Source organism: Rhodococcus sp. ARP2, from assembly GCF_001029585.1.
Classification (GTDB): domain Bacteria; phylum Actinomycetota; class Actinomycetes; order Mycobacteriales; family Mycobacteriaceae; genus Rhodococcus_F; species Rhodococcus_F erythropolis.
The window spans coordinates 1-57671 of the sequence record NZ_LEKE01000053.1 but is presented as its reverse complement, the minus strand read 5'-3'; the positions used below and the strand labels follow the sequence as shown (position 1 = coordinate 57671).

Sequence of the window (57671 nt, the reverse complement as noted above, 5' to 3'; positions counted from 1 at the left end):
CCGGGCCGACGCCGAGGACTCCGCCAATCTCGGGGATCTCAACGAGTTCTTGTTCGCACTCGCGCAGCGGCTTCACTCGTTCATCTCGATCAGCTATCTCTCGGCGCTTCCAGCTGGCTCCCAACTCGGGGAATACTCCGCCGGCGCTCTCGTGAAAGCCATGCTGGACGGCGACGATCCCACCCACCTTGCGTTGCAGATGGGCGTTGAACTCGCACCCCGCTATCTCGTCCTGCGGCTCCTGGTGAACCTGCCGCCCATCCGCCCGGGAGCACGCAACGGCAACCACCAGCGCATACAGGCCTACCGTGACCTCTCCGTCGCTCAATCGAAAATCGCGGCCCACTTCGGGTCGGCGCTGCTCGAAGCTCCTGCACCGCAACGTGGTCTGGTCCTGATCGAGGGCACACCCGACTGGGGAACAGTGTGCGAGGTCATCCAACGTGCACGCGCAACGGTCGGGGTGGAGATCACAGCAATCGCCGAGAACGCCGCGGTACGAGATATCGCCGCCGCCCAAGCAACCACTCACGAATTGGCGCAACTCGTGCGGCGCCTGAGACTGCCGGCGCGGTCGTACCGAATGGAAGACCTCGCGCTCGAGTATCAACTCACTCGGGGTGGCGCAGGCCGCGACAGCTTGATCAATCTTCTAAGGCCACTCGACGGCAATCCGGAACTGCTGCAGACATTGTCCATACATCTCGCCAACGGCCAGCATCGTCAGCGCACCGCGTCGGCGCTCGGCCTGCACACCAACACCGTCGACAATCGAATCAAGCGCATCGCAACCCTGACCGGATTGGATCCGGCCCTGCCCTCTGAACTGCTCAAACTGCGCGCTGCCATGATCTCTCTGACTTTCGCAAGCACTGATGTGGACAATCGTCCAGCGAAAATGTGAACACTCACATCCTCGCTATTAGCTGTCCACGTGTGGCGCCTGGACCCCACTTTTCCGCTCCGAACCGGGCTATAAAAGTGTGGTGCGAATCACCGCGCAAACCAGTAACAATTAAGGGGAAACACATGATCAACGGCCAGGATAACGCTCTCCTCGGTGCCTTCTTCGACACCATCCTGCAGCTCTTCAACGCGGGCAGCACCGGCACGGGCTCGACGGATGGCGGCGGCGTCTCCTAGGACGAATCTCGGGCCCTGTGCGAGAGAATCTCTCGCGCAGGGCCCGCTCCAAGCCGCCTGACACTGTGATGGCGGTGACCACGGTGACCACCACGTCGCCACCGCTGAAACCAGGAGCAAGCACATGATCGCCGCACCAACCACAGGCGCTTTGGCCGTCGTCATGAACACCGTCCTACAGATGTTCAACGCCGGCAGCAGTTTCCTCTACACCAACAACTCTCCGATTGGCGGCGGCGGCGGCGAAACTCCCACGACGCCTGCTCCCTGATCGACTTACCCGCTCGCATCACAAAGTCGCGGCACAGACAGGAACCACTGTGATAAACCAGCACACCCTGGGCAGCCTGGTCATCGACTTCGGCTCACTCTCCCGAGCACTCGGCTTCGGCAACGGCTCTATCGTGTCGCTCGGCAGCACCGGAAGTGGCTGAAACAGCCCGCCTGACCACGTCGACGATCCCGTCGCCGCTCACCTTGCTCACCACATCTCGAAACAGAAAGCAGGTCCCCCTGTGCCTACAATTCCGCTCACCGGCGACCCCATCGTCATCAACATCATCGTCCAGCTACTGAGCGCGGGTAGCAGCAATGCGCTCGCATTGGGCGGGGTCGGTAGCAGCGGTCTCGGTAGCACCGGGCTCGGCAGCTTCGACTCGGCGAGCCTCGGAAGCGCTGCTTAGGACCTCACTCGTGATCGGTGTTCGATCCGCGTCTTCGGCCGCCGAAACAGTCCACGAAACCCACGTTGCCCTCCGTCATCTGTGACGGAGGGCAACGTGGTCGTTCAGGCGAAACGGCTCGCGGTTGGGCGATCCGGCCGTCGGCCTTACTGTCTCGGCGATCGAAGAGTTGGAATCAACGCCAATCTTCCGGTGGATCGGTCTCGTCGTGCTCGATGGTCACGGACTCCGAACGATCGTCAGCCGCAGCCTTTTTCGCTGCTTCACGCATCTCGATTCCGTCGGACACCCAGTCACCGATCTCGCGCGTCACGTCTCGAACAGCCCCGGCGATGATCATCGCGATGGAGCCCACGTGGTTGGCTGCACTTTCGGTCAGTTCCTGGACCGTGTCCTTGCGGCGTTCGAATTTCCCGACCATCAGTGTGTGCCTCTCAGGCTGCAGTTCGCTGGCGCTCGACGATAACACCGGGAGGGGTCTTCGACTTGACCAAACCGGGCGGAAGAGCGAGCTTGAAGATCTTGCCCCATACCGAACCGATCTGCTTGAAGAACCCACCGGTGTTGTACGGCAAACCGTACTTCCCACACAATTCTTTCACCTGGGGAGCGAGTTCCGGATAACGATGCGCAGGCAGGTCCGGGAACAGGTGGTGCTCGATCTGGTGCGAGAGGTTGCCGGACATGATGTGGAAGAGCGGGCTTCCCTCGATGTTGGCGCTGCCGAGCATCTGACGCACGTACCACTGACCACGAGTCTCGTCGGCCGTCTCGTCCTCGGTGAAGCTCTGTACGCCGGTGGGGAAATGGCCACAGAAGATGATCGAGTACGTCCACACGTTTCGGACCAGGTTGGCGGTGACGTTCCCCGCGAGAGTGGTCACGAACAGCGGCCCCGTGAGAACCGGGAAGATGACGTAGTCCTTGAGGACCTGCTTGCCCGCCTTGTTCCACCAGCCCTTCAGAAGCGGCTTGACGTCGTGCCACTTGCGTTTGCCCTGGATGACGTTCTCGATCTCGAGATCGTGCATCATCACACCCCACTCGAAGAGCATCATCAAGGCAAAGGCCCAGACCGGATTACCGAGGTAATAGGGGTTCCACTTCTGCGCGTCGTCGATACGCAGGATGCCGTATCCGATGTCACGGTCTTTGCCGAGAATATTGGTGTACGTGTGATGCATGTAGTTGTGCGAGTGTCGCCACTGGTCGGCCGGGCACACCGTATCCCATTCGAAGACTTCGGAATTGAGCCCGGGTTCCCGCATCCAGTCATATTGACCGTGCATGACGTTGTGGCCGATCTCCATGTTGTCGAGAATCTTCGACACACTCAGCGCACCGACTGCCGCGAGCCACACCGGCGGTAGGAATCCGAGGTACATCAAGCCGCGACCTGCGACCTCGAACCCGCGCTGAGCCTTGATGATCTTGTAGATGTACTCCCGGTCTTCGGCCCCAAGCGAAGCGACGGTGCGATCACGCAATGCGTCCAACTCGCGGCCGATCTCCTCGACCTGCTCGTACGTCAGGACGACGGGAGCGTCGTCCTTCGCATCGGAACCGTTGCCGAGGAACGGGAGGGTGGGAAGTGAAAGTCCAAACATGTCGGTCTCCAGACAGTCGTGTGGAAAATGGGACTTCAGATGTCGACGGTGACGTCGCCGACGGGAGCGCTGACGCACAGCTGGATCTTCTTGTCCGGCTCGTCATCTGTCTCACCGGTGCGCACGTTTCGGGTACGACCCGCCTTCTTGACGGAGGTGCAGGAGAAGCAGATTCCCATCCGGCATCCGTATTCGGGATTGAGGCCCGCAGCTTCTGCTTGTTCGAGAAGTGTTTCGCCGGAGTTCTCGGCCGCCACCCCACTTTTGGTGAATGACACCTCGCCGCCGGCCTCACCCGGCTCGGCCACCGCCGGCGCGAACTCCTCGGTATTGAGCAAGTGCTCGACGTCGACCTCACGGAACACCTCACGCACTCCCCGCATCAGACCGGGAGGCCCGCAGAGATAAGCCTGGGCGTCGATCGTGTCCGGATCGGCGATCCACGGAGCCACGGCGTCGAGGTGCCCGCGATCGAAGAAACCTTCGAGGTCACCTCCACCGCTTTCGGTGTACACGAGTACCAGTTTCACGTTCAGGTTCCGCTCGGCGATGGTCTTCAGCGCGCGCGTGTATGCCACGTCGGCATCGGTGTTCGCGTAGTGCACGAACACGATCTCGCCCGAGTGCTCCTCCTCCACCAGCGTCCGAAGCATCGACATGACCGGGGTGATTCCACTGCCGCCACTGATCAACAACACCCGACGCGGGCGGTCGACGGGAAGGGAGAACACACCGTCTGCCTGCGAGAGGCTGACAACGAGTCCGGGCGCCGCGTTGGCGTACAGATACTGCGACACCAGGCCACCGGGATGCGCTTTCACGGTGAGCTCGATCAGCCCGTTGCGCGTAGACGCGCCGCCGGCCGGCGAGTAGCAGCGAGTGTGACGAACACCGTCGATCACCACGCCCAACTGCACGAACTGGCCCGCCTGAAAACCGCGCCACTGGCGAGTCGGGCGCAGCGTCAGAGTGACGGAGTCAGCGGTCGGATGGTCGACGGCGACAACCTGCGCGCGGATGTCACGAACGGTCGCCATCGGGTTGACCAACTCGAGGTACCGATCGATCTGATGTGGAGCAGCCATGGCTTCGATCAGTCCCACCAAGGACAGTCCGCGCCGAGGTGTGGACTTCGGTGTCGTGTTCTCAGGAGCAGATGCGATTGTCATGACCCTCCTCGTACTTCGATTGCCGGGTGTACCGATTGCTGGGCTAGCTTCCCCCGACTGCGTGAATTCAGTGTACAAATGTTCACCGAAGATAGTGTGACAGGTGCACACAAGTACATGTCAACAAGAATGTGATCCGAGTTACACGAGTTGCCGAAAGGAGCCGGAATGCCTGTACCTACACTCGACGTCGTGACGAAGGCCGGACCGGTGAACCCAGAGCGCAGGGAACCCGACAACAGGGAGCCGGAAAGTCGTGCCGCAAAGAAGGAACGCACACGCCAAGCGCTCCTGGACACTGCCATGGACCTCTCGGCCGATCGCGGCTTCGCCGGAATCAGCTTGCGAGAGGTAGCCAGGGAAGCCGGGATCGTTCCGACGGCGTTCTACCGCCACTTCGCTTCACTGGAGGACGTCGGTGTCGTCCTCGTCGAAGAGAGCATGCGCATGTTGCGCCAGATGCTGCGCGACGCAAGGCGTAATCCCAGCACCAAGGACGCCGCTACGTCACTGGGCATCCTTGTGCGACAAGTGCATACACACGAGCGACAGTTTCGGTTCCTCTGCCGCGAACGCTACAGCGGCGTCAGTGAGGTACGACGTGCGATAGCCACTGAAATGCGGTTGTTCGTCAGCGAACTGACCATCGACCTCTCCAGAATTTCCGGACTGGAAAGCTGGTCGTCGGACGATCTGGAAATGGCTGCCGACCTGATCGTCTCGACGATGTTCAGCGCTGTCGTCGAACTGCTGGACGCCGGGACTGCCGGGTATCGCGACGAAGCCGCCGTCACCACACGAGCCGAGAAGCAACTGCGAGTCATCATGCTCGGAATGTCCACCTGGAATCCACCTCGAAACTGACCTCGGGTTCACCTTTTCGACGTACGGTGAGAGTCATGTCTTCCACGAGTACATACGAAATCCCCGTTGGCGACCTCACCTTCGACGTACTGATCTCGGGCCCGGACGACGGCATTCCGCTGGTAGCGCTGCACGGCTTCCCGGAGAGCGCCGCATCCTGGGGCAAGGTCACACCACTGCTCACCGCGGCGGGATACCGTGTGATCGCACCGAATCAGCGCGGATACTCCGCCGGCGCGCGCCCCGAAGGGGCGGATGCCTACAAGATCGAGCATCTGGTAGCCGACGTCGTCGGATTGCTCGACGCACTCGGCCTGTCCGACGCGCATCTGGTCGGCCACGACTGGGGTTCGGCGGTCGCCTGGCAGGTCGCCGGTCGCCATCCGAACCGGATCCGCAGCCTGACGGCGATCTCGGTCCCCCACCCCACCGCCTTCGGTTGGGCACTCCGCGAGGACGAGGACCAGAAGCAACGCTCGTCGTACATCGGACTTCTCCGACAGGAAGGTAAGGCCGAGGAAGTCTTGTCGGAGGACAACTTCCGCCGGTTGCGCGCCATGTTCGACGGCCAGATCGATCCTGAATTCGCCGACGAGCACATTCGTGTCCTGAGCGGGGAGGGCGCGCTCACCGGCGCCTTGAACTGGTACCGCGCGATGACTCGCGACTTCGGCGACATCGATCGCACCACCGTGCCGACCACGTATGTCTGGAGCACCGGCGACACAGCGCTCGGCCGCGCAGGCGCAGAACGCTGTGGTGAATTCGTGGACGCTCCCTACGAGTTCGTCGTGCTCGACGGCGGAAGTCACTGGATTCCGGAAGAGCGAGCCGAAGAGTTGGCCGAGGCAATCCTCGCACGTGCAGGATCCTGATCGTCGCGACGAATTCGGCTCTATGTATGTTGTCATACATAGAGCCGAATAGATTCCACCACCAGGAGTTCTGCGATGACCGAGACCGTTGCACCACCCCATCCGTTCGACACCGCTGTCGGATTGACGCCACTCACGGCCGGCTTGTCGACCGGCGAAACCAATCCGGCGTACAACAACATGGTCGGGCCGTTCGGCGGCGTCACCGCTGCCACGTTGCTCGAATCTGTACTGAAGCACCCCGAACGCCTCGGCGTTCCGCTGTCGTTGACCGTCAACTTTGCCGGTCCGATCACCGAGGGCGCCTTCGAGATCTCCGCCCGGCCGGTGCGTACCAACCGCTCGACGCAGCACTGGTCCATCGAACTGTCTCAGGACGGGACCGTCGCCACTACCGCGACGGCTGTGTTCGGTACCAGGCGTGAAACCTGGTCGTCGACCGAGATCACGATGCCGAAGGTTTCGTCGGCCGAAGACGTTGCGCTGCTGCCGTTCCCCGAGTTCATCGCCTGGGCACAGAACTACGAGATGCGCTTTGTCGAAGGTGCAATCCCCGATCTGGAGTCGGGCGAGCATCCCGACTCGACCACGACGCTCTGGGTGCGAGATCAGCCGGCACGCGCTCTCGACTTCACGTCGCTGACCGCACTGTGTGATGTCTTCTTCCCACGAGTCTTCTTGCGCCGAGGCAAGATGGCTCCGGCCGGAACGGTCTCGATGACCATCTACTTCCACGCCGACGCTCAGACGCTGACCGAACAGGCAGACAATTCCGTGCTGGGAACCGCACGGACCCAACGGTTCGGAAACGGATACTTCGATCAGTCGGCCGAAATTTGGGGCAGTGACGGCGCATTGCTCGCTACGACACACCAGTTGGTCTACTTCAAGGATTGACGGGGATCGCACTGTCCCCTTCCGGCGCCTTCACCATCGACAATGCGGCAAGGCCGACGCCGAGAACCACCAGCAGTCCGATGATGCCGGCACGGTCTGCACCGAAGAGCCAGGCGAACAGGCCGAACAGTGTCGGCGCCAAGAACGATACTGCTCGGCCTGTGGTCGCATACAGGCCGAACATCTGACCTTCACGCCCAGGCGGGGTGATGCGTGCCAAGAAGGTTCGTGCCGAAGACTGAGCGGGCCCGACGAACAGGCAGAGCGCGAGACCGAAGATCCAGAACATCACCGGCCCGGACACCGCGATCAATATCGCGCCGACCACGATCATCGACGCCAGCGAGACGGTGATGACCTGTTTGGGTCCGATCCGATCGTCGAACCGTCCGGCCACCAATGCACCGATTGCGGAAATCACGTTGGCGGCAACACCGAACAGCAGGACGTCGGCCGCACTGATTCCGTAGACGTTGACAGCCAACACGGCTCCGAAGGTGAACACACCCGCCAGACCGTCACGAAAGAGTGCGCTCGCGATCAGGTACCAGATCGTGCGCCTGTCGACGTTCCAGAGTTCGCGCAGATCGCGCCACAACACCCGATAGGAGTCGAGGAACCCGGCCTTGGACGCTCCCGGATCGACCGCGGGGCTGGGCAACTCGGGAACCTTGAAGAACACCGGAATCGCGAAGACCGCGAACCACACTGCAGCCAGCAGTGCCACCATCCGGATGTTCATGCCGCCGTCGGTGGTCAATCCCAGGAATCCCCGAGTGTCGCCGTCGCCGACGATGAACCCGAAGTAACACAGCAACAGCAGCACGATTCCGCCGAAATATCCCATGGCCCAGCCGAAGCCGGAGACTCGTCCCAGATTCTCCGGTGTCGACACCTGCCGCATCATGGCGTTGTACGGCACGCCGGCCAGTTCGAAAATCACCGAACCGATTGCGAGCAGAACCAATCCGAGCCACAGGTAGCGGTAGTTGTCTTCGACGAAATAGAGACCCGCCATCGAGAGCACGGTGATGCCGGTGAGTATCGCGAGCGAGAGTTTGCGTTTACCCGACGCATCGAAACGCTGTCCGGTGATCGGGGCGAGTATCGCGATGAAGAAGCCGGCGATTCCGAGAGCCCAACTGAGCCACGTAGTTGCCGAAATCGTGCCGGGCAGGTCGTCGCCGACCGCGTCGGTGAGATAGACCGAGAAGACGAACGTGAGGATCACGGCGTTGAATGCTGCCGATCCCCAATCCCACAGCCCCCACGCGAACACTTGACTCTTCGTGGCCGCACCACCGATGCCTGCGGGTGGCTCGGCCTGCATGCTCGTGGACTCGGCGCTCATACGGCGAAGCCTAACTGCGCGCGGGCGACTCGGCGCCTCTCTCCGAAGTCGACATACAAGACGTTCTATGCAACCAAGTTAGTACGCACTTAGTTGCATAGGCACCTGAGTGCATAGATACTTTTTCCATGGCACTCGAACATGCGTTGCTCGTCTCCCTGTCCGAACAGGATGCGTCGGGATACGACCTCACACGCCGGTTCGACAAGTCGATCGGCTTCTTCCACAGCGCGACGCACCAGCAGATCTACCGAGTCCTCAAGCGAATGGACGAGGCAGGCTGGGTGGAGGTGGAGGCCATCGCGCAGGACGGCCGACCGGACAAGAAGATGTACCGCGTCAGCGATGCCGGCCGCGCCGAACTGACCCGATGGATCGCCGAGCCGTCCGAACCGAACCACCTGCGCAACGAGTTGGCCATCAAGATCAGGGCCGCAGCGCACGCCGATCTCCCCGCTCTACGACGCGAAGTCGCTCGCCACCGCGACGGCCACGCCGCCCGCCTCGACGTCTACCGACTCATCGAAAAGCGTGACTTCCCCAATCCAGCAGCACTTTCCGGCTCTTCACTGCACCAGTACCTGGTACTTCGCGGCGGTATCCGCGTCGAGGAAGGATTCACCGACTGGTGCCAGGAAGTTCTGGACGCATTGCCCACTGGCGAGTACGCCATCGAAGACACTGGCGAGTACGCCACCGAAGACACTGGCGAGTACGCCACGGAAGGACATCTTCAGTCATGACGGATACACAGTTCCCCCGCCTGCTCGAACCGCTCGACCTCGGATTCACGACGCTGAAGAACCGCGTCGTCATGGGATCGATCCACACCGGCCTCGAAGATCGCGCGAAGGACACCGACCGCTTGGCCGAGTACTTCGCCGAACGTGCTCGTGGCGGTGTCGGCTTGATCATCACCGGCGGCTACGCGCCCAACCGCACCGGTTGGCTCTTGCCCTTCGGTGCCAAGCTGACCAACCGCATCGAAGCGCGCCGTCACCGCCGGATCACCAAGGCGGTTCACGACGCGGGCGGAAAGATCGCCATGCAGATCCTGCACGCCGGCCGCTACAGCTACCAGCCTTTCAGTGTCTCCGCGTCGTCGATCAAGGCGCCCATCAACCCGTTCCGTCCGCGCAAGCTGACCGGCCGTGGGGTGCGTTGGCAGATCCGCAACTACGTTCGCTGCGCGCGCCTGGCCAAGTCCGCGGGTTACGACGGCGTCGAAATCATGGGCGGTGAGGGCTACTTCATCAACCAGTTCCTCTGCGAGCGCACGAACAAGCGCACCGACCAGTGGGGCGGCAGTTCCGAGAACCGTCGACGCATGGCAGTCGAAATCGTGCGACGCACACGCAAGGCTGTCGGCCCGAACTTCATCATCGTGTTCCGGCTGTCGATGGCAGACCTGGTCGAGGGCGGTCAGACCTGGGATGAAATCGTCTCACTGGCAAAGGAAGTCGAAGCCGCCGGCGCCACGATCATCAACACCGACATCGGGTGGCACGAGTCACGGGTGCCCACCATCGTCACCTCGGTTCCCCGAGCAGCCTTTGTCGACATAACAGGCAAGCTCGAGAAGCACGTCGACATTCCGGTAGCCGCCTCGAATCGGATCAACATGCCCGAGACTGCCGAAGAGATCCTCAACCGCGGTGACGCACAATTGATTTCGATGGCCAGGCCGATGCTCGCCGATCCCGACTGGGTGAACAAAGCAGAACGTGGAGCGTCCGACGAGATCAACACGTGCATTGCCTGCAACCAGGCCTGCCTCGACCACGCCTTCGTTCACAAGCAGGTCTCCTGCCTGCTCAACCCGCGCGCGGGCCGCGAAACCACACTGATCCTCTCCCCCACTCGGCGGACCAAGAACCTCGCCGTCGTCGGTGCCGGTCCTGCCGGACTTTCCGCAGCACTCAATCTTGCTCAGCGTGGTCATTCGGTCACGTTGTTCGAGGCTTCGGACAAGATCGGCGGACAGTTCGGGATCGCACAGCTCATTCCGGGTAAGGAAGAGTTCGCCGAAACCATTCGCTACTACACCCGCATGCTGGACGTGGCCGGAGTGACGGTCAAGCTCGAAACCCGCGTCGCACCGGCAGATCTCATCGGATCCTTCGACGAAGTGGTGGTTGCCACCGGCGTGACACCGCGCGTTCCCAAGATCCCCGGCATCGAGAACTCGAAGGTGCTGACCTACGCCGAGGTCGTCCGAGAGGGCAAGCCCGTCGGCAAGTCCGTCGCCGTCATCGGCGCCGGCGGCATCGGCGTCGACGTGAGCGAATTCCTCACGCACCCCACTTCCCCCACTCTTCATCTCAAGGAGTGGAAGCAGGAATGGGGCGTCACCGAACCCGAAATGGCCCCGGGCGCTCTAACCACTCCGGTACCGGAGCTCTCCGAGCGGGAGGTCTACCTCCTCCAACGCAAGCCAGGACGCATCGGCGCCGGCCTCGCGAAGACCACCGGCTGGGTCCATCGGGCGGCCCTCAAGAACAAGGGCGTCCACGAGCTCTCGGGCGTCAACTACGAGCGCATCGACGACGCCGGCCTGCACATCACCTTCGGTGAGAAGCACGAGAAGCCCCGACTTCTCGAGGTCGACACCATCGTCATCTGCGCCGGGCAGGAGTCGGTTCGCGATCTCGTGGACGAACTGACCGTCGCGGGCGTGGTGACCCACATCATCGGCGGCGCCGACGTGGCAGGAGAACTCGACGCCAAGCGTGCCATCGAACAGGGCACACGACTGGCCGCGAAGATCTGACCGGCTACGCTGACTGATCGTGAGCCTGCCGACACCCACAACCACAGCCCGCGCCGTAGTGACCGGCGCCTCCTCCGGCATCGGAGAGGCACTGGCCGCTGATCTGGCATCACGCGGACATTCCCTGATCCTCGTTGCCCGTCGTGGCGAGGTCATGGAGGTCCTCGCCGAGAAGCTTCGCGCCGCGCACGGCGTCGAGGTGGAGGTCCGTGCATCGGACCTCTCCGACAGCGCGGCGCGTGCCGTTCTGGTCGAGGAACTCGGTGGCCGCGACATCAGCATCCTGTGCAACAACGCCGGTATCGCCACCTTCGGGCCGATCGCCGAGCTGGACCCGGCATACGAGCGCGACCAGGTCGAGCTCAACGCCGTTGCAGTGCACGATCTCACGCTGGCCGTGCTGCCCGGCATGCTCGCACGCAAGTCCGGAGCCATCCTGATGGTCGGGTCCGCGGCCGGAAACATGCCGATCCCCAACAACGCGACGTACGCCGCCACGAAGGCGTTCGTGAACACCTTCGCGGAATCGTTGCGAGGTGAACTCAAGGGCACCGGAGTGAACGTCACCCTGCTCGCCCCAGGCCCAGTACGCACCGAAACCCCGGACCCGGCCGAAGCGTCGATCGTCGACAAGCTCGTCCCGGACTTCTTCTGGATCTCGAGCGAGTACACCGCCAAGGTCTCGCTCGACGGCCTAGCCGAGAACAAGATGCGCGTCGTACCGGGCATCTTGAGCAAGGCGATGTCCGTCGCGGGCGGCTACAGCCCGCGTGCCGTCGTTGCGCCCATCGTGGGCACGTTCTACAAGAAGCTCGGCGGCTGATTCACGCAAACTTCTCAGAGCAGGCCATAGCAGACCATATAGTCGGTTAATGGCGATGCGAAGAACACTGGCAGTCGGGGCAATCCTTCTTTTGACCGGAGGGTTGCCCTTACTGCTGCCCACGGCAGCGAATGCATGTTCGTGCGCATCATCGGCTACCCCGGAAGAAGCCGTGAGCGTCTCCAGCACCGTTTTCCTCGGGACTCCGACGGAGAAAACTTCGGACGGGTTCGAGGACACCTACCTGTTCGACGTCAGCCGGGTCTACAAAGGCGATCTGGCATCGGTGACGTCGGTGGGGACACTCGCGAACGGGAACGGTTGTGGCACAAGATACGTGCTCGGCACCGAGCAGCTGATGTTCGTTTCTGCGCCGTACGACGTCGACGCCGAGCACGAGGGGCACAGCTGCGGGCCGGCTACCGAAACCGGGTTCGACATCCAAGCGGCGGTCGAGTCCGTGTACGGCGCCGGTTACGCCCCGAGTGCCGGCGGAACTCCGTCCGTTGGTGTGTCCGCCGACAGATCGGCGGTCATCGGCGGAGGCGCCGCGGTGGCATTGCTCGCGGTGCTCGGTTGGTTCGGATGGAAGCGCCGGCGAGCACAGTGATTCGACAGGCACAGTGATTCGAGCCCCGTCAGGGCCGCGTCAACCTCGTTCGGCGGCGCGTCAAGTAAGCGTCAAGAACCGCCCCACCGGTGATCTTCGGGAGTAGATCTGAAGGTAGCCCGCAACACGGCGGGTCACCTTCAGGAGATCGACGTGACGCTACTCGAAATCTTCCCCTCCCTACGCGGCGCAATGACACCACGTATGGATCCTGCGTTGTGGCCCATCAGCACTCGCCACGACCACAGCGGGCGTGTCTGCATCGGCGACGTCTCCCTCGAAGAGATCGCGGACCAGTACGGCACACCGACGTACGTCGTCGACGAGGCGGACGTGCGGCACCGCTGCCGCACGTATCGAGAGACCTTCCCCGACTCGGAGATCGTGTACGCCGGCAAGGCACTGATGATTCGAGCGATGGCTACCTGGGTCTCCGACGAGGGACTCGGGGTGGATGTCTGTTCCGCCGGTGAACTCGCCGTCGCGCTTGCCGCGGGCGTGGACCCCCACCGAATCATCCTGCACGGCAATGCCAAATCGGTTTCCGAACTGAGGGCGGCGGTCAACGCGGGTGTCGGCCGGATCGTCCTCGACTCCCCCAGCGAAGCGGTACGGCTCGCGTCGGTGTGTACCCACCGACAGAAGGTGTTGATCAGAGTCACACCCGGCATCGACATACACGGACACAAGGCAGTGTCCACAGGCATCTTGGACCAAAAGTTCGGCCTACCAGCGTTTTCCGAAGAACTGGAACGTACGGTATCCGTCGTCGCCAACGCGACGCACCTGCAACTCATCGGCCTGCATTGCCATCTCGGCTCCCAGATCACCGATCCCGAACTCTTCCGCCCCGCGATCGAGACGATGATCGCACAGATGGACGACATACGACGCACGCATCGAATCATCCTCACCGAACTCGATCTCGGCGGTGGCCATGGGATCGCATACATGCCGGGAGACGCCCAACTGGATCTGACCCGCCTCGCTCACGTCATCGACGAAACTCTCGACGACGCGTGCACCCGAAACCGCTTCCCTCGCCCCGAAATCGTGCTCGAGCCTGGCCGAGCGATCGCCGCGCGCGCCGGAGTCACGCTCTATCGCGTACAGAACATCAAGTCGATCAGCGGCGGTCGAACCTTCGTTTCCGTCGACGGTGGGATGAGCGACAACCCTCGGGTGTCGTTGTACGACAGCCACTACGACGTCGAATTGGTGAACCGGCATTCGAGCGCACCGCTCCAGGAAGTCACCGTCGCCGGGCGGCACTGCGAATCGGGCGACGAAATCGCCGTCGGAGCAAGGCTTCCCGCCGACCTACATGAAGGTGACCTGTTGGCAGTGCCGTGTACGGGCGCATACCACCACAGCATGGCCTCCACCTACAACAGCGTCGGCCGGCCGCCGGTCGTGGCTGTACTGGGCGGGATTGCGCGGCCGTTGATCAGGCGCGAATCGATCAACGACCTATTGGCCCGCGAGGTCGGCATCTGACCTCGCGGGCGCCTAAGCCTCAGCGCTTGCGACGGCTACCGGTACCGAAGATATTTCGCGAAATCTCGCGTCCCGCAGCCGAAGCCGCCGAGCGCAGGAAACTCTTCACGGCCGAGTTACCCAAGATCTGCTCGGCAATGTTGGGGCCCTCCGGTTCGGCCGGCGGCGGTGGCGGCAGATCGGGCAGCGACGGAAGATCCACGGACTGATCCACCGTCGGAGCACCGGCCACCTTCGCCGTCAGCTTCTCGTACGCCGACTCGCGGTCGATGGTCTGGCCGTACTTCTGATTCAGCGGACTCGACGACGCTGCCGCCTTGATCGCGTCGTTGCCGATGGTGTCCATCAGCGACCTCGGAGGACGAATCTTGGTCCAGGCCACCGGCGTCGGCGCACCCTTTTCCGAAAGCACGGTCACGATGGCTTCACCGATGCCGAGTGAAGTCAGTGCCTTTTCCAGGTCGTAGTGCTCGGTCTTCGGGTAGGTACGAACGGTCTTGTTGAGCGCCTTCTGATCGTCGGGCGTGAATGCGCGTAGGGCGTGCTGGACGCGCGCGCCCAACTGTGACAGCACCGAATTGGGAATGTCGGTCGGAAGTTGCGTGCAGAAGAACACGCCGACGCCCTTGGAGCGAATCAGCTTGACCGTCTGTTCGACCTGCTGCAGGAAGGCCTTCGACGCGTCCGCGAACAGAAGGTGCGCCTCGTCGAAGATGAACACCAGCTTCGGCTTGTCCAGATCTCCCTCTTCGGGCAGCGTCTGGAACAGGTCCGCCAGCACCCACATCAGGAAGGTGGAGAACATCGCCGGGCGTGCCGCCTGAGCGCCGAGTTCGAACAGCGTAATCACGCCGGCACCGCCGACGACACGCAACAGGTCCTCGGTCTCGAGTTCCGGTTCGCCGAAGAAGGTGTCACCGCCGTCGGCTTCGAGGTTGACCAAGGCGCGCAGAATCACTCCCGCCGTCGCGGAGGAAACTCCGCCGATACCCTTCAGATCCGCTTTGCCCTCAGCGCTCGTCAGGTGGGCGATGACCGAACGCAGATCCTTGAGGTCCAGCAGGGCCAGGCCCTGAGTGTCGGCCCAGTGGAAGATCAGTCCGAGAGTCGATTCCTGGGTCTCGTTGAGGCCCAACACTTTGCTGAGCAGGATCGGCCCGAAACTGGTGATGGTCGCGCGCACCGGGATACCGATTCCGTCAGTACCCAACGACAAGAACTCGACTGGCATCCCAGCGGGAGTCCACGAATCGTCGCCCGTCTCGACTGCGCGAGCCTTCATCTTCTCGCTCGGCTCCCCTGCCTTCGACAGACCCGAGAGATCGCCCTTGACGTCGGCCATCACCACTGGCACACCCGCGGCGGACAGCTGCTCGGCGATGCCCTGCAACGTCTTGGTCTTGCCGGTACCCGTCGCACCGGCAATCAGACCGTGACGGTTGATCGTCGCCAACGGAATCCGCACCCGCGCGGTGGGATCTGCCACTCCGTCGATCACCACCGAGCCGAGCTCGAGTGCCCGCCCCTCGGATGAATAGCCCGCCGCGATTTCAGCTGCAGCACCGGACGGCTCCTGAGCAGCGGGGGTGGCGGGGGTGGCTCCGGCCGATGCTTCGGCCTCAGCGGCAGCCGCTTCCTTCTCGGCTTCCTCAGCTGCTGCCGCGGCTTCAGCTGCAATCCGAGCGGCTTCGGCAGCGGCAGCCTTGGCAGCTTTCGCCTTCTCCGCCGGCGTCAGCGGCGCGGCTCCGTCCTTCGGATCCACGGTCATCGAAAAGCCCTCCTCGTTGCAATGCGGCGAAGTTCTTGTCATCACCCGAACGCCGTCTTACACACGTCGAGTTTCCACCGCAGACCTTATCCCGCGCCCGCGCGCACTACTGTGTTCCTGGTGCAGGACAAATTGGTATGGATCGATTGTGAAATGACCGGGCTGCGACTCGAGTCGGACAAACTCATCGAGATTGCGGCTCTGGTGACCGACAGCGACTTGAACATCTTGGGCGAAGGTGTGGACATCGTCATCCACGCCGACGACGACGCGTTGGCTGCAATGCCCGACGTCGTGAAGAAGATGCACGCGAAGTCGGGACTGACCGAAGAGGTTCGTAAGTCGACGGTCACCCTCGCCGAGGCGGAGAAAGAGGTGCTCGCGTACATCCGCAAGCACGTTCCCGTCGCCGGTACGGCTCCCCTGGCAGGTAATTCCATCGCCACCGACCGCGGATTCATCTCGCGTGACATGACGGCGCTGGACACATACCTGCACTACCGGATGATCGATGTCAGCTCCATCAAGGAACTCTCCCGCCGCTGGTACCCGCGAATCTACTTCGGCCAGCCCGAAAAAGGTCTCGCCCACCGGGCACTCGCCGACATCAAGGAATCCATCCGCGAACTCAAGTACTACCGCGGCACTGCATTCGTCGCGGCGCCCGGACCGTCGAGCGCGGAGATCGCAGCCGTCGTAGAGGGCTTGGGTCCCGCCTGACCTGCCGATTGGCTTCCTGACCGACTTTCGCGCTAGTATCTCTTTCGTCAAAGCAGCCGGGTCAAACCGGTGGCCGAGGCAATGGTGGGCGTAGTTCAGTTGGTAGAGCACCAGGTTGTGATCCTGGCTGTCGCGGGTTCGAGTCCCGTCGCTCACCCAAGCGGAACCCCCGAAGATGTCGAAAGACATTTTCGGGGGTTCTTTTGGTTTGTGCGCCAGCCCGAAGTGGGTGGGGTGGCGACCGCGACAAATCGCCCGCTCCCGAGCAACCCGTGCCCGGGCCGAGCGAACGTACCTCTCGTCGCCTCAGATAGACCGAAAGCCACTTTCGCTCACATGGGGGTAGCTGGAAATCGCCGCAAATGGCCCAGCCGTCGATCACTCGGGCGACGGTTGCGGCTCCCAGACACCTGCGACGGTCCCCTCGCGAACGTGTCGCTCGTATGCCGAAACCTTGTCGTGGATGACGGTCAGGTTGTCCTGCAGCGCAGAGATCCTGGATCGAATCAACACCTCATGCTTTTGTAGAAGTGAAAGCCGTTCCTTCTCGTTTCCCGGCCCTGACCTGACGAGTGCGGCGAATTCGCGGATCGTTGCGATCGGCATACCCGAGTCTCGGAATCGATTGCACAGCTTCAACCAAGCGACATCGTTTTCGGCGTAGACCCGACGCCCACCTGCCGAGCGCGCAACCTCGTGAACGAGCAATTCCTCACGTTCGAAGTATCGAAGGGAATCGATGCTGATTCCGGTCTCGACAGCTACGTCACCGATTGATAGTTCACGCATTACCCGTCTACCTTTCCTTGACCTGGAGTGCACTCCAGATTTTACGGTCGCGGCCATGAATTCCATTCAGCGCAAAATCAACACCGAATTCTCCCGAATCTCCACTGCCGACGACGTACTTGCCGGACAAGATTTAACCGGCACAACTGCATTGGTCACTGGCGGGTACTCCGGACTCGGATACGAGATTTCGCGGTCACTTTCTTCGGTCGGCGCGCGAGTTGTAGTTCTTGCCCGCCGACCAGAACAGGCACGGAGCGAGGTGGCCGACCTTCCGGGTATCGAAGTGCGAGCGTGCGACCTTTCGGACCCGAGCAGTGTCAGATCGTGTGCGCGAGAAATTCTCGAATCCCGGATCACTCCGGACATCATCATCTGCAATGCGGGGGTCATGGCCTGCCCGGAACTCCGTGTCGGCTCCGGATGGGAATCACAATTCGCGATCAATCACCTCGGGCACTTTGTACTGGTGAACCTGCTTGTGCCAGCCATGCCCGCAAACGGTTCTCGCGTAGTCGCTGTCTCGTCGGCGGGACATTTTCTGTCGGGAGTGCGTTGGGATGACATACATTTCCGCAACGGTTACGACCGCTGGCTTGCGTACGGTCAAGCCAAGACTGCAAATGCTCTATTCGCTGTCCAGCTGGCGAGCGCCGGTGCTTCACGCGGTATCACTGCGTTCTCCGTCCATCCCGGGAGCATCCTCACTCCCCTTCAACGTCACTTCTCTGCATCGGAGAAACACGATCTCGGATGGACGACGTCGAATGGCGACGCCGTGCCGGGATTCAAGACTCCCTCCCAGGGCGCCGCTACAACGGTGTGGGCAGCGACGGCACCGATACTCGCCGATCACTCCGGCGCGTACCTCCAGGACTGCAACATCGCGGACGTCGCGCAGACGGATGACATGAGCGTCGGCGGAGTGAAACCTTGGGCTACCGATCGCGACGACGCACGCAGATTGTGGGCGCTGTCCGCTGAAATGACCGGAGTGGACGCCTTCGGTCGACGCTGACGCCGAGCGAACGTACGTCCCGTCGCCTCAGATAGACCGAGAGGCACTTTCGCTCACAAAAGGAATACAGATGCAGAAATGCCCCCAACCGGACGGTCGGGGGCATTCTGACGTTCAGTGCTTCAGGGACGCACTCAGACGTCCGCGTTGCCGGTCTTCCAGACGCTCCAGGGAATGTTCCAGTCACCGAGGCCGTCGGTGCCGGAGAGCGTTCCGCCGACGGTGTTCTTGACGACGACGATGTCCCCACGCTTGGTGTTGTCGTAGACCCACTTGGCGTTGGACGGGCTCAGGTTGAGGCAGCCGTGACTGGTGTTGGAGTAGCCCTGCTGCCCGACCGACCACGGCGCCGAGTGGAAGAAGATACCGCTGTAGGACATTCGGGTCGCCCAGTCGACGGGGGTCTTGTAACCCTGCGCCGAGGTGACCGGGACGCCGTACGTGGACGAGTCCATGATCATGTTCGCGAAGCGGTCACCGATGATGTAGACCCCGTTGTCGGTGGGAGTGCTGTCCTTGCCCATGGAGGTGGGCATGGTCATGACGGTCTCACCGTTGACCTGGAAAGTGACCTGCTTGGTGTTGTCGTCCGCCGTGGCGATGACGGCATCACCGATGGTGAAGGAACTCTTCGCGTCTTCCTGCCCGAAGACTCCCTTGCCGAGATTGCGCCCGTACACGTTGACGCTCACGTCGACCTTGGTGCCGGGTGCCCAGTAGTTCTCCGGACGCCAACGGACCTCACGATTGTTGACCCAGTAGAACGCACCTTCGACGGCCGGAGTCGTAGTGACGGTGATCGCAGCTTCGGCAGCCTTGCGATCGGGGATGTTCTCGTCGAACTGCACCGCGATGGGCTGACCGATGCCGACCACGTCGCCCTCGTTCGGCAAGACATACGGCTTCGTGACGTTGCCGGGTGCGCTGGTGGTGAAGGACGTGACCGTCGTACTGGCGCCGCCCAATCCGAATGCGCGGGCCTCGATTTTGTACTTGCGGTTGTAGCCGAGCGGTTCGGTGGTCGTCCACGACGCACCGTCGGCAGCAATCGCGCCGGCAACTGCCTTGCCGTCCTGATTGACCATCGTCACGTCGGACAGGGCGCCGTCAGCGACGTTGATCTTGACCGGGTCGCCCGGCGAGAAGCCGACAGCGCCGTCGGCGGCGGTCGAGGTGAGCTTCGGCTTGATGAGTTCGGTGAGCGGATTGGAATCGATCGGCGCCGATCCCTCGGTGCTGACGTCCTTGCCACCCGACGTGCACGCGGTGACCAGAACGAGCGCACCGAGAGACACCGCGATCATCGCCGCACTCTTCGACACTCGACCGTTCCCCCCGCGCACGGACAGACCCCACCTTTGACGACTCATCGTTCGACTCCGCTTCACAATTTCTCCGACTAACTTCCGCATCACATGCGAATCCCACTTACCGGAAGGCAAGTGGGACTTGCGGTATGACTGCGCTGCACCAATGATGCCAGGCGCGCTCGTTACCAACGGTCATGAAGGGCCACGCCGTCAGTAACGTTCAAGTATCAATCGCTCCGAACCGTCCGTTTTGTTACCGCTTTCAGCGGATTTCCTCCGATTGGACTACGGCAGCGAGGCCGCCACCTGGCGATTTGCTCCCGAACCGGCGATTCGGCTAATGTTCTGTCTCGCAAGAGCGAGCGCCTATAGCTCAGTTGGTAGAGCAAGTGACTCTTAATCACTGGGTCCGGGGTTCGAGTCCCTGTGGGCGCACTTGCAAAGGTCCCCACCTTCTTCGGAAGGTGGGGATTTTTCTTTGTGGCTTGGTGGACAGGTCGTGGTGAATAGACTTCACAGTTACCGGAACCACGGCCTGGAGGTCTGATGACTGAGCGCGAATTCACGCCCGGCGGCGAACTGGCATTTGCCGGGGTGGCAGGTCAGGCAGCTCTGATCCGGTCCGGAGCTTTGTCCGCCCGCGAACTCACCGAGACCACACTTCGCCGTATCGAGCGCCTCGATTCGACGCTCAACGCATTTGTACGAGTTCTCGCGGACGAAGCACTCGACGAGGCGACACGGCTCGATCAACGTCAGGCCGACGGCAAAACCCTGGGCCCACTGCACGGAGTCCCGATTGCAATCAAGGACGAGAACGACGTCGCCGGAACGCCGACGACGTACGGCGGTGCGGCAGCCACGCGCATCGCATCGGCCGATTCAGAGGTTGTCCGTCGGTTGCGCGAAGCGGGTGCGGTGATCGTCGGCAAGACGACGATGCCCGAGTTCGGCATCTGGCCCTTCACCGAGACTGCCGCAAACGGATACACGAGAAACCCTTGGGACACCGGCATATCCACCGGCGGATCGAGCGGAGGATCTGCGTCGGCCGTCGCGTCGGGAATGGTCGCGGCGGCAATAGGCGGCGACGGCGGCGGTTCCATACGATTGCCTTCGGCGTTCTGCGGGTTGTTCGGACTCAAGCCGCAACGCGGTCGGGTGAGCACCGCGCCGAACCGAAACCTCTGGCGCGGACTCGGCACACTCGGGCCTCTCACTCGTTCGGTCGAGGACAGCGCGCTCGTATACGACGCAATCACCGGCACCACCGAGACCGACGACTACACAGCCGAAACGCTCCGAACCAGCTTTGCCGACGCGGCCGTGTCGGCACCCGGGCCGCTTCGCATCGCGGTGTCCACCCGGAGTCCGATCCGGGGCGTCCGCCCGTCAGCGGAGATCGTTGCCGCGGTGCTCTCGATCGCAGAGATGTTGAGCGCGTTGGGACATCACGTCGAAGAACACGATCCCGAGTACCCGGACACCACTGCCGCTTTTCTCCCGCAGGTACTCGGCGGTGTCCGCGACGAAGCGCTTCGTGTCGATCATCCAGCGCTTCTCGAGAAGCGCACGCGAGCGCTCGCCTCGATCGGCCGGATAGCTGCACCCGCGCGCGTCGGCAAATTCGCCTACCGCAAAGGTCAGCGAATTGCAGCGACGGTCAACCAAGTCTTCGACACCTTCGACCTGGTCCTGATGCCGACGACGCCCGCGCTGCCACGCCCGATCGGACAACTCGAAGGAACCGGCCTTCTGTCCGCAGTCCGCAAGGCGTTGCCGATCGCCGCCTACTGTTCTATCTGGAATGTCTGCGGCAACCCGGCGGCCGCGGTACCCGCCGGCTTCTCCGAACACGGACTCCCCCTGAGCGTCCAACTGGTTGCGCGCAGCGGTGGCGAATCGGCGATTCTCGCCGTCGCACAGCAGTTGGAAAGCACCGTCCGCTGGCCGGATTCACGCCCGCCACACTCGTGAATTCCGGAAGCGATGTAACCATCGTCACCACGATGAACACGCGTTTTGCAAACTCCTGAGCCTGTCGGCTAATGTTCTGTCTCGCAAGAGCGAGCGCCTATAGCTCAGTTGGTAGAGCAAGTGACTCTTAATCACTGGGTCCGGGGTTCGAGTCCCTGTGGGCGCACTTGCAAGAAGGCCCCCACCTCACCAGGCGGGGGCCTTCTTCATGTTCTGCCTTCGAAAACTCGGGTCAGCGAATGATCTTCCGGACCACGAGTAGTCCCACCACTGAACCAACTGCGATAAGCGCGTACTTCACTGCCGGCTCGTTGAGCTTGGCGAGCACCGTCTTCTTGGTGTTCTCGACCAGCCGCTTCGGGTTGGTGCGGACCGTCAGTTCGTCGAGTGTGCTCGCGAGCTGGTTACGCGCCTTCTCGATCTCGCGTTCGATGCTCTCGGTGTCCCTGGGCACGTGTCCTCCAACTTGTCTGTGTTCTGCTGCTCTGTGTGCGGGTCTGCTGTGCGGACGCAGCGCGCCGACACTTCGCTCTACCGTAGAGGAGCAGAATGCCCTCGCGCCCACCTGCCGCGCAATTTCTCGACTAACCTCGATTCCCGTGACCGAGAACAGTAGATTGTCCGCCGGCGACGTCGCGCCGGATTTCACGCTCCCAGACGCCGACGGCAACGAGGTTTCGCTTCACGATTACCGCGGCCGCAAGGTCATCGTGTACTTCTACCCCGCGGCCAGCACCCCGGGGTGCACCAAGCAGGCCTGCGACTTCCGCGACAGCCTCGCCGAATTGAACGGTGCCGGGCTGGAGGTCGTCGGAATCTCGCCGGACAAGCCAGCAAAACTCGCGAAGTTCCGCGATACCGAAGAGCTGACCTTCCCGCTGCTCTCCGACCCCGAGAAGGCGACGCTCGAAGCCTGGGGCGCATTCGGTGAGAAGAAGATGTACGGCAAGACGGTCCAGGGCGTCATCCGCTCGACGTTCCTCGTCGACGAGGAAGGCAAGATCGAGGTGGCCCAGTACAACGTCCGGGCCACCGGCCACGTCGCCAAGCTACGACGCGATCTGTCGGTCTAACTCCCGTACCTGCTCAAGAACAGCGCCTCCGCGAAAGCGAGATTCTCGATCTCCGACGGGTCGACGCTTTCGTCAGGTGCATGAATGCGGCACTGCGGTTCCTCGACGCCGATCAACGCGACCTCCGCGTCGGGGAACTGCTCGGCCAACGCACTGCACAGCGGAATCGATCCCCCTTGGCCGGCAAACCCCACTTCGCGGCCGTAGGCATCGGTCAGCGCAGACTTCAGCTGCGCGAATCCCGTTCCTTCCGTCGAGGACGAGAACGGTGATCCCGTCGATTCCGGTACGACCTCGATGTGGACGCCCCACGGCGCCGCTGCGCGGAGGTGGTCAGTCAACAACTTCTGTGCCTGCGCCGGATCCGTGCCAGGCGGGACACGAAGATTCAGGCGTGCGGATGCACGGGGCGTGATTGCCGCCGCAGAACCCACGACCGGCGGGCAGTCGATACCCAGGATGGTCAGCGCCGGACGAGCCCACACCTGCTCGGCGACCGAACCGGAACCAGTCAGCTGTACCCCTTCGAGTACCCCGGCGTCGGAGCGGAACTGATCGCCGTCGTAACTGACTCCCTCCCACTCCTGGTCGTTGGTCAAGCCTTCGACAGTGGTGTTTCCGGCGCCGTCGTGCAGCGTCGAGAGAATGTGCACCAGCGCGGTGATCGCATCGGGTGCCGGTCCACCGAAGACACCGGAGTGAATCTCACCCTCGAGCGTCGACACGTGGACCACCACGTTGGCGATCCCGCGCAGTGATGTCGTGATCGTCGGCTCCCCCACCTCGGTGTTGCCGGTATCGGCGATCAGGATCATGTCGGCCGCAAAAAGTTCGGGCCGCTCTCGCACCAGATCCTCGAGACCGCCAGTGCCCATCTCCTCGGATCCTTCGGCGACGATCGTCAGATGGGCGCTCGGATCCACACCGGCAGCGGCGAGCGCTCGCAGAGCTGTCAGATGCATGACGACGTTGCCCTTGCAGTCGGAAGCGCCGCGTCCGTACCACCGTCCACCCCGCTCGGTGAGTGTGAAAGGCGGCGAGCCCCAGAGCTCTTCGTTTCCCGGCGGCTGAACGTCGTAGTGGCAGTACAGCAGAACGGTCGGAGCACCGACCGGACCTGGTCGACGACCGACGACGGCGGCCGAGCCGTCGGAGGTCTCGATCGCCTCGATATCGGCGAAACCTTGATCCCGGAATGCCTCCAGGACCCAATGTGCCGCGGCCGCGCACTCTTCCGGCGGGTACTGCCGTGCATCTGCGACGGACTTCATCGCCACAAGTGCACTGAGATCTTCACGGGCACGCGGCATGAGTTCACGTACCGCGGTTCGCAGTTCTTCCGTCATCGTCTCCCTCTCCTCGGCATCGAACCTCGGTGTGCCCGAAGAATCTCAGTGTGCCCGAATCGGGCGTAGGGAGTCGGCAGGATCGCCGTTGCGCCACACCGCGCAGCAACCTCTTCAGCTACTGGACAGGTGGTCACCTAGTATCGAGGTGTGGCAACAGCATCGGGACTCGTGTGCGCGCACCTGCGCGGTGCGTTTCGACCGATCACGACCGCCGAAGTAGGTGGCCGATGACACCGGATAATGCACAAGTCCCAAATTCGACAGAAAACACCGATAGCCTGGAAGACGTGCAGCCCACGACTCGTAACCGCGCGCGGCGACGAGTCGACCCAGCACTGGAGAATCCTCAGAGCCTCGAAGAACCGCAGGAACTGCTGCCGCGCAAGCGTCCGACGCAAGAGCGCAGCCAGCGTAAATTCGACGCACTCCTGGCAGCGTCACGGGAACTCCTCACCGATGTCGGTTTCGAATCGTTCACCTGCGAAGAGGTCGCGGCACGTGCTGACGTCCCGATCGGGACGCTCTACCAATTCTTCGCGAACAAGTACGTCATCGTGTGCGAATTGAACCGCCAGGACCTCGTCGGGGTCCAGCACGAGCTTGCGCAGTTCGGCGGCGAAGTACCCTCGCTCGACTGGTTGCGGTTCCTGAACAGTTTCGTCGATCACATGGCCGGACTGTGGACGTCCGATCCATCGCGCCGCGAGGTCTGGCTGGCGATGCAGTCGACGCCGTCCACGCGGGCCACCGGAGTCATTCACGAAAAGCAATTCGCCGAGACCGTAGCGAAAATGCTCGGTCCGTTGACGCCTCGTACGCGGCGAGATCGTCGCCTGATGATGGCGGAAGTTCTTGTCCACGTGGTGTATTCGATGCTCAATTTCTCGGTTCAGGACGGTCAGTCGCATGCCGACGCCGTCGCCGAACTGAAAAGGTTGATGATCGCGTATCTCCTCGTCGCCGAGAAGGAATCCCGCACGAAGGACTAGTCGAACGACAAAGAGCCGGTCTCCCCTTGGGAGACCGGCTCTTTCGTGTCGGGCAGTGTTACTCCGGGTCGGATTCGATGACCGCGAAAGCGCCCGCCATGTCCCCGTCGTGGGTGAGCGAGATATGAATCTTCACTCCGGTGAGGTGTTTGGCCACGTCACCGCGAAGCCGTATGCCCGGGCGACCCCAGGCGTCCGAGACGACTTCGATCTGATTGTGGATCATCTCCCCCAGCACCGGTGGGCTGGCGAAGAGAGCAGTTGACCATGCCTTGATCACTGCTTCCTTCGCTGCCCACCGGACGGCGAAATGTCGTGCCGGTTCGGAGCTCCGGGTAGCAGCGTCTCGACGCTCGCCCGGTGTGAAGTTGTCGAGCATTGCCGTTCCCGGCCTGTTCAATTGCTCGGCGAACTCCGACACCGTCACGAGGTCGAAGCCGATACCCAGAACTCCCATACCGTGATTATTACTTGCAGCCGGGCAGATTCGAGCGGTACACCAGATCTGCGCCGAGTCGTGCGTCCTCGCTCAGCAGCATGTCCGCTTCGAGCTGACGCGACGCCTTGGCCGGCGTTCCGTCGGCACCGAGGCGACGATCCGCCGGGCGCTCGTAGAGGCTGTCGCCACCGCACATCGCCTTGGCGAGGCGGCGCTGACCGTCGATCGTCCGCTGCTGCGCCGCAGCAACATAGTCGGCGCGCTTGTCGGCCGGAACCGACTCGACGAATGCCTGCGGGTGAACGACTGCGATCAGGCCGGAGACGTGACCGAAGCCGAGGCTGGTCAGCAGGCCGGCACGCAGCGGAAGCTGATCACCGAACTTGAGCGGCTGACGTGCCCACACGAGGTGCTCGAACTCGGCCATCTTGTCGTCGACGCAGTCGAGGCTGCGGTTCGGCGGGACGATGCCCTGGCTCAGTACCTGGCAGAGCCCGATCAGCTGGAAGGCTGCGGCACCACCCTTGGCGTGACCGGTCAGGCTCTTCTGCGATACCACGAACATCGGCGCACCTTCACTGCGTCCCAATGCCCCGGCGAGGCGCTCGTGCAGCTCTGCCTCGTTCGGATCGTTGGCGGCAGTGGAGGTGTCGTGCTTGGAGATCACGGCGATGTCGTCGGCGCTCACGCCGAGAGCGTTGAGCGAGAGTGCGAGCTGCGAATCCGCTCCCCCACGTCCGGCGCCCAGTGCTCCGAGTCCCGGTGCCGGGATCGAGGTGTGGACACCGTCGGCGAACGATCCGGCCCAGGCGACCACACCGAGGACGGGCAGGCCCATCTCGAGTGCCAGGTCTCCGCGAGCGAGGAGAATCGTTCCGCCACCGGCCGACTCGACGAATCCGCCGCGGCGACGATCGTTGGCCCGCGAGAAGCGGCGATCCTCGATGCCCTTGGCGTGCATGTCCTCGGTCTTGGCAGTGGCCGACATGTCACCGAAGCCGATGATGCCTTCCGTGCTCAGATCGTCGAACCCGCCGGCAACAACCAACTGCGCCTTGCCGAGTCGGATCTTGTCGACGCCTTCTTCGACGGATACCGCTGCCGTGGCGCAGGCGGCGACGGGGTGAACCATCGCGCCGTAACCGCCGACGTACGACTGAACGACGTGCGCTGCAATGACGTTCGGCAGCGCTTCCTGCAGGATGTCGTTCGGACGGTTCTCGCCGAGCAGCGTGTCGATGTACAGGCTCCGCATGGAGGTCATGCCGCCCATGCCGGTGCCCTGCGTGTTGGCGACCAGGCTCGGGTGTACCCAGCGGAGCAGTTCGCTCGGAGTGAAGCCGCCGGTGAGGAAGGCGTCCACCGTTGCGACGATGTTCCAGAGTCCGACGCGGTCGACCGAATCTGCCATGTCGGCGGGGATGCCCCACTTGGTGACGTCGAAGTTGGTCGGGATCTGGCCGCCGACACTACGGGTCAGCTTCATCTTGCGCGGGACGCGGATCTCGGTGCCTGCGCGGCGAGTGACTGTCCAGTCTCCGGACTCGGCGGAAACCGTCGCCGTCGTGTTCTCCGGATCGGATTCGACGAAGGCCTGAGCCTCTGCCTCACTGCCGACCACGAAGCTCAGATCCTTGTCCAGGAACACGGAGGTGAGCAGCGGAGCGGTGTTGTCGATCATCGCGCCCTCGTCGACGTAGCGACGGATGCCGCAACGCTCGACGACTGCGTCGTGGTACTTGTCGGCGATTTCCGCCTCGGGTACCAGGTCACCGGATTCGACGTCGTACCAGCCCGGCTTGGGGTCGTTCTCCCAGACGATGAGTCCGGTGTTCCACGCCAATTCGAGAACGCCTGCGGCAGAGAGCTGCTCGTCGACCTCCATCTCGAAGCGGGTACGCGAGGAACCGTAGGGTCCGAGCTCTCCGGCACCCACGATGACCACGAGGTCCGCGGGGGTGACGTCCAGTTCGGGCCAGCTCGGAGCCTTGACCGAGTCGTCGATGCGAGCCGGCGTGGGCAGCGCCAGGATGCTGGACTCGTCCACTGCTTCATCGACAGCCTCGGCGATCTCGGCAACCTCGGCAGCTTCCTTGGCCAAAGCACCCAGATCCAGGTTGGCCTCGGACAGTCCGCCGGTCAGGTCGACCTCGAGCGGAGCCTCTGCTGCAGCGCGCCGCGACTCGCGGGTTGCCGTCTTCAGCAGTTGGGTCGCCATCTCCTGGGTGGACCAGGTGCGGACGCCCGCAGCTTCGACCGCGTCGACGATCGGATCGTTGTGGCCCATGAGTCCGGTTCCGCGAACCCAACCGATGACCGCGTGTGCCAACGTGACCCGCTCGGCCCAGTTCCGCTCGGCCTTCCAGCGGTTGACCACGGCGATCAGCGAAGCCTTGGCCTCACCGTAAGCACCGTCGCCGCCGAACGTTCCGCGGTTCGGCGAACCGGGCAGCACTACGTGCAGGTGCGTGTCGACATCGCTGTCGTAACCGATCTTCGACAGACCGCCGATGAGGCGCTCCACCGACCAGAGCAGCACGCGCATTTCCATTTCGGCGCGAGCGCCGGCGTCGGAGAGTTCGCCGCCGACACGCGGAGCTGCGAACGGGAAGAGCATCGTCGGCGTCATGGCCGGCTTGATGAGCTTCTTTGCGCCGCCTGCGTTCTCGGTGGCCTCGTTGCCGATCCAGTCGATCAGTGCGTCGACGTCGGTGTACGACGCCATGTTCGCGGGAACCACCCAGAGGGCGGCACCGGCGCGAGCGTTCTCGCGGTACAGGTCGCGGTAGAAGCCCAGACGCTGACCGTCGAGTCGTGAGGTGGTCACGAATACCGTTGCGCCACCGGCAAGGAGCTTGCCCGTGACCGCTGCCGCGATGGAACCCTTGCTGGCGCCGGTCACTACTGCGACCTCGCCTGCCCACTCGGGTGCGTCGGATTCTGTCGTCACGGCCGCATCAGCGATGCGGGTGTAGACCTCGGCGACCGCGGTGCGGCCTTCGTCGGTTGCACGGGTGGCCCACCACTTCGCCTGTGCGGCGACGGTGGAACCGGCACCGATGAAGTTCTCGACCGACAACGCGGTGTCACCGAGCCAAATACGAGCGAGATCCTCACGCGCACTTGCCCAACGGTCGTCGAGCAGCACGGCTTTCTGTGCGTCGAATGCCGGAGCAACCAGACGCGGCCAGTCGGAGCCGAGTTCAGCCGAGACCAGGTCGACCAGTTCGGTGTCCTCGACCGTCGCGACTGCCGTTTCTTCGTTCAGTCCGAGCTGCTCGAGTACCAGGCGTGCAGCCGAGGCCAGAACGCCGTTGCGTCCGGTGATGTTCTCGGTGAACTCACCCAGGGCGGCTGCGTCGACGGTTCCGCCGCTTCCGCCGCCGGTAGCCGGCAACGAGACGCTGACTCCGCGTGCAGAGCCGACCGAGGCAACTGCGCTGTCGATGACTGCGTCGACCGCTGCGGCGTCGGCCAGTGCGCCGGAGCTCAGGCCACCGAGGTCGCCGCCGCGGATGCTGGCGCCGTCACGGGTGCCGAGAGCCACTGCTGCGGTGACGTGGTGCGCCCAGCCGTCGCCCAGTTCCCAGACCTTCTTGACGCGGTCGGCGATGTAGCCGGGACGCTTGCCCGAGGGGCCGAAGACCTTGCGCAGGTGATCGTTGATCGAATCGGAGAGCACCGGTCCGAACGGCTTGTACGTACGGGCGAGCTTGTCGACGGTTGCTCCCAAGGAGCCCATGTCGGCATCCGCGGCACCGTCGATGGCGCCGAGGGACAGCTCGGAGCCGAGGTCGACCAGAAGCTGGTTACGACGCGAGGAGACGCCGTCGCACAGTGCCTCGATCGTGTCGGCGGGGCCGACCTGATCGGGACGGAGCTTGGTCCACAGGCTGATCAGGACCTTCGTGGCGTCGGGCGCCTTGAAGGTGAGGTCGTCCGGACGCGGTCCACCCGAGGGTGCAGCCGGCGCAGCAGCTGCAACCGGAGCAGCGGCCGCGGCAACCGGTGCAGCCTGCGCAGCAGGCGCTTCGATCTCGTCGTCGTCATCGACGGCGGGGTCGACGTCGGTGCCGTAGACGATCGCAGCTTCGCGCTCGACGTTGAGAACCTCGACCGGGTAGCCGAAGCGGCCCGGCAGCTTGAGGGTCTGCGACGCGAGGTTTGCAACGGTCGGAGCAGCGCCGAGACCGATCTCGACGAAGCGTTCGACCCCGAGTCCACCTTCGGACTCGTCACCGAAGAGCAGGTCCTGCGTCTCGATCCAACGGACCGGGCTGGCGAACTGCCAAGCCAGCAGCTCGATCAGGATGATGCGGGACAACTCGTGAGTGCGCGTTGCGTAGCTGTCGAAGTCTGCAAGGACTTCCTGCAGCGGCTCGGACGGCACCAGGTCGGCGATTTCCTGAACGAAGTCACGACGCAGCGAGAACGGCTTCGGAACCAGGTTCGGGATGTAGCGGCCGATCAGGATGTCCGGATCGATGTCGTGCGGGAGCAAGTCCTGCAGGCACACGCGGAAGTCCGCCACGCCGCCACGAAGGACGGTGGAGTGGAACGGCACGTCGATGCCGGGAACCTGGATGTATGCCCGCTTGCCACCGAATTCTGCTCGGCGACGATCGATTTCGACCTCGAGTGCGTCGAGACCGGCTACCGAACCGGCGATGGCGTACTGGCTGCCGCGCAGGTTCAGGTTGACGATTTCGAGGAACTCACCGGAGGTCTCGGCGACACCGGCGACGAAGCCCTGCACGTCGTCGTCGGAAACACCGATCTGCGACGGGCGAATAGCAGCCATGCGGTAGTCGGAGCGACCGGCTTCGTCACGGGGAACGAGCTGGTGCATGGCGGAGCCACGCTGGAAGACGACCTCGAGAAGTGCTTCGAGCGGGAAAACCTCGGCGACAGCAGCGAGTGCGTTGTACTCACCGACCGAGTGACCGGCCAGAAGGGAATCCTCGATGAATGTTCCGGACTCGCGCAGCTCGGCAACCTGGGCAACACCGAGAACGGCCATGGCCACCTGGGTGAACTGAGTCAGGTGCAGGACACCGTCAGGATGCTTGTGCTCGACACCGCGCGCCTTGACGGTCACCGGGTTGTCGCGCACGACAGCGAGAATCGAGAATCCGAGTGCCTTGCGGGTGTGCTTGTCCGCACGCTCCCAGACGTCGCGGGCGGCCTTGGAGCGTGCACGAGCGTCGAGGCCCATGCCCGGGCGCTGGATGCCCTGGCCGGGGAAGGCGTAGACGGTCTTCGGTGCGGCAGTGCGGCCGGTGGCGACCATCACCAGTTCGCCGTCGATGCGGCAGCCGACCTCGACGATTTCTGCGCCCTGGTCGATGCCGACACGGTCGACGCGGACGTCGATCTCGGCGCCGGGGCGAACCATCCCGAGGAAGCGGGCGGTCCAGGCGGTCAGGCGGCGCGGCGGGACGCGGGTCTCGGCCGGGTCGACTGCGGTGACTACCTGCTGCGCTGCGGCGGAGAGCCACATGCCGTGCACGATCGGGGTTCCGAGGCCGGCCAGCAGAGCGGCGTTGTCGGAGGTGTGAATCGGGTTGTGGTCACCGGAAACCTGAGCGAACGCGCCCATGCTGACCGGCGCGAGGATCTTCGCGTCACGGCGACGACGACGCGAGGTGTCGACAGCCGCATCGCTGATCGATCCACCGGCGCGAGCCGGGTCGGCGAGTTCGCCAGCGCCCGTGCGTCCGCGGATCGCGAAACGCTCGGTCATGGTGACGACTGCGGGGGCGTCGAGGCCCTCGCCGAGCATGGCACCGACCTCGACCTTGACCTCGACGACGCGACCGAGGTCGGTGTCGAGAACCGAGGCGACCTCGGCATTGACCACGAGAATGCTTGTCTCGGAGGGAAGTTCACCGACGAAGTCGACGGTGTGGTCGAGGTGGACCAGGTCGAGCATGCCTTCGATGACTGAAAGACTGTCGAGCTTGGCTGCGCCGAGGACTGCGAACACTGCAGGCCAGCATGCTCCGACGACGACGTCCGGAACAGCCTTGCCGCTGACACTGAGCGTGGCGGGCAGACCGGAACCGGTGACACCGGCGTGATCGGCGATGCGATCGGGAACCCACGCGACGTTGAGGCGAGCCTTTCCGTTCTTGACTGTCGGAAGTTCTTGTCCGGCAGCAACTGCCAGGAGCGCGGACATCGCACCTTCGGCGTCGGCTTCGGTGACAACCGGAGCGCCGCCGTCGACGACGGACTCGGGGATGGTGATCGTGATGTCGACCGACTTGTCTGCTACCAAGGGAACCGAGAGCAGCACGTGCGAGGAATCGACGACGGTCAAGCTGGACCCCGTGGTGCCGTGAACTGCCTTGTCGGCAGACTCTGCACTCCACTCGTCGAGGTCACCGAGACGACGGACGGGGTTCTGGGTCAGGCGGCCGGCCCACTGGAGGTCGGGAGCCGAGAGGACGGCGTCGAGAAGTCCGGGTGCGGAATCCTGGTGGCGGCGGCTCGCGAGTGCAACCGGAGCGGTTCCGGCAGCAACCAATTCGTCGTAGGTCGCCTTCTCGAAGCGATCGAGCAGGTCACCGACCGGCTCGTCGACACGGGTGATGCCCGCGACGGCGACGGTGCCGGGGATGACACAAACCTGATCGGCGGTGTAGCGGGGATCGTGTGCCTGCCACAGGGAGTCGCTGCGCCACCAACGGCGAACGTCACCGTCGACGACGGGAACGAAGTTGACCGGCTTGCCCGGCGTCTTGCACAACGAGGTGAAGAACGAGACGTCTGCGGGATGCAGAACCGTCGTCGAGTAGTCCGGGTACGACGCCTGCAGTGCGCAGATCGCAGCCTCGGGGCGCTCGAGAGTCTCGGCGTCGCCGAACAGTGTGGGGATCGGGCCACGGTCGACCGGGTGCAGACGCGCCTCGGTGCGCTGGAGCATCTCGCCGAAGCGAGCGCGCCAGGTGATGTCGAGCCACGGGCTCGAAGTCGCCTCGACGATGGCGTCCTGAAGATCTGCGCCGCAATCGAATTCCTTCGCCGCGTCGATACCGACGGTCAGCTCGAGGTAGCGGCGCAGCCACTGTGCGTACGTCATGGTCTCGACGTCGCCGAAGTACGGCTTGGCGGTGACGTCGAGGGCGGCGATGATCTCGTCGCGGCGCTCTGCCACTGCCTCGGAATCGCCGGCAACCTCGTCGAGGAGGCGTCCGGTGCGCGAAGCCGCGTTGTCGATCTCGTGAATGTCGGCACCGAGCTGGCTACGGCCAGAGGCCATTCCGCCTTCGGCGGTACCGGCACCGACCCAATCCGGTGTTCCGGGCGTGTCGACGAGGAGCTGCTTGACCTCGGGCGAGGTGGTGGCCTCGAGGGTCGCCATGGCTGCCGTGCCGACCAGGATGCCGTCGACGGGCATGGCCGGGAAACCGGCTGCGGCAGACCAGCGACCGGTGAGGTAATCGGCTGCTCGCTCGGGTGTTCCGATGCCGCCGCCGACGCAGATGACCAAGTTCGGACGTGTACGCAGCTCGGCGTACGTGTCGAGGAGCAGGTCGTCGAGGTCTTCCCACGAGTGGTGTCCGCCGGCGCGGCCGCCTTCGATGTGGACGATGACCGGGAAGTTCGGAACCTCGTTGGCGATGCGGATCACGGAGCGGATCTGCGCCACGGTGCCGGGCTTGAACGCGATGTTGGTGATGCCGATCTCGGACAGCTCGTCGATGAGGGCAACGGCCTCTTCGAGTTCCGGGATACCGGCGGTGACGATGACGCCGTCGATGGGAGCGCCGGCAGTACGGGCACGCTGCACCAGGCGCTTGCCACCGAGCTGCAGCTTCCACAGGTACGGGTCGAGGAACAGGGAGTTGAACTGGACCGCGCGGCCCGGCTCGAGCAGCATCTTCAGCTCTGCGACACGGTCTTCGAAGATTTCCTCGGTGACCTGTCCGCCACCGGCGAGCTCAGCCCAGTGACCGGCATTGGCTGCCGCGGCAACGATCTTGGCGTCGACCGTCGTCGGCGTCATGCCTGCGAGCAGGATGGGTGAACGACCGGTCAGCTTCGTGAACGCCGTCTCGACGCCGATGCGGCCACCGGGAAGCGAAACAGGCTTCGGCGCGAATTCGCTCCACGAACGTGAGACCTCAGGCGCAGCACCGGGGGTGAGCAGATTGCGGTGTCCGCCGCGGGTGGCGGCGGCGATGATGCCGATGCCCTGCCCACGCAGCGAAGAGGACGTCATACGGGTCAGCTGATCGCTGGGCCCGAGATCGAGAATCCACTTGGCGCCGGCGGAGATTGCGCCGTCGACAGCCTCGACCCAGTCGACCGGATCGACGAGGACACCCTGTGCAAGTTCACGCGCACGGTCGGCATCGAGACCGCAACGGGTTGCCCAGCTGCCGACAAGTTCGACGGCCTCGGCCAATGCTGGGTGATGGAAGCCGATTTCGGTGTCGAGCGGATCGAAGGACGGAGCGAAGACGGAACCGCCACGCTTCTTGCCCTCTCGCTCGCGAGCTTCTTCGGCTTCGATCTGCTCGCAACGCTCTTGCACGCGTGCCAGCTGAGCGGGCGGTCCGGCGAGAACGACGCGGCGACGGCCGTTGCGAATGGCGAGAACAGCCGCGCGTTCGGGGGCAACACCCTCGGCAAGCTCGGCGACGATGGCGGCGAGACGCTCGGGATCGACGCCCGAGACCGCAACCATCGGCTTCGCGGAGGCGCCGGCGATGACGCCGCGGCGACGGCCGACCAGGCTGGCAGCAGCACCGACGAGCTGTGCGACGGCGAGGAGTTCACCGTCGTCGTTGCCCTGCGCGGCTACGGCAGCGGTGGCCAGCAGGCCCTGCGAGTGGCCGATGACGGCAGCAGGCGGGTTGCCGGCTACATCCAGACCCTGAGCGGAGAGTGCACGCAACGCCGCAAGCTGCGTGAGGAAGACGCCGGGGAGTGACACCGGAGCCGCGGTGAGCGCGGCAGCGGAAGGCCCGGCCGACTTCTCACCTTCTTCTTCGTCGACGATCTCGGCTTCGAGCATCCACGCGATCGGATCGAATCCGACCGGGCGAACCACGAGGAGATCCTGTGCGACGGGCGCGAGGCGTGCGGCTGCGTCATTGACCAGATCGGTCAGAACGGGCTCCAGGCCGTGGTCACGGCTGAGCTCCTCGAGCGAGGTGAGCCAGGGAGCGCCCTGTCCACCGAAAGCGATTGCGTAGGAAACGCCGTTGTTCAGCGAATCGACGAGGGCACCTTTGCTGGTCGTGCGGGACTGTCCCCCATCGACGCCGAAACGGCGTCCACCCTTCGAGTCGCGTCCGTTTCCTGTAGGTGTCGTGTCATCGATCGTCACGCGTACGTCCTCTCCTGGTCACCTCTGCGGCGAGGTGGGATTTGCGGTGTGCTGCCCGGCTGAAGTGCTCGCGAATTCGTCGAGAGAATCGACGGAGTCAGGGCGTTCGTGCAAGACAAGGTTTACACAGAATCATGAGGATTTCCTCACGTTTGTCGGCACCCTGGAAATCTGGACTTTCGAGGCCGTGATCTTCCTCACGAGACTTCGAGAAAGTGACTCGCGAGTAGGTCGCGAACGCCCTGCCTGGGACTGTTACCGGGATTTTCAGAAACCTGAGGAACCCCTCATATTTATTGTTACCAATTCGTGACCTCCTTGACGGACGGTCGATCCCGTGCGTTCCGGGCCACCATCTGTCGGACCCCCTCGCTACGTTCAGCGCGTCCACACCGGACGACTTCTCGGGGGGAGAAATCATGAAAGACACAGACGTAGTCAGAGCGGCCGAATTCATCGGCGCTGAGCTTCCGCGCGAGGCGTGGCCGCATTGGAATCAGGGATGGCCGCGCGAGTCCGAAGCCGCCCTTCTCGATGCGATCTTCTCGTCGCGCGCCGCCTACGGAACACCGAAGACCGGAGTCCGCGCCGTCGTCGACCGTTGGCGCACACACCGCTCGGTAGCCGCAGGCGATCGCCTCGACAGCTTGTCCGCTCTCGCCGCCTTCACCGACCGTGGCGACGAGCTCGCAACGATTCTCGGCAATCGCCAGCGCGTGCCGGGCAACTACTTCACCAAAGCCGAGGGTGCGGCTCGTGCGGCCAAAGCGCTCGCCGACGCCGGTTGCCGGTGCGGTGCCGACGTCGAGGACACCGAAGGCCTCCGTTCGGCAGTCGTCTCCGTTCCAGGCCTGGGCCCCAGGACCTTCGAGACGCTGGTGTTCCTGTCCGGGAAGTTGACGGCAACTTCGATAGATCTACTTGCACGGTTCGCCACCGAAGCAAGCAGTAGCGAGGAATTGTTGTCGAGCACCGACGCAGCCGAGTTGCTAGTTGCGGTTGCCGAACATCTCGATGTCGATGTTCCAACACTCACCCACGCTGCGTGGCGGTATCAACGCACGGCCGAGCAACCGCGCCGGTCGAAGAAATCCACCACGCCGCCCGCAGCGGATCCACTCGCCGAAACGGCCTGAGAGCGGGCGGGCGCATCCCGACCAGGGTGGTGTGCCCGCGAGCGATTCCACTCGCGTATCCTTTGAATTCCGCGCGCGAGTGGCGGAATTGGCAGACGCGCTGGATTTAGGTTCCAGTGTCTCAGGACGTGGGGGTTCAAGTCCCCCCTCGCGCACAACGAAAAAGCCCCGCCGGATCAGATCCGGCGGGGCTTTTTCGGTTCTAGATCAGGCTCAGCGCTTTCGAGCCTTGACCGGCGGGGTCATGTACGTCGTCCGGCTCGGCGTCAGCCCCAGACGGACCGAGCTCTCCAACCACGTGATCGCCGACGCCGTCGGATCCACAACCGGAACGTGAATCCCTTTGCCATGCAGCCTGTCTCGGACTGCACTGGTCACACCGAGCATCCCGGTGCAACCGAGAACGACGGAATCGGCCTCGCCGTTCTGCACTGCCGCAGACGCCTGAGCGGCCAGTCGATCGATCAGTTCCTCCCGATCGGTGAGGCCCAGCACCGGCATGTCCACGACTCGAATACTGCCCAGCCGACTATCGAGCGCATACCGCCGAGTGAGCGATCGGAGCATCGGCACGACGTTCGGCAGGATGGTCACGACACCGACGCGATCGCCCAGACTCATCGCTGTCAGAAATGACGGCTCGAAGCCGCCGACCACCGGTGCGTCGATGATCTCTCGGGCGGCATGCACTCCGGGATCGGCGAAACACGTGATGAATACACCGTCGACGCCTTCGACTGCCGCCTCTTCGACCCGCTGCACGATCCCGGGGCCGGCCAGTGCCTCGTCGTACTCGGACTCGATGCTCGCCGTGCCAGAGAGCAGTGACACGACATCGACCGTCGTGCCGGGCGCCGCCCAGTGCTCCACCTCGTCTGTCACCGCCGGAGTCAGTGTGGTGTCGATGACCGGGCGAATCACTCTGATGTGCATGAAACACTCCCCTGCTTTCGGATACGCCCGAGGTTATCGATGCAGCACAGCTGGGAAAATGTGTTCAGTGCCTGGCGTTGCGGGTGAGGATGGGCATAGCGCACAGGCGCTGTGGCACGGCCTCTACGACACGCCGTGGCACGGCTTCTACGACACGCCGTGGCACGGCCTCTACGACACGCCGTGGCACGGCCTCTACGACACGCCGTGGCACGGCTTCTACGACACGCCGTGGCACGGCTTCTACGACACCGTGTCGGAGATCGCAGGGCGAGGCACTATAGCTCTCAGGTACCGTCTTAGTGTGTCCAAGAACGCTACTAAACGCCGACCTGCGCTGATTCTGCTGGTCATCGTGTCAGCTGCCGGCTGCCTCGCGCTCGGCTGGTGGCAGTGGGAGCGCTTCGAAGCCGTCGGAGGCTCGGGACAGAATCTCGGGTACGCGTTCCAGTGGCCGCTGTTCGCGGCGTTTGTCGTGTACGCGTATCGCAAGTTCGTTCAGCTCGAAGACGTGGACCCCGAAGAGGCCGAAGCCGAGGAAGCCGCCGCGGAGCCGCGTGAGATTCCCGCCGACCTCTTGCCGCAACGCCCGCAGGCCGAGTTCGACGATGTGAACCTCGACGTCGACGACCCTGAAGCCCGCCAAATGCTGGAATACAACGACTACCTTGCGCAGCTCGCCGCTCGCGAGTCCGATAGGAGCACGACGTGAGTACCGGTTCGGAAGCGAGCATCGCTACCCCCGCAGTCAACGCAGAAAAGCAGAAGAAGGTTGCGTCGGCGCTCGTCCGATACCGCGTTCTCGCCTGGATCACCGGCCTCTGGCTGCTGTTCCTGACCGGTGAGATGGTCTACAAGTACCTGATTCTCGACAATTCGGCGGACGCACCGTCGTGGTTGTTCTACATCGGTCAGATCCACGGCCTGTTCTACATGCTCTATCTCGTGTTCACGATCGACTTGGCGATCAAGGCCCGGTGGAAGCCCGGTACGACGGTTGCCACCGCGCTCGCCGGCACGATCCCGTTCCTGTCGTTCGTGTTCGAGCACAAGCGAACCGCCCAGGTGAAGCAGGCTTATCAGCTCTGAGAGTTTCGAAAAGTAGAGCCCTGAACGCAGACGCGTTCAGGGCTCTACTTTTCGGATTCGGTTCAGCCGGCCAGTGCGGACAATGCCGGAACGAGCTGTACGAGCGCGCGCCCTCGATGTGACGCCGCATCCTTCTCGGCCGGGGTGAGTTCTGCGGCAGAGCGGGCGTCGCCGTCCGGACGGAAGATGGGGTCGTATCCGAAACCCCCGTCGCCGGCTGGTTCTCGGCCGATCACCCCGCGCCATTCGCCGCGCACGACAGTCTCGTCGCCGCCGGGGATCACCAGTGCACAGGCGGAGACGAATGCCGCGCCGCGCCGCTCGTCTGGCACGTCTCCCAGCTGAGCCAGGACAAGCGCCGTGTTGGCGCCGTCGTTTCCGTGAGTGCCCGACCATCGCGCGGACAGCACGCCGGGCATACCGTTGAGTGCATCGATCTCGACACCGGAATCATCTGCGATGCAAGGCATTCCGGTTGCCGCCGCGCCGTCACGTGCCTTGGCGAGTGCATTCTCCTCGAACGTCGCACCGGTCTCGGGGGCTTCGGGGAACGGCGGCACCTCGTCGAGCCCGACCAGTTCGATTCCGTTCACTCCAGCGGCGTCGAGCACCCGGTGAAGTTCCTTCAGTTTCTTGGCATTTCGGCTGGCAACCAATACTCGTACGCTCACAGCTCAGGCACCGAACTTCTTCTTGGGTTCCGGATTCTTCGGTTCGGGTAGCACCCCGGGATACGGCTCGGCCAACGCTTGACGCTGGATCTCGAAAAGTTGCTCACAACCAGCCAGAGCGGAGTCGAGCAGCTTGTCCAGCGTCGAGCGCGGGAACGTGGCGCCCTCACCGGTTCCCTGGATTTCCACCAGCGTGCCGGTATCGGTGGCCACGACATTCATGTCGACCTCGGCGCGCGAATCCTCTTCGTACGGAAGATCGAGGCGCACTCGTCCGTCCACGACGCCGACGCTGACGGCCGCTATGCCACACGAGATGGGCTGAGGGTCGGAGAGCAGGTCGGCTGCGCGCAGGTACGTCACGGCGTCGACCAGGGCCACATACGCCCCCGTCACTGCCGCGGTGCGGGTACCGCCGTCGGCCTGGAGGACATCACAGTCCAGGGCGATGGTGTTCTCGCCGATCGCAGCGAGATCGATGCAGGCCCGAAGTGATCGGCCGATGAGTCGACTGATCTCCTGCGTACGGCCGCCGACCTTGCCCTTGACCGATTCGCGGCCACTGCGTGTGTGCGTGGCGGCGGGAAGCATCGCGTATTCGGCTGTCAGCCAACCCAAGCCGGAGCCCTTGCGCCAGCGGGGTACACCCTCTTCGACGCTGGCCGTGCACATGACGCGAGTGTTCCCGAACTCGACCAGAACGGATCCGGCCGGATGACTGGTGAACCCCCGGGTGATCTTGACCGTGCGGAGCTCGTCGTCCGCCCTACCGTCTTCTCGTGTAGTCACCTTCGTGAGCCTAGCGGTCGCCCGGTCGGCACTGCATCGAATGTGAGGGGAATCAGATGTCGTAGACGCTTCCGGCGGAGACGGCATGGACTGGTCCGGAGAATTCGGATTTCGCTTCGGCGATCACGTCTTCGCGGGAGGTCCACGGCGGGATGTGCGTGAGGAGAAGTTCCTTGACGCCGGCGAGGGCAGCCACACGGCCGGCTTCCTTACCGGAGAGGTGAACTCCCTCGGGGCGATCCGGACTGTCGGTCCACGAAGCTTCGGAGAGCAACACGTCCGCTCCACGGGCGAGTTCGACGACGTTGTCACACATACCCGTGTCGCCGGTGTAGACGAGCACGCGGCCGTCGGCGCCGGTGATCCGGAAACCGTAAGCCTCGGGAGGATGATTCATCCGACGGGCGACGACGCTCAGTTCTCCGAACGTCACCGGCTCGTTCTCGGCCCAGAGCCGGACGTCGATGGTGTCGGAGATGTCATCCATCTCGCCGGCACACTCGGCGGAGGACACTCCGATGCGGCAGGCCGTGTCGGTGGGGCCGTAAACCAGAGCCCGCCCGACCGGTGGGTTGGGGTGATAGCGACGCCAGACGAGCAGGCCGGGCATGTCGAGACAGTGGTCCGCATGAAGGTGCGAAAGCAGGATCGTCACCTCGCCCGGATCGGCGTATCGCTGCAACGCCCCAAGAACTCCCGGGCCGAAGTCGATCACGAGCGGCGGAGTTCCCGGTGCCGTGAGCAGGTATCCCGAAGCCGGTGAATCCGGACCCGTGACGCTGCCGGAACACCCCAGGACGGTCATGCGCATACCGGTCATGCTGCCACGTCTACCCGTCTGGAAAAAAGCTCTTGGTGGTTTTGGCGCGTCGAAGTCACACCGCAGCGAGGGTGTGACCCACGTCCGTTCAGAAACTCGGTGGTCGAACGGCCGGCGCCGACCCTGCGCGCTTGGCCCTCTCCCCCGACGTCAGCGCCCAGGCTGCCACCACGCCGCCGATCGCTCCGAACAGATGTCCTTGCCAGGAAACCCGTGGATCGCTCGGGAGAACGCCCCACAGCACTCCGCCGTACACGACGAAGACGGCAACGCCGATCAGGATCTGTGTGAAGCTCCGCGTGAAGAACCCGCGCACCAGCAAGTAGGTGACCCAGCCGAAGATCAGCACGGACGCACCGACGTGATTCGAGTTCGAGCCGGCGAACAACCAGGTCCCGACACCGCCGATCACCCAGATGATGCCGGTCGCCGCGAGTCCGCGCGCAATTCCCGACACCAGCACGAGGAACCCGAGGATCAGGACCGGAATGGTGTTGGCAATCAGGTGAGCCCAGTCGTCGTGCAGGACCGGGGCGAACAGGATTCCCCACAGGCCGTCGAGCGTGCGCGGGGTGACGCCGGCGTTCTGGACGTTCTGACCGGAGATGACATCCACGATCTCGATCACGTAGAGCAGGATCGCGAAGCCGCCCACCAACACGGCCGACTGCTTCCACACCGAGGGCGGACCGGATTTCGGTGCCGGCGTCCGGGTGCCGAAGTCCGGATTGTTGAAATCCATCGTCATCGTGTGCGTCCTCCACCGTCGATCCGGTTTTCTGATTCGGTCACTCGCGACCAGACTCAATTCGAGATTACCGCCGATTCCAGGAGTGCTGCCTAGAGAAATGCCGACGGAAAGAGTTCGCGGTAGCTCGGGATTCCGGCTACCGACGTGGCGTCGAGAATCGCTGTGACGATCGCACGTTCGACAACCTGCGCCGAGGCGGCACACACCGCGTCGAGTATCGGCAGATCGTTCGGGAAAGCGGCCGGAACCGCGATCTCCGAAATCGGAGTGTGATCGCCGGTGGCGAGTGCAAAGATCGTGTCGCCGTCGAGCGGCGAATGCGCGGGCCGAATCGCACGAGCCAGACCGTCATGCCCTGCGACGGCGACGCGTCGGCACCCGGCTTTTGTCAAGGCGGCGTCAGTGGCGACCACACCGATCGTGGTGTTGAGGACTGTTCCCTTGGCTGCAACGGCGTTGGCCGCCGCGAGTTCGGACGCGTCGGGAAGCCTGAGCCCGAACGACTCCGCCCCGTCCGAGCCGACGCCCCACGGCAAGCCAGTTCTGGGATCGAAGACCGAACCCACCGGGTTCGCCACGATCAACGCGGAGACCGTCGTACCCTCGGCCGGGCCGTCGGCGATCACGACGCTGGCCGTTCCCACCCCACCCTTGAGCGCTCCGGCTCTGGCACCTACCCCGGCGCCGACCGTGCCCGTGGCGAATTCGCGCGAAGCGGTGTCGGCAGCGAGGAATCCGAAGTCTCCGGTCGGACGAACGGTCCAGTCCCCCACCGGCAGATCGAAGATCACGGCGCCGGGCACGATCGGTACCACCTGACCAGGAGCACCCATCGCGATCCCGCGATCGTGTTCCTCGAGCCAGCGCATCACTCCATCGGCCGCGGCAAGTCCGTAGGCACTACCGCCGGTCAACAGCACGGCATTGACCTGCTGGACCGAATGGCTCGGGTCGAGTAGGTCGGTCTCGCGGGTACCCGGACCGCCGCCGCGGACGTCGACGCCGGCAACCACACCGGCCGACGCGAGCACGACCGTGCAGCCGGTGGCCGCGCCGCTTCCGAGAGTGGCTCCCTCGTCGAGCTTGTGGTGATGACCGACAGCGAGGCCGGCGACATCTGTCAGTGAATCAGTGGGCCCGGTCCGCGTCGTGGTCATGGCATGAGCGCCTGGACGAGGGAGTCCTGCATCCACGTCAACCAGTGATAGACGTCGAGATGCGGGGCGCGCGGGTCGTCGGGTTCGAGGCTCTCCGGGGTGTCGGCGTCGATGCCGAGATTGGTTCCGAGCGCGAGACGGACGTCGTTGAGCGAGGACAGCCACGCATCGGCCTGTTCCTGCGTGAGAACGACCTTGCCGCCGGCCTCCGGAAGCGAAGCCAACAACATGCGAGCGGACTCACGCTTGGCATCGATGATCTCGGGCTCGTGCAAACTGCGCAGCGCGCCGTTGACATTGGCGCCGGCGTCGTCGAGATCGTCACTGTCCGGAGCGACCTTGTCCGGATCGGTGCGCTGGAAGTCGGGAAGCAAACGCGCCAACACCGGATTGTCGGGCGTCTCCGAATTTCCGGTACGAAGGCCCGTCAGCGCGGCGAGCTCGTCTTGCGGCGCCGAAGACGCGCGCTCGTCGAGAAGCCCGGCCACCGACTCCACGAGCGAGCGCAGAACCGCCGCCTCGTGGCCGTCCATCTCGGACTTGAACTTCACTCCGCCGAGTGAACTCTTCCTACTCCACGTCCGCACGCGTCGGACTCCCGTCTACGAGTTAGGCGAACAAATCGGTCGAAAAGTGCTTTTCTCAGGGCTTTTCTCAGGTGTCGTCGCGTTGCATCGTGGCCCAGAGACCGGCAGCGTGGAGGCGACGAACATCGGCCTCCATCTTGTCGCGCGAACCGCTCGAGACCACGGCCTTGCCCTCCGAATGGACCTGCATCATCAGGTCGGTGGCCTTGGCTTTGCTGTAACCGAACAACTTCTGGAACACGTAAGTCACGTAATGCATGAGATTGACCGGGTCGTCCCAGACGATGGTCACCCAGGGCCGATCTGCGGCTTCGATGGTCGCAACAGCCTCCGACTGCTCGGGCGTGGCTTGAGGAGAAGAAGCCGTAGCGCCTCTCATCGTTACGTTCGCCGAGTAAGTGCCGGACACGGTCGCGCCGCCGAAAACCATGTATCCAGGGTACGGCGCGACGAGAGGCGACAACACCCACCCACGTCGTCTCGCGCATAGAGTTGTGTGCGTGCCTACGCAAATTTCCGACATCCGCGACGCCGGTGCCAGCACCGCACTGCTCACCGATCAGTACGAACTGACCATGCTCTCGGCGGCTCTCGCCGACGGATCTGCCTTCCGCAACTGCAGTTTCGAGGTATTCGCACGGCGGCTGCCAGACGGTCGTCGCTACGGCGTCGTCGCCGGTACCGAACGCCTTCTCGACGCACTCGAGCAGTTCCGGTTCGGTGAACCGGAACTGGCGATCGTTGCGAGATTCCTCGACGACACGACCGTCGAGTGGCTGCGCAACTATCGATTCACCGGTGACATCGACGGCTACCGCGAGGGCGACTTCTACTTCCCCGGCTCACCGATCCTCTCGGTCCGCGGAACGTTCGCCGAGTGCGTCATCCTCGAAACCTTGATTCTCTCGATCCTCAACCACGACAGCGCGATCGCTTCGGCCGCAGCCCGCATGGTGAGCGCAGCGGGCGGTCGACGGATGATCGAGATGGGCTCGCGTCGCACACACGAACAGGCCGCCGTCGCCGCTTCACGTGCCGCGTATCTCGCCGGCTTCGACGCCACCTCCAACCTCGAAGCCGCGCGGCGTCACGACGTACCCAGCGCGGGTACCAGTGCACACGCCTTCACTCTCCTGCACACCACCGAAGACGGTCCGGACGAGGCAGCGGCATTCCGCGGTCAGGTCGCGGCACTCGGCGTATCCACCACGTTGCTCGTCGATACCTACGACATCACCGAGGGTGTGAAAACGGCTGTCGCCGTTGCCGGTCCCGAGCTGGGCGGGGTTCGCATCGACTCCGGCGATCTTGGCGTTCTTGCTCGTCAGGTACGCCAACAACTCGACGATCTCGGTGCTACCAAGACACGCATCGTCGTCTCCGGCGACCTGGACGAGTACGCGATCGCGGCTCTGCGCGCCGAACCCGTCGACTCGTACGGCGTCGGTACTTCACTGGTCACCGGATCAGGCGCACCCACCGCAGGCATGGTTTACAAGCTGGTCGAGGTCGACGGAATCGCGGTCGAGAAGAGAAGCACCAACAAGGCATCTCGCGGCGGCGCCAAGAAGGCACTGCGCGTGGTTCGCCCGACCGGAACGATCGTCGAAGAAGTCATCTACCCTGCCGGCTCGCCCGCTCCGGTTTCCGAGGCGGACGGCGCGACCGAACTGCTGATCCCGTTGGTTCGCGAAGGCAAGGTCGTCGAGAGCGCACCGACGCTCGAAGAGAGCCGCGCAGTTCTGAAGGCCGGGCTCGTGAGCCTGCCGTGGGAAGGACTCAAGCTCTCGCGCGGAGACTCGGCTGTGCCCGTTCGATTCTCCGGAGGTGAGCACCAGTGAGTGCAAAAGCACTGATCGTCGTCGACGTTCAGAACGATTTCTGTGAAGGTGGCGCTCTCGCGGTCGACGGCGGCGCTGCGGTTGCGGCGGCCGTCAACGATTTCGTCAACTCCCACGAGTACGACGCCGTAGTCGCGACTCGCGATTTCCACATCGATCCTGGGGCGCATTTCTCCGAGACCCCAGACTTCGTCGACAGTTGGCCGATTCACTGCGTCGTCGGGACGGCCGGCGCCGAGTTCCACCCGGCGTTCGACGCTTCCGTCGCCGGTTCGGCGATCTTCTCCAAGGGCGCCTACAGCGCGGCCTATTCCGGTTTCGAAGGAGCAGCCGAGGACGGCACGACGCTCGAGGACTGGCTCCGCGCCCACAAGATCACCGACGTCGACGTGATCGGCATTGCCACAGATCACTGTGTCAAGGCCACCGCCATCGACGCGGCGCGCGCGGGATTCGCCACGACGGTCCTTCTCCCCTTCACCGCAGGTGTGTCGACTGCCACGATCGAGTCGGCATTGGTACAGATGCAGGAGGCGGGAGTGCAGCTGATCGGGCGAGACGAGGCGTCGTCGGAAGAAGACTCGAATGCCGGGGAACTACCCCGGGAATCATCCGTGGACGTTTCTGACGTAGGGATCCATTAACCTTCGTGGGTGGCCGATCAACTCCCGAACGTTCCCGAACTGCTCCAGACAGCGGTGCGGTCGCTCGGCGGTGCCGAACGAACCAGTCAGCTGACGATGGCGTCGGCCGTGGCGCACTCGATCGACACGGGCGAGCATCTGGCCGTCCAGGCCGGCACCGGTACCGGTAAGTCACTCGCCTACCTCGTTCCGAGCCTGCGCCATGCGGTCGAGTCTGGGCGCACTGTGGTCGTGTCCACCGCCACCATCGCGCTTCAGCGCCAGCTCGTCGATCGAGATCTGCCACGGCTGGCCGATGCACTGAAGAAGCCACTCGGCCGGCGCGCCGAGTTCGCAATCCTCAAGGGCCGCAACAACTACCTGTGCATGAACAAGATCCACACCGGCGCGTCCGAACAGCCACCCGAGGACGAGTTGTTCGATCCGTTCACGGTCTCGCGTCTCGGCCGGGAGGTCGTCCGCCTCACCGAATGGTCCTCCGACACCGAAACCGGTGATCGTGACGAATTGGTACCGGGCGTATCCGATCAGGCGTGGCGGCAGGTCAGCGTCACCTCCCGCGAGTGCATCGGAAAGAACCAGTGCCCGGTCGGTGAGGACTGCTTCGCCGAGCGCGCCCGCGTCGAGGCGTCTAAGGCCGACGTCGTCGTCACCAACCACGCACTGCTCGCTATCGACGCGATCACCGGCATCCAGATCCTCCCTGACCATGACGTCGTGGTGATCGACGAAGCCCACGAGTTGGTCGACCGCGTCACCGGCGTTGCCACGGCCGATCTCACAGCTTCGTCGATCAGTGCCGCGGCCAGGCGTTGCGGCAAGATCGCCGAAGAGCAGGACGCCGACCGACTCGAAGCTGCCGGCGAGGGTTGGGCGGGACTCCTCGAGGAATTGCGTCCAGGTCGATGGGAAGGCCTCCCGGACGGGGCAGCCCCCGCACTGGCCGCGATACGCGATGCGGCCTGGTCGCTGCGCACCGCGATCGGTCCGGCCAAACCGGGCATGGCAGCCGCAGACCCCGAAGCCGCTGCAGCCCGCAACGCTGCGCTCTCGTCCGTCGACGACGTCCACGACAGTGCCGTGCGTATTCTCACCGCCTTCGACGAACCAGACCCGGCCAAGCGCAAGGACGTCGTCTGGCTGTCCTCGGACGAGTTCCGCGGATCGGTTCGGCGCTCCGTCCGGATGGCTCCGCTCTCCGTCGGTGGATTGCTGCGCTCGCGACTGTTCGCCGAATCCACCGTCGTTCTCACCTCCGCGACGCTGACCGTCGGCGGATCGTTCGACGGTCTCGCCGTCAACTGGGGCCTTCCTGCGGAATCGTCGGTGCGCCCTGACTCGGGTACGGCCATCGGCACCGAAGCACCTTCTGACGCTTCGGCTTTCCGCTGGAACTCACTCGACGTCGGGTCGCCCTTCGACCATGCCAAGGCCGGCATCATCTACATCGCCCGCCACCTGCCCACGCCCGGCCGAGACGGCCTCTCCCCGGTCTATCTCGACGAGATCGCCGAACTCGTCGAGGCCGCCGGCGGACGCACCCTCGGCTTGTTCTCCTCGATGCGCGCCGCCAAAGCCGCGTCGGAGGCGATGCGCGAACGCCTCGACACCCCGATCCTGTGCCAGGGCGACGACGCCACCGGCACCCTCGTCAAGGCCTTCGCCAAGGACGAACCCACGTCACTGTTCGGCACGTTGTCCCTGTGGCAGGGCGTCGATGTCCCTGGCCCATCGCTGAGCCTCGTCATCTTGGACCGGATTCCGTTCCCGCGCCCGGACGATCCACTGTTGATGGCTCGCCAACAAGCCATCGAATCCCATGGCGGTAACGGCTTTCTCAGCGTCTCGGCCAATCACGCGGCGCTGCTCCTGGCACAGGGCGTGGGTCGCCTGCTTCGCAGCACCGACGACAAGGGCGTGGTGGCCGTGCTCGATCCGCGTCTGGCCACGGCGAGATACGCGGGTTACCTTCGCGCATCGCTGCCGCCCTTCTGGGAGACGACCAACCCCGAAGTCGTCCGCAAGGCGCTCACCCGCATCCGCGACTCACGTCCCTGAGCCAGTTCTCACGCGGACACAATTCTGCCCCGGTACCGACCGAACGGACCGGGGCAGAATGCAATACGTCAGACGCTCGGAGTGGTCACCAACCCGAGTTCGGACGCATCGACCAACAACCGGTGATGCGGCAGCACCCGCACGGTGTATCCCACGGAACCGGAGACCGGAAGCGCAACCTCGGCTTCGAAGATCTCGGTTTCTTCCTCGGCGCCGAAGTGTGTCATCGGGAACGTCACCACGTCGGTGAGTTCCTCGCCCGGACTGACGCGTCCCAGGACTGCCTGGACCTGGACATCCGAGACCGACAAGCCGCCGAGGCGGACCTTGGCCTTCAACGAGATGGTCGCACCGATCTCCGGAGTGTCCGGCAAGCCGGAACCGTCCACCTGCTCGACGGCGACCGACGGCCACTGCGATTCGATGCGACGACGGAACTCGGCCACCTCACGCGCGCCGGCAAAATCGTCCGCCACTACCGCTCGAGCTGATTCCGCCGAAGGGGCGTAGTAGTCGACGGCGTAGTCACGAACCATGCGTGATGCCAACACCTTCGGGCCCAGATTCTCGAGGGTGTGGCGAACCCTCTCGACCCAGCGTGTCGGCAGATCGGCTGCATCACGGTCGTAGAACGTCGGCAGTACCGCGTGCTCGAGAAGTTCGTAGAGCGCGCTGGCTTCCAGATCGTCACGCCGCACGTCGTCGAGAACACCGTCGGCCGTCGGAATGGCCCACCCGTTCTCGCCGTCGTACATCTCGTCCCACCATCCGTCGCGAATGGAGAGGTTGAGTCCACCGTTGAGCGCGGACTTCATGCCGGAAGTGCCGCACGCCTCGAGTGGGCGAAGTGGGTTGTTGAGCCACACGTCGCAGCCCCAGTAGAGGTAGCGGGCCATCGACATGTCGTAGTCGGGCAGGAAGACGATGCGGTGACGCACATCCGCTTCGTCGGCGAACCGTACGACCTGCTGGATGAGTGCCTTACCGCCGTCGTCGGCGGGGTGCGACTTACCGGCCACCACCAACTGCACCGGACGCTTCTCGTCGAGCAACATCGCACGCAGACGCTCGGGATCACGGAGCATCAGCGTCAACCGCTTGTACGTAGGCACGCGCCTGGCGAATCCGACAGTCAAGACGTTGGGATCGAAAACTCCAGTAGTCCAGCCGAGTTCAGCTTCGGTCGCGCCGCGTTCGAGCCACGACGCTCGGACGCGACGACGGACTTCGTCGACCAACTTGCCGCGCAACGCATTACGTGTCTCCCACAGTTCGGTGGCCGACAACTCGTGTAGGCGCTCCCAACCGCGCGCTTCTTCGAGTTGCTCCTGCCCCACGATCCGCCTGGCCACGTCCATCCACTCCGGCGCAGCCCACGTCGGAGCGTGGACACCGTTGGTGACCGATCCGATCGGCACCTCGTCGGCGTCGAATCCCGGCCAGAGACCGTTGAACATGTCGCGACTGACGATGCCGTGCAACTTCGAGACGCCATTGGCTCGCTGGCCCAGGCGAAGACCCATGTGCGCCATGTTGAAGATCGACGGATCGGATTCGCGCCCCATCCCGACTATGCGGTCGACGGTCAGACCGGGAAGCAAACTCGATTCGTTCTCGCCGTTCGCTCCGCCGAAGTAGTGACGGACCAGATCCGCCGGGAAGCGGTCGATTCCGGCGGGAACCGGAGTATGCGTCGTGAAGACCGTTCCGGCGCGGACCGCGGCCAGAGCCGAATCGAAGTCCAGACCGCTGGTGGTCACAAGTTCCCGAATCCGTTCGATGCCGAGGAATCCGGCATGCCCCTCGTTCATGTGGAAAACCTCGGGATCGGGCAATCCGTACGCCGCGGTGTAGGCACGCACCGCACGGACGCCGCCGATACCTGCGAGGATCTCCTGCTTGATGCGGTGATCCTGGTCCCCACCGTAGAGACGGTCAGTGACGCCGCGCAGATCCGCGTCGTTCTCGGCGATGTCGGAATCGAGCAGCAGCAACGGCACTCGTCCGACCTGAGCGATCCACACTCGCGCACGCAGCACTCGTCCACCGGGCATGGCGACGTGAATGACGACCGGTGATCCGTCGTCGGAAGTCGGGCCTGCGTCCGTCAGCAAACGAAGAGGCAACCCTTGAGGGTCGTGCGGCGGGTAGTGCTCGGCCTGCCAACCGTCGGCAGTCAGTGACTGGCGGAAGTAGCCGGATCGGTAGAGCAGTCCGACGCCGATGAGCGGCAGCCCGAGGTCGGACGCGGCCTTGAGGTGATCGCCCGCGAGGATGCCCAATCCACCGGAGTAGTTGGGCAGAACTTCGCTGACTCCGAACTCCATGGAGAAGTACGCAATTCCGCCGGCCAACGATGTGCCCTTGGCCTGCTGGGACTGATACCAGCGCGGCGTGCTCAGATAGGCATCGAGATCGGCTGCTGCAGTGTCGAGGTCACCGAGAAATGCCTCGTCACTGCTGAGTTCGTCGAGACGGGTGGGGTTGACTTCCCCGAGCATGCGGACCGGATCGAACTGGACTGCTTGCCAGAGTTCGGGGTCGAGTCGCGAGAACAGATCCTGTGTCTCGGGATGCCACGACCACCGAAGGTTGGTGGACAGGGGGCCGAGCGCGGCGAGGCGCTCCGGAATGTGGGCTCGGACAGTGAACCGACGCAAGGCTTTCACCCCGCGAACCCTAGTCGAGTTCCTTGCACTCTGTCCGGTGGAACCGAACGCCCGAGCCGACCTGACCACCGACAGACCCGAATTCGTCGTTATCAGCACTCCAGCGTCGCACCCACTACGGTTGAACCCGGCGAAAGAAAGTTTTACCGCGATCCATCATCAGAAATGGAGCTTCCCGTGTCAGGACGCCTCGGTATCGACGACGTGGTACCCGAGATCTCGGGTAACTATCCGGCAAAGGCCGTGGTCGGTGAAGTCTTCCCGGTGCACGCCACGGTGTGGCGAGAAGGCCACGACGCCATTTCCGCCACTCTTGTCGTGCGTGGTCCGCGCGGTACCAAGCCGCTGCGCATTCCGATGGATCCCGGGACCGAACCGGACACCGTCGACGCGGTGTTCACGCCGTCCGCCGAAGGTATGTGGTCGTTCCGGATCGAGGCGTGGAGCGATCCCATCGCCACCTGGAAGCACGCCGTGGAAGCAAAGCTCGCCGTCGGGCAGGGGGCGGCCGAGTTGGCCAACGACTTGGAAATCGGTGCGCGCCTGTTCGAACAGGCCGCGCACGAAGTGCCGCGGGGCAACAGGTCCAGACTCGAGGCCGTCACGGCGTCGCTGCGCAGCGATCAGGCGCTGACTGCTCGCGTCGCTCCGGCCTTCGCCTCCGACGTCGCCGAACTGCTCCGCGCTACTCCGCTTCGCGAGCTGGTCACCAAGGGCGAGTCCCACCCTGTCGTCGTCGATCGCAGCCGTGCACTGTTCGGCTCCTGGTACGAGTTCTTCCCCCGTTCGACCGGTGGATGGGACGAGAACGGAGTACCGCAGCACGGCACGTTCCGTACCTCTGCCGAAGACCTGCCCCGCATCGCCGCAATGGGTTTCGACGTCGTCTACCTTCCGCCGATCCATCCCATCGGCGAGATCAACCGCAAGGGTCGCAACAACACCCTCACCCCCGAACCCGGCGACGTTGGTTCGCCGTGGGCGATCGGCTCTGCCGACGGCGGGCACGACGCTGTTCACCCCCAACTCGGCACGCTCAAGGACTTCAAGGCCTTCGTCGCTGCGGCCCGCAAGCTGGATCTCGAAGTGGCACTGGATCTCGCGCTGCAGTGCGCCCCGGATCATCCATGGGCTCAGAAGCATCCGGAGTGGTTCAACGTCCTTCCCGACGGCACCATCGCCTACGCCGAGAACCCGCCCAAGAAGTATCAGGACATCTACCCGATCAACTTCGACACCGATCCTCGCGGTCTGGACAAGGAAATCCTGCGCGTGGTCCGCCACTGGATCAACGCCGGAGTCAAGATCTTTCGTGTCGACAACCCGCACACCAAGCCGCCCAACTTCTGGGAAACACTCATCTCGGAAGTCAAGAAAACCGACCCCGACGTCTTGTTCCTCGCCGAGGCTTTCACTCGTCCGGCCCGCATGTACGGCCTTGCCCGGCGCGGGTTCACGCAGTCGTACACGTACTTCACCTGGCGAGTTGCGAAGTGGGAGCTCACCGAATTCGGTAACGAGCTGGCGGCAAAGGCCGACGAAGCCCGACCGAACCTTTTCGTGAACACACCGGACATCCTGCACGAGTCCCTCCAGCACGGTGGGCCCGGAATGTTTGCACTGCGAGCAGCTCTCGCCGCCACCCTGGCGCCGACGTGGGGCGTCTACTCCGGTTACGAACTCTACGAACACCAAGCCGTTCGCCCCGGCAGCGAGGAATACCTCGACTCCGAGAAATACGAACTTCGGCCGCGCCGTTTCGCCGAAGCAGCCGCGCGAGGCGAATCTCTCGAGCCGTGGATCACCGCTCTCAACCGCATCCGGCGTGCACACCCGGCCCTGCAGCAGTTGCGGAACCTGCACTTTCACCACATCGACAACGACGCGTTGATCGCCTACTCGAAGTTCGACGCCTCGACCGGTGACGCCGTCCTGACGGTGATCAACCTCAACCCGTTCGCGGCAGAAGAGGGCACCGTCTGGTTGGACATGCCGGCGCTCGGACGCGAATGGCACGACCACATGACCGTGCTCGACGAGGTTACCGGCGAGCAGTTCAATTGGGGCCAGGCCAATTTCGTCCGGCTCGAGCCCTGGCGTTCGGTGGCGCACATCCTCGCGCTCCCACCCGTTCCGTATCCGGCCCGGATCTCTCTGGCCTACCAAGCTCGCAATGCGCACCGCGCAGGTGGAGGCAAGTGATGCCAACCGAAAAGTCCCCTTCGGGTATCGCGCCGGACAATCACGATCTGGAACTGTTGGCGCGCGGTGAACATCACGATCCGCACAGTGTCCTCGGCGCCCATCCCCACGCCGACGGCACCGTTCTTCGAGCGTTGCGTCCCAACGCCGAGTCCGTCAGCGCCGTCATCGGCGGCAAAACCTTTCCTCTCGAACATGTTTCGAACGGAATATTCGCGGCCCTGGTCCCCTACCCCGACCTGATCGACTATCGCTATTCCGTGACGTACCCGGGTGGCCACACGGTTCTCGCAGCCGACCCTTACCGATTCCTGCCGACTCTCGGTGAACTCGACCTTCACCTGTTCGGCGAAGGTCGGCACGAACGACTGTGGGACATCCTCGGCGCACATCCGCGTTCGTACGAGACACCGGACGGACCCGTCGACGGCACCTCGTTCGCCGTCTGGGCTCCGGCCGCCCGCGGCGTGACCGTCGTCGGCGACTTCGACGGGTGGAGTGGGCAATTCGCCCCCATGCGAGTCCTCGGCTCCACCGGGGTCTGGGAACTCTTCCTGCCCGACATCGCAGTCGGTTCGCTGTACAAGTTCCGGGTCCACGGCCACGACGGCTCGGTTCGCGACAAGGCCGATCCCATGGCATTCGGTACCGAGGTACCGCCGGCGACGGCGTCGCGAGTGACCACCAGTTCGCACGAATGGAACGACGCGGCCTGGCTGGAAACCCGCGCTGGTGTCGACCCTTCGCAGTCCCCGATGAGCGTGTACGAGGTGCACCTCGGATCGTGGCGTCCGGGACTCGACTACCGGCAGATGGCCGAGCAACTCGCCGTATACGTCACCGAAACCGGATTCACCCACGTCGAACTGCTGCCCGTCTCCGAGCATCCGTTCGGTGGATCGTGGGGGTACCAGGTCACCTCGTACTACGCACCGACCTCCCGCTTCGGCACCCCGGATGACTTCCGGTGGTTCGTCGACCACCTGCATGCCGCAGGGATAGGCGTCATCGTCGACTGGGTGCCTGCACACTTCCCCAAAGACGAATGGGCGCTTGCCCGTTTCGACGGAACGCCGTTGTACGAGCACGCCGATCCGCGTCGCGGCGAGCAGTTGGACTGGGGCACATACGTATTCGACTTCGGTCGCCGCGAGGTCCGGAACTTCCTCGTCGCCAACGCGCTCTTCTGGCTCGAGGAGTTCCACATCGACGGACTGCGCGTCGACGCCGTCGCATCGATGCTGTACCTGGACTACTCACGTCCGGAAGGTGGATGGACTCCCAACATTCACGGTGGCCGCGAGAATCTCGAAGCTGTTGCGTTCCTGCAGGAGATGAACGCCACCGTCCACAAGAACCACCGAGGAGTCGTCACCGTCGCCGAGGAGTCGACGGCGTGGCCCGGAGTCACTCGGGCGACCAATGTCGGTGGCCTCGGGTTCAACATGAAGTGGAACATGGGGTGGATGCACGACACCCTCGGGTTCCTCGGTCACGACCCGGTGCACCGGACTTACCACCATCACGAGATCACTTTCTCGCTGATGTACGCGTGGAGTGAGAACTACCTGCTACCGATCAGCCATGACGAAGTGGTGCACGGCAAGGGAACTCTGTGGACCCGGATGCCCGGCAACGACTTCGCCAAGGCTTCCGGCCTGCGCTCACTGCTTGCGTACATGTGGGCGCATCCGGGCAAGCAACTGCTGTTCATGGGACAGGAGTTCGGTCAGAGCGCGGAATGGTCCGAAGAACGCGGCCTCGACTGGTGGCAACTCGACGATCAGTACACCGGCACTCTCCACCGCGGCGTCCAGCGACTGGTCGGAGATCTCAACTCCGCGTACCGACGCCATCCGGCGATGTGGACCCTCGACACCTCCCCCGGCGGATACTCCTGGATCGACGCCAACGACACCGAGAACAACGTCCTCAGTTTTCTGCGTTACGGTACTGACGGTTCGATTGTCGCCTGCCTGTTCAACTTTTCGGGCAGTGAGCACTCGAGCTACCGCGTCGGGCTACCAGAGCCCGGCCGATGGGTGGAAATTCTCAACACCGATGCCGAGGTGTATGGCGGCTCCGGAGTCGGGAACCTCGGAGCGGTCACGGCAACGTCGCGTTCGTGGCACGGTCGGCCAGCCTCCGCACAGGTGGCGCTGCCAGCTGCTGGAGCGATTTGGATAAGTCTGGAGCGTTGATGGTCGGCCGGCGAGTAGTCATTGTCACGTCGTCACTGTTCGCAGTGGCCGCACTGCTCGCCGGTTGTGCCAGCGGAACGAACGGGCACGCCGTCTCGATCTATCACGATCCGTTCCGCGTCGCCGGACTCGACGCAACAGCAGGCCCCAGCGGATTGCGCCCGGGAGCCCCCAATGCGGACCGAGCAATCACCGGTACCGACGGCGGGGACATCGACGCCCTGGCGGCCAACGCCATCACCGACATCGAAACTTACTGGGCCGCCGAGTACCCGGCTCTGTTCGACAAGCCCTTCGAGCCGGTTGACGAGCTGATCTCGTGGGACCCCACCGAATCGAACGGACCGGACTTCTGCGAAGAGACCACCGAAGAACTCATCAACGCCGGGTACTGCAGCATCGATCACACCATCGGTTGGGATCGCGAACTGCTACTGCCCGAGGTACGCGAGAAGTTCGGCGAAGTGGCCGTCGCCTTCATTTTCGCGCACGAGTACGGCCACGCCGTTCAACGCAAAGCCGGGATCGTCGGCGGCAAACGAGATGCGGCCCTGGTGCGAGAACAGCAAGCCGACTGTTTCGGTGGCGCCTTCTTGCGGCACGTCGCCGAGGACAAGGCCGCACACTTCACGATGAACACCTCCGATGGCCTCAACAAGGTGTTGGCCTCGGCGGTCGCCATCCGCGACGAAGACCCTAATGATCCTGAGAGCCACCATGGTTCGGCGTTCGAGCGCGTCACCGCCACTCAGATCGGCTTCACCGACGGCGCCGGCGCCTGCGCGAAGATGGACGCCGACGAAATCGAGTCACGACGCGCAGACCTCCCGCAGCAGTTCGCCGAAGGCAACGACTCCGGAGAACTGCCTGTCACCGAGGCAACGCTCGACGAGTTCGTGAAGACATTCCAAGCGATCTTCGATCTACCCGAGCCGCCGAAGGTCGTGTTCACCGGCGCAGACACCGGGTGCAGCGACGCCGTTGCGACCGAGCCCGTCTCGTACTGCCCGTCGACGAACACCATCGGAATCAGCGTCGACGACCTGGCCGAGCGCGGCACGCCGGGTCGCGTCGGACGACGTGAGTTGATCCAGACCAACATCACCGGTGACTACAACGCCTACGTCCTGCTCGCGTCGAGGTACACCCTCGCGATGCAGAAGGAGAACGGCCAATCGCTCGACACTCCGCAGACTGCCTTGCGCGCCGCCTGCCTGTCAGGCGTCATCACCGCAGCGCTCAGTCCCACCAACGCCGCGGCGTCCGGAGCTCAGGTCACACTCTCCCCCGGCGACCTCGACGAAGCCGTATCGGGGCTGCTGACTGACGGCCTCGCCGCCAGTGACGTCAACGGTGAGACGGTGCCGAGCGGGTTTGCACGCGTAGACGCGTTCCGGACCGGTGTACTGGGTGGCCGGGAAGTGTGCGACAGCCGCTACACGGAGTAGCGGCTGCCGGTCCACACGTCAGTAGAGAGCGGAAGCCAACTTACGCCGGGCCGCGATGACGATCGGTTCTGCCGGGTCGAACAGTTCGAACAGTTCGAGCAGGCGCGTCCGCGCTGCGGCCTTGTCGTCGCCGGCGGTTCGCGATACCACCGAGATCAAGCGAGCGAACGCAGCCTCGGGTTGCTGGGCGAACATTTCCAGGTCGGCTGCAGCGAACTGCAGTTCGAGATTGGACGGATCAGCATCCGCGGCCGCAATCGACTCGGGATCGACGCCCTGAACCCGAGCCATGAACTTCACCTGGCGGACAGCGCTCTTGGCCTCCGCATTGTTGGGTTCGGCGTCGAGAATCACCTGGTAAGCAGCGATGGCGGCGTCGAGATCACCCTCGTCCAGCGCGGTTTCAGCGGCCACGAAGCGTGGATCCTCGACCTCCTCCACCGCTTCGTCCCCGTCGGACACCGGCCCACTCAACTTGCCCTCGACAGCTTGGAGCACTGCGTCGAACCACTGACTGAGCTGCGCCTCTGGCTGAGCGCCCTGAAAATCGGCCAACGGCTGACCAGCTGCGACGGCAACAACCGTCGGCACCGACTGGACACCGAATGCCTGCGCGATGCGAGGACTCACGTCGACGTCGACGTTGGCAAGAATCCACTTGCCGCCGGCGCGCGCCGCCAATGATTCGAGAACTTCGGTGAACACGACCGAGGGCTCGTATGCGCGGCCACCGATATTGACGATGACCGGCACCTGGCTCGACTTGAGCAGGACTTCGCTTTCGAAGTTCTCCTCGGTCACCTCGATCACTGCCTCGGAGACAGCAGAAACGGCCCCGTCGCCGCTGGTGTTACGCGGCGGTGGTGGGGCCGTGGCCCGCTCTTTGAAGGCGGACAAGTCGACTGCGCCGCTCATGGCGGCAGCAACTGCGGACGAACGCGCGGGGGGCCTGGAACCTGGTCGAGTCACGACTCCCAGTTTGTCACGAGTTGCGCGAAGCTACGTAGAGGGATGCAGCACTCAGACGAGCGCCGCGTTGCCCTTGGACGCCTCGAACTCCGTGGACAGCTCGCCGAGCTTGCCGTTTCGCACTGCCCAGCGTTCGAATATGACGGTGCCGAACGGGGGAACGCTCGAGATCAGCGCAAGGATCGTGGTCTTGATGTCCCACTTGAGCGACCACGCGGTCAGCAGAGCAACAACGATGAACACCAGGAAGCCCGCGGTGCCGTGGACCATTCCGGGGATGCGAATCGCTTCTTCGTGTCCGAGGACCCACTTGAAGAACATGGCAACCAGCAAGGCCGCCCAGGTCACAGCTTCCCACCACGCCACCAGACGGAAGCGTTTCGCGGGAGTGGATACGTCAAAGATGTTCGCCATGAGGCCATTGTGCCCGAACAACTACGACGCCCCGTAGTTGTGTGAGCAAAACCACGGGGCGTCGCAGAGCGAGAGCGCTCGTTCAGGTGTATTTAGACACTCAAGCCTTGGGGACGCGGATGATGAGTGCGTCGCCTTGTCCGCCGCCGCCGCAGAGTGCGGCTGCGCCGATGCCGCCGCCGCGGCGTTGCAGTTCGAGGGCGAGGTGCAGGGCGATGCGGGCGCCGGACA

47 protein-coding genes, 4 tRNA genes and 1 pseudogene (1 of these 52 running past the window's edge) are annotated in these 57671 nt (G+C 63.8%); 29 read left to right on the top strand and 23 right to left on the bottom strand.

All coding sequences use genetic code 11. The features are described 5' to 3' along the window. The 3 genes from ABX74_RS13390 to ABX74_RS30385 form a co-directional block, all read left to right on the top strand. Positions 1–904, top strand: partial view of a PucR family transcriptional regulator gene (locus tag ABX74_RS13390; RefSeq protein WP_047888987.1) — the 3' portion only. The gene continues 356 nt to the left of window position 1, outside the view; the window shows 904 of its 1260 coding nt (coding positions 357–1260); the start codon falls outside the window, past its left edge; it ends in the stop codon at positions 902–904. Positions 905–1267: 363 nt separating this feature from the next. Then, entirely contained in the window at positions 1268–1414 is a 147-nt protein-coding gene (locus ABX74_RS30390) for a hypothetical protein (RefSeq protein ID WP_167333749.1), read from the top strand. A 244-nt stretch (positions 1415–1658) separates the two neighbouring features. After that, a complete protein-coding gene (locus ABX74_RS30385) occupies positions 1659–1826 on the top strand; it encodes a hypothetical protein (protein ID WP_003945367.1) in 168 nt (55 codons plus the stop codon). A 175-nt stretch (positions 1827–2001) separates the two neighbouring features. Here ABX74_RS30385 and ABX74_RS13385 read toward each other — a convergent pair whose 3' ends face one another. Genes ABX74_RS13385 through ABX74_RS13375 form a run of 3 tightly spaced genes read right to left on the bottom strand, consistent with a single transcriptional unit; the run spans position 2002 to position 4602 of the window. Then, positions 2002–2247, bottom strand: a complete 246-nt coding sequence (locus ABX74_RS13385; RefSeq protein ID WP_019749125.1) for a hypothetical protein — start codon at positions 2245–2247, stop codon at positions 2002–2004. Between the two features lie 13 nt (positions 2248–2260). Next, positions 2261–3433 carry a fatty acid desaturase family protein gene (locus ABX74_RS13380; RefSeq protein ID WP_020908255.1) on the bottom strand — a complete coding sequence of 391 codons (1173 nt, stop codon included), beginning with the start codon at positions 3431–3433 and terminating at the stop codon, positions 2261–2263. Between the two features lie 35 nt (positions 3434–3468). Next, positions 3469–4602: a ferredoxin reductase gene (locus ABX74_RS13375; protein WP_047888986.1), complete on the bottom strand. Its 1134-nt coding sequence runs from the start codon at positions 4600–4602 to the stop codon at positions 3469–3471. A 168-nt stretch (positions 4603–4770) separates the two neighbouring features. Between ABX74_RS13375 and ABX74_RS13370 the strand changes: the two genes are divergently transcribed. The 3 genes from ABX74_RS13370 to ABX74_RS13360 all read left to right on the top strand — a co-directional run bounded on the left by ABX74_RS13370 (position 4771) and on the right by ABX74_RS13360 (position 7238). Next, the gene (locus ABX74_RS13370; RefSeq protein WP_082148500.1) at positions 4771–5466 is read left to right on the top strand and encodes a TetR family transcriptional regulator; all 696 of its coding nucleotides are present in this window, start codon (positions 4771–4773) and stop codon (positions 5464–5466) included. Between the two features lie 35 nt (positions 5467–5501). After that, positions 5502–6341, top strand: a complete 840-nt coding sequence (locus tag ABX74_RS13365) for an alpha/beta fold hydrolase (protein WP_047888985.1) — start codon at positions 5502–5504, stop codon at positions 6339–6341. Positions 6342–6416: 75 nt separating this feature from the next. Next, a complete protein-coding gene (locus ABX74_RS13360; RefSeq protein WP_047888984.1) occupies positions 6417–7238 on the top strand; it encodes an acyl-CoA thioesterase in 822 nt (273 codons plus the stop codon). Here the strand turns inward: ABX74_RS13360 and ABX74_RS13355 are convergent. Further along, complete coding sequence (locus tag ABX74_RS13355; protein ID WP_046378786.1) at positions 7228–8589, bottom strand: MFS transporter; 1362 nt, start codon at positions 8587–8589, stop codon at positions 7228–7230. The genes ABX74_RS13360 and ABX74_RS13355 overlap by 11 nt on opposite strands. A gap of 128 nt (positions 8590–8717) precedes the next feature. On the opposite strand from ABX74_RS13355, the gene ABX74_RS13350 reads away from it, so the two are divergent. The 5 genes from ABX74_RS13350 (at position 8718) to lysA (ending at position 14289) form a co-directional block, all read left to right on the top strand. After that, positions 8718–9332, top strand: a complete 615-nt coding sequence (locus ABX74_RS13350; RefSeq protein WP_047888983.1) for a PadR family transcriptional regulator — start codon at positions 8718–8720, stop codon at positions 9330–9332. Continuing rightward, complete coding sequence (locus ABX74_RS13345; RefSeq protein ID WP_021333446.1) at positions 9329–11359, top strand: NADPH-dependent 2,4-dienoyl-CoA reductase; 2031 nt, start codon at positions 9329–9331, stop codon at positions 11357–11359. The genes ABX74_RS13350 and ABX74_RS13345 overlap by 4 nt, the downstream gene beginning before the upstream one ends. Positions 11360–11378: 19 nt before the next feature. Beyond that, a complete protein-coding gene (cmrA, locus tag ABX74_RS13340; protein WP_019749133.1) occupies positions 11379–12182 on the top strand; it encodes a mycolate reductase in 804 nt (267 codons plus the stop codon). Positions 12183–12354: 172 nt separating this feature from the next. Then, entirely contained in the window at positions 12355–12792 is a 438-nt protein-coding gene (locus ABX74_RS13335) for a hypothetical protein (protein ID WP_046378788.1), read from the top strand. Between the two features lie 153 nt (positions 12793–12945). Beyond that, the gene (gene lysA, locus ABX74_RS13330; protein ID WP_047888982.1) at positions 12946–14289 is read left to right on the top strand and encodes a diaminopimelate decarboxylase; all 1344 of its coding nucleotides are present in this window, start codon (positions 12946–12948) and stop codon (positions 14287–14289) included. Between the two features lie 19 nt (positions 14290–14308). On the opposite strand, the gene ABX74_RS13325 is transcribed toward lysA, so the two are convergent. After that, entirely contained in the window at positions 14309–16057 is a 1749-nt protein-coding gene (locus ABX74_RS13325) for a helicase HerA-like domain-containing protein (protein ID WP_047888981.1), read from the bottom strand. Positions 16058–16177: 120 nt separating this feature from the next. Here ABX74_RS13325 and orn point away from each other — a divergent pair, with 120 nt between their 5' ends. Then, positions 16178–16777 (top strand): oligoribonuclease, encoded by a 600-nt coding sequence (orn, locus tag ABX74_RS13320; protein ID WP_024487359.1) that lies wholly within the window; start codon positions 16178–16180, stop codon positions 16775–16777. 84 nt (positions 16778–16861) lie between these two features. Beyond that, positions 16862–16934 (top strand) — tRNA-His (locus tag ABX74_RS13315). A gap of 221 nt (positions 16935–17155) precedes the next feature. On the opposite strand, the gene ABX74_RS13310 is transcribed toward ABX74_RS13315, so the two are convergent. Next, positions 17156–17566 carry a MerR family transcriptional regulator gene (locus ABX74_RS13310; protein WP_019749137.1) on the bottom strand — a complete coding sequence of 137 codons (411 nt, stop codon included), beginning with the start codon at positions 17564–17566 and terminating at the stop codon, positions 17156–17158. Between the two features lie 55 nt (positions 17567–17621). Between ABX74_RS13310 and ABX74_RS13305 the strand changes: the two genes are divergently transcribed. Then, entirely contained in the window at positions 17622–18584 is a 963-nt protein-coding gene (locus ABX74_RS13305) for an oxidoreductase (RefSeq protein ID WP_020908264.1), read from the top strand. 134 nt (positions 18585–18718) lie between these two features. On the opposite strand, the gene ABX74_RS13300 is transcribed toward ABX74_RS13305, so the two are convergent. Then, positions 18719–19927 (bottom strand): Ig-like domain-containing protein, encoded by a 1209-nt coding sequence (locus ABX74_RS13300; protein ID WP_080945687.1) that lies wholly within the window; start codon positions 19925–19927, stop codon positions 18719–18721. Between the two features lie 329 nt (positions 19928–20256). On the opposite strand from ABX74_RS13300, the gene ABX74_RS13295 reads away from it, so the two are divergent. The 3 genes from ABX74_RS13295 (at position 20257) to ABX74_RS13285 (ending at position 22037) form a co-directional block, all read left to right on the top strand. Further along, a tRNA-Lys gene (locus ABX74_RS13295) sits at positions 20257–20329 on the top strand. A 111-nt stretch (positions 20330–20440) separates the two neighbouring features. Continuing rightward, entirely contained in the window at positions 20441–21871 is a 1431-nt protein-coding gene (locus tag ABX74_RS13290) for an amidase (RefSeq protein WP_047888980.1), read from the top strand. A 93-nt stretch (positions 21872–21964) separates the two neighbouring features. Beyond that, positions 21965–22037: transfer RNA gene (locus ABX74_RS13285), tRNA-Lys, on the top strand. Positions 22038–22103: 66 nt separating this feature from the next. Here ABX74_RS13285 and ABX74_RS13280 read toward each other — a convergent pair. Further along, complete coding sequence (locus ABX74_RS13280; RefSeq protein WP_003945299.1) at positions 22104–22325, bottom strand: DUF3618 domain-containing protein; 222 nt, start codon at positions 22323–22325, stop codon at positions 22104–22106. 145 nt (positions 22326–22470) lie between these two features. On the opposite strand from ABX74_RS13280, the gene bcp reads away from it, so the two are divergent. Next, positions 22471–22944 (top strand): thioredoxin-dependent thiol peroxidase, encoded by a 474-nt coding sequence (gene bcp, locus ABX74_RS13275; protein WP_019749140.1) that lies wholly within the window; start codon positions 22471–22473, stop codon positions 22942–22944. Here the strand turns inward: bcp and ABX74_RS13270 are convergent. Then, entirely contained in the window at positions 22941–24290 is a 1350-nt protein-coding gene (locus tag ABX74_RS13270) for a dipeptidase (protein ID WP_047888979.1), read from the bottom strand. The two genes, bcp and ABX74_RS13270, sit on opposite strands and share 4 nt — an antisense overlap. 290 nt (positions 24291–24580) lie before the next feature. Between ABX74_RS13270 and ABX74_RS13265 the strand changes: the two genes are divergently transcribed. Continuing rightward, complete coding sequence (locus tag ABX74_RS13265; RefSeq protein ID WP_019749142.1) at positions 24581–25282, top strand: TetR family transcriptional regulator; 702 nt, start codon at positions 24581–24583, stop codon at positions 25280–25282. A gap of 58 nt (positions 25283–25340) precedes the next feature. Here the strand turns inward: ABX74_RS13265 and ABX74_RS13260 are convergent, their stop codons facing one another. Together ABX74_RS13260 and ABX74_RS13255 are read right to left on the bottom strand one after the other, a co-directional pair. After that, positions 25341–25739 carry a holo-ACP synthase gene (locus ABX74_RS13260; protein WP_047888978.1) on the bottom strand — a complete coding sequence of 133 codons (399 nt, stop codon included), beginning with the start codon at positions 25737–25739 and terminating at the stop codon, positions 25341–25343. A 10-nt stretch (positions 25740–25749) separates the two neighbouring features. After that, positions 25750–35061: a type I polyketide synthase gene (locus tag ABX74_RS13255; protein ID WP_047888977.1), complete on the bottom strand. Its 9312-nt coding sequence runs from the start codon at positions 35059–35061 to the stop codon at positions 25750–25752. 419 nt (positions 35062–35480) lie between these two features. Here ABX74_RS13255 and ABX74_RS13250 point away from each other — a divergent pair, with 419 nt between their 5' ends. Next, positions 35481–36197, top strand: a complete 717-nt coding sequence (locus ABX74_RS13250) for a hypothetical protein (protein WP_047888976.1) — start codon at positions 35481–35483, stop codon at positions 36195–36197. A gap of 73 nt (positions 36198–36270) precedes the next feature. Next, positions 36271–36352 (top strand) — tRNA-Leu (locus ABX74_RS13245). 58 nt (positions 36353–36410) lie between these two features. Here ABX74_RS13245 and ABX74_RS13240 read toward each other — a convergent pair. Beyond that, positions 36411–37130 carry an aspartate/glutamate racemase family protein gene (locus ABX74_RS13240; RefSeq protein WP_047888975.1) on the bottom strand — a complete coding sequence of 240 codons (720 nt, stop codon included), beginning with the start codon at positions 37128–37130 and terminating at the stop codon, positions 36411–36413. A gap of 304 nt (positions 37131–37434) precedes the next feature. On the opposite strand from ABX74_RS13240, the gene ABX74_RS13235 reads away from it, so the two are divergent. Then, positions 37435–37842: a hypothetical protein gene (locus ABX74_RS13235; RefSeq protein ID WP_021333455.1), complete on the top strand. Its 408-nt coding sequence runs from the start codon at positions 37435–37437 to the stop codon at positions 37840–37842. Then, positions 37839–38219 carry a DUF3817 domain-containing protein gene (locus tag ABX74_RS13230; protein WP_003945334.1) on the top strand — a complete coding sequence of 127 codons (381 nt, stop codon included), beginning with the start codon at positions 37839–37841 and terminating at the stop codon, positions 38217–38219. Before ABX74_RS13235 ends, ABX74_RS13230 begins: the two co-directional genes overlap by 4 nt. A 62-nt stretch (positions 38220–38281) precedes the next feature. On the opposite strand, the gene rdgB is transcribed toward ABX74_RS13230, so the two are convergent. The 7 genes from rdgB to clpS all read right to left on the bottom strand — a co-directional run bounded on the left by rdgB (position 38282) and on the right by clpS (position 43373). Then, positions 38282–38890, bottom strand: coding sequence for an RdgB/HAM1 family non-canonical purine NTP pyrophosphatase (rdgB, locus tag ABX74_RS13225; protein WP_047888974.1), 609 nt, complete (start codon positions 38888–38890; stop codon positions 38282–38284). 3 nt (positions 38891–38893) lie between these two features. Beyond that, entirely contained in the window at positions 38894–39679 is a 786-nt protein-coding gene (gene rph / locus ABX74_RS13220) for a ribonuclease PH (RefSeq protein ID WP_003945332.1), read from the bottom strand. Positions 39680–39731: 52 nt separating this feature from the next. After that, on the bottom strand, positions 39732–40490 hold the full coding sequence (locus ABX74_RS13215; RefSeq protein ID WP_007733274.1) for a cyclic nucleotide-degrading phosphodiesterase: 759 nt from the start codon (positions 40488–40490) through the stop codon (positions 39732–39734). Positions 40491–40587: 97 nt separating this feature from the next. Continuing rightward, positions 40588–41247 (bottom strand): rhomboid family intramembrane serine protease, encoded by a 660-nt coding sequence (locus ABX74_RS13210; protein ID WP_020970033.1) that lies wholly within the window; start codon positions 41245–41247, stop codon positions 40588–40590. Positions 41248–41339: 92 nt separating this feature from the next. Then, positions 41340–42407: a P1 family peptidase gene (locus ABX74_RS13205; protein ID WP_046378800.1), complete on the bottom strand. Its 1068-nt coding sequence runs from the start codon at positions 42405–42407 to the stop codon at positions 41340–41342. After that, the gene (locus ABX74_RS13200) at positions 42404–42994 is read right to left on the bottom strand and encodes a DUF2017 domain-containing protein (RefSeq protein WP_020908274.1); all 591 of its coding nucleotides are present in this window, start codon (positions 42992–42994) and stop codon (positions 42404–42406) included. Before ABX74_RS13200 ends, ABX74_RS13205 begins: the two co-directional genes overlap by 4 nt. Positions 42995–43061: 67 nt before the next feature. Then, the gene (gene clpS / locus ABX74_RS13195) at positions 43062–43373 is read right to left on the bottom strand and encodes an ATP-dependent Clp protease adapter ClpS (RefSeq protein ID WP_029255695.1); all 312 of its coding nucleotides are present in this window, start codon (positions 43371–43373) and stop codon (positions 43062–43064) included. Positions 43374–43494: 121 nt separating this feature from the next. Here clpS and ABX74_RS13190 point away from each other — a divergent pair, with 121 nt between their 5' ends. From ABX74_RS13190 to ABX74_RS13180, 3 genes are read left to right on the top strand one after another with little or no spacing between them, the layout of a single operon-like run. After that, positions 43495–44835 (top strand): nicotinate phosphoribosyltransferase, encoded by a 1341-nt coding sequence (locus ABX74_RS13190; protein WP_029255696.1) that lies wholly within the window; start codon positions 43495–43497, stop codon positions 44833–44835. Then, entirely contained in the window at positions 44832–45479 is a 648-nt protein-coding gene (locus ABX74_RS13185; RefSeq protein ID WP_021333460.1) for an isochorismatase family protein, read from the top strand. Before ABX74_RS13190 ends, ABX74_RS13185 begins: the two co-directional genes overlap by 4 nt. A 9-nt stretch (positions 45480–45488) precedes the next feature. Next, positions 45489–47537, top strand: a complete 2049-nt coding sequence (locus ABX74_RS13180) for an ATP-dependent DNA helicase (RefSeq protein WP_019749155.1) — start codon at positions 45489–45491, stop codon at positions 47535–47537. 68 nt (positions 47538–47605) lie between these two features. Here ABX74_RS13180 and glgP read toward each other — a convergent pair whose 3' ends face one another. Continuing rightward, positions 47606–50206 (bottom strand): alpha-glucan family phosphorylase, encoded by a 2601-nt coding sequence (gene glgP, locus ABX74_RS13175; RefSeq protein ID WP_047888973.1) that lies wholly within the window; start codon positions 50204–50206, stop codon positions 47606–47608. A gap of 177 nt (positions 50207–50383) precedes the next feature. Between glgP and ABX74_RS13170 the strand changes: the two genes are divergently transcribed. The 3 genes from ABX74_RS13170 to ABX74_RS13160 are packed head-to-tail and all read left to right on the top strand — an operon-like array spanning position 50384 to position 56057. Continuing rightward, positions 50384–52408 carry an alpha-1,4-glucan--maltose-1-phosphate maltosyltransferase gene (locus ABX74_RS13170; protein ID WP_041816053.1) on the top strand — a complete coding sequence of 675 codons (2025 nt, stop codon included), beginning with the start codon at positions 50384–50386 and terminating at the stop codon, positions 52406–52408. Further along, a complete protein-coding gene (glgB, locus tag ABX74_RS13165) occupies positions 52408–54609 on the top strand; it encodes a 1,4-alpha-glucan branching protein GlgB (protein ID WP_031331511.1) in 2202 nt (733 codons plus the stop codon). The genes ABX74_RS13170 and glgB overlap by 1 nt, the downstream gene beginning before the upstream one ends. After that, positions 54609–56057: a neutral zinc metallopeptidase gene (locus tag ABX74_RS13160; protein ID WP_020970042.1), complete on the top strand. Its 1449-nt coding sequence runs from the start codon at positions 54609–54611 to the stop codon at positions 56055–56057. Before glgB ends, ABX74_RS13160 begins: the two co-directional genes overlap by 1 nt. Before the next feature lie 18 nt (positions 56058–56075). Here ABX74_RS13160 and ABX74_RS13155 read toward each other — a convergent pair whose 3' ends face one another. The 3 genes and pseudogenes from ABX74_RS13155 to ABX74_RS29910 form a co-directional block, all read right to left on the bottom strand. Beyond that, positions 56076–56972: a tetratricopeptide repeat protein gene (locus ABX74_RS13155; RefSeq protein ID WP_047888972.1), complete on the bottom strand. Its 897-nt coding sequence runs from the start codon at positions 56970–56972 to the stop codon at positions 56076–56078. Positions 56973–57077: 105 nt separating this feature from the next. Next, positions 57078–57440 carry a DUF3817 domain-containing protein gene (locus ABX74_RS13150; protein WP_020908283.1) on the bottom strand — a complete coding sequence of 121 codons (363 nt, stop codon included), beginning with the start codon at positions 57438–57440 and terminating at the stop codon, positions 57078–57080. 100 nt (positions 57441–57540) lie between these two features. Continuing rightward, positions 57541–57671 (bottom strand): annotated as a pseudogene (locus ABX74_RS29910) (acetyl-CoA C-acyltransferase); the annotation flags it as partial.

Bases quoted from the DNA above. Each gene is read 5' to 3' on its own strand.
- ABX74_RS30390 (WP_167333749.1), top strand. From the start codon at position 1,268: ATGATCGCCGCACCAACCACAGGCGCTTTGGCCGTCGTCATGAACACC.
- ABX74_RS13385 (WP_019749125.1), bottom strand. From the start codon at position 2,247: ATGGTCGGGAAATTCGAACGCCGCAAGGACACGGTCCAGGAACTGACC.
- ABX74_RS13380 (WP_020908255.1), bottom strand. From the start codon at position 3,433: ATGTTTGGACTTTCACTTCCCACCCTCCCGTTCCTCGGCAACGGTTCC.
- ABX74_RS13375 (WP_047888986.1), bottom strand. From the start codon at position 4,602: ATGACAATCGCATCTGCTCCTGAGAACACGACACCGAAGTCCACACCT.
- ABX74_RS13370 (WP_082148500.1), top strand. From the start codon at position 4,771: ATGCCTGTACCTACACTCGACGTCGTGACGAAGGCCGGACCGGTGAAC.
- ABX74_RS13365 (WP_047888985.1), top strand. From the start codon at position 5,502: ATGTCTTCCACGAGTACATACGAAATCCCCGTTGGCGACCTCACCTTC.
- ABX74_RS13360 (WP_047888984.1), top strand. From the start codon at position 6,417: ATGACCGAGACCGTTGCACCACCCCATCCGTTCGACACCGCTGTCGGA.
- ABX74_RS13355 (WP_046378786.1), bottom strand. From the start codon at position 8,589: ATGAGCGCCGAGTCCACGAGCATGCAGGCCGAGCCACCCGCAGGCATC.
- ABX74_RS13350 (WP_047888983.1), top strand. From the start codon at position 8,718: ATGGCACTCGAACATGCGTTGCTCGTCTCCCTGTCCGAACAGGATGCG.
- ABX74_RS13345 (WP_021333446.1), top strand. From the start codon at position 9,329: ATGACGGATACACAGTTCCCCCGCCTGCTCGAACCGCTCGACCTCGGA.
- ABX74_RS13325 (WP_047888981.1), bottom strand. From the start codon at position 16,057: ATGACCGTGGATCCGAAGGACGGAGCCGCGCCGCTGACGCCGGCGGAG.
- ABX74_RS13310 (WP_019749137.1), bottom strand. From the start codon at position 17,566: ATGCGTGAACTATCAATCGGTGACGTAGCTGTCGAGACCGGAATCAGC.
- ABX74_RS13305 (WP_020908264.1), top strand. From the start codon at position 17,622: ATGAATTCCATTCAGCGCAAAATCAACACCGAATTCTCCCGAATCTCC.
- ABX74_RS13290 (WP_047888980.1), top strand. From the start codon at position 20,441: ATGACTGAGCGCGAATTCACGCCCGGCGGCGAACTGGCATTTGCCGGG.
- ABX74_RS13270 (WP_047888979.1), bottom strand. From the start codon at position 24,290: ATGACGGAAGAACTGCGAACCGCGGTACGTGAACTCATGCCGCGTGCC.
- ABX74_RS13260 (WP_047888978.1), bottom strand. From the start codon at position 25,739: ATGGGAGTTCTGGGTATCGGCTTCGACCTCGTGACGGTGTCGGAGTTC.
- ABX74_RS13250 (WP_047888976.1), top strand. From the start codon at position 35,481: ATGAAAGACACAGACGTAGTCAGAGCGGCCGAATTCATCGGCGCTGAG.
- ABX74_RS13240 (WP_047888975.1), bottom strand. From the start codon at position 37,130: ATGCACATCAGAGTGATTCGCCCGGTCATCGACACCACACTGACTCCG.
- ABX74_RS13215 (WP_007733274.1), bottom strand. From the start codon at position 40,490: ATGCGCATGACCGTCCTGGGGTGTTCCGGCAGCGTCACGGGTCCGGAT.
- ABX74_RS13210 (WP_020970033.1), bottom strand. From the start codon at position 41,247: ATGACGATGGATTTCAACAATCCGGACTTCGGCACCCGGACGCCGGCA.
- ABX74_RS13205 (WP_046378800.1), bottom strand. From the start codon at position 42,407: ATGACCACGACGCGGACCGGGCCCACTGATTCACTGACAGATGTCGCC.
- clpS (WP_029255695.1), bottom strand. From the start codon at position 43,373: ATGAGAGGCGCTACGGCTTCTTCTCCTCAAGCCACGCCCGAGCAGTCG.
- glgB (WP_031331511.1), top strand. From the start codon at position 52,408: ATGCCAACCGAAAAGTCCCCTTCGGGTATCGCGCCGGACAATCACGAT.
- ABX74_RS13160 (WP_020970042.1), top strand. From the start codon at position 54,609: ATGGTCGGCCGGCGAGTAGTCATTGTCACGTCGTCACTGTTCGCAGTG.
- ABX74_RS13155 (WP_047888972.1), bottom strand. From the start codon at position 56,972: ATGAGCGGCGCAGTCGACTTGTCCGCCTTCAAAGAGCGGGCCACGGCC.
- ABX74_RS13150 (WP_020908283.1), bottom strand. From the start codon at position 57,440: ATGGCGAACATCTTTGACGTATCCACTCCCGCGAAACGCTTCCGTCTG.